General features: G+C 62.2%; 54 protein-coding genes and 1 tRNA gene (2 of these 55 only partly in view). 34 read left to right on the forward strand and 21 right to left on the reverse strand.

Translation table 11 applies throughout. From position 1 onward, the window contains the following. From GGD57_RS09095 to GGD57_RS09115, 5 genes are all read left to right on the forward strand, one after another. Positions 1-190 carry the 3' portion of a TadE/TadG family type IV pilus assembly protein gene (locus GGD57_RS09095; protein WP_184468892.1) on the forward strand. It extends 392 nt beyond the left edge of the window, so 190 of the gene's 582 nt are visible here — the last part of the coding sequence; its start codon lies beyond the left edge, outside the window; its stop codon occupies positions 188-190. Between the two features lie 111 nt (positions 191-301). Continuing rightward, positions 302-1,522, forward strand: a complete 1,221-nt coding sequence (locus GGD57_RS09100; RefSeq protein WP_184468894.1) for a phosphopentomutase — start codon at positions 302-304, stop codon at positions 1,520-1,522. Continuing rightward, complete coding sequence (locus GGD57_RS09105; RefSeq protein WP_184468896.1) at positions 1,519-2,487, forward strand: adenosine deaminase; 969 nt, start codon at positions 1,519-1,521, stop codon at positions 2,485-2,487. Before GGD57_RS09100 ends, GGD57_RS09105 begins: the two co-directional genes overlap by 4 nt. 117 nt (positions 2,488-2,604) lie before the next feature. Beyond that, positions 2,605-3,234: a uracil phosphoribosyltransferase gene (gene upp / locus GGD57_RS09110; protein ID WP_010069494.1), complete on the forward strand. Its 630-nt coding sequence runs from the start codon at positions 2,605-2,607 to the stop codon at positions 3,232-3,234. 127 nt (positions 3,235-3,361) lie between these two features. After that, positions 3,362-3,931 (forward strand): TIGR02281 family clan AA aspartic protease, encoded by a 570-nt coding sequence (locus GGD57_RS09115; RefSeq protein ID WP_184468898.1) that lies wholly within the window; start codon positions 3,362-3,364, stop codon positions 3,929-3,931. A gap of 3 nt (positions 3,932-3,934) precedes the next feature. Here GGD57_RS09115 and deoA read toward each other — a convergent pair whose 3' ends face one another. From deoA to GGD57_RS09160, 9 genes are all read right to left on the reverse strand, one after another. Further along, the gene (gene deoA, locus GGD57_RS09120) at positions 3,935-5,242 is read right to left on the reverse strand and encodes a thymidine phosphorylase (protein ID WP_184468900.1); all 1,308 of its coding nucleotides are present in this window, start codon (positions 5,240-5,242) and stop codon (positions 3,935-3,937) included. A 1-nt stretch (position 5,243) separates the two neighbouring features. Further along, entirely contained in the window at positions 5,244-6,020 is a 777-nt protein-coding gene (deoC, locus tag GGD57_RS09125) for a deoxyribose-phosphate aldolase (protein ID WP_184468902.1), read from the reverse strand. 114 nt (positions 6,021-6,134) lie between these two features. Beyond that, a complete protein-coding gene (locus GGD57_RS09130) occupies positions 6,135-6,935 on the reverse strand; it encodes a purine-nucleoside phosphorylase (protein ID WP_184468904.1) in 801 nt (266 codons plus the stop codon). Next, entirely contained in the window at positions 6,932-7,321 is a 390-nt protein-coding gene (locus GGD57_RS09135; protein ID WP_097612408.1) for a cytidine deaminase, read from the reverse strand. The genes GGD57_RS09130 and GGD57_RS09135 overlap by 4 nt, the downstream gene beginning before the upstream one ends. A gap of 1 nt (position 7,322) precedes the next feature. Further along, entirely contained in the window at positions 7,323-8,294 is a 972-nt protein-coding gene (locus tag GGD57_RS09140) for an ABC transporter permease (protein WP_184468906.1), read from the reverse strand. Positions 8,295-8,304: 10 nt separating this feature from the next. Continuing rightward, positions 8,305-9,408 carry an ABC transporter permease gene (locus tag GGD57_RS09145; RefSeq protein ID WP_184468908.1) on the reverse strand — a complete coding sequence of 368 codons (1,104 nt, stop codon included), beginning with the start codon at positions 9,406-9,408 and terminating at the stop codon, positions 8,305-8,307. 7 nt (positions 9,409-9,415) lie between these two features. After that, positions 9,416-10,927 carry an ATP-binding cassette domain-containing protein gene (locus tag GGD57_RS09150; RefSeq protein ID WP_184468910.1) on the reverse strand — a complete coding sequence of 504 codons (1,512 nt, stop codon included), beginning with the start codon at positions 10,925-10,927 and terminating at the stop codon, positions 9,416-9,418. Between the two features lie 88 nt (positions 10,928-11,015). Further along, positions 11,016-12,008 carry a BMP family lipoprotein gene (locus GGD57_RS09155; protein WP_184468912.1) on the reverse strand — a complete coding sequence of 331 codons (993 nt, stop codon included), beginning with the start codon at positions 12,006-12,008 and terminating at the stop codon, positions 11,016-11,018. Positions 12,009-12,320: 312 nt separating this feature from the next. Beyond that, on the reverse strand, positions 12,321-12,638 hold the full coding sequence (locus GGD57_RS09160; RefSeq protein ID WP_184468915.1) for a hypothetical protein: 318 nt from the start codon (positions 12,636-12,638) through the stop codon (positions 12,321-12,323). Positions 12,639-12,867: 229 nt separating this feature from the next. On the opposite strand from GGD57_RS09160, the gene GGD57_RS09165 reads away from it, so the two are divergent. Continuing rightward, positions 12,868-12,957: transfer RNA gene (locus GGD57_RS09165), tRNA-Ser, on the forward strand. Between the two features lie 188 nt (positions 12,958-13,145). Here GGD57_RS09165 and GGD57_RS09170 read toward each other — a convergent pair. Further along, positions 13,146-13,901: a hypothetical protein gene (locus GGD57_RS09170; RefSeq protein WP_184468917.1), complete on the reverse strand. Its 756-nt coding sequence runs from the start codon at positions 13,899-13,901 to the stop codon at positions 13,146-13,148. Positions 13,902-14,165: 264 nt separating this feature from the next. Here GGD57_RS09170 and GGD57_RS09175 point away from each other — a divergent pair, with 264 nt between their 5' ends. Both GGD57_RS09175 and GGD57_RS09180 read left to right on the forward strand, forming a co-directional pair. After that, complete coding sequence (locus GGD57_RS09175; RefSeq protein WP_184468919.1) at positions 14,166-14,375, forward strand: KTSC domain-containing protein; 210 nt, start codon at positions 14,166-14,168, stop codon at positions 14,373-14,375. Between the two features lie 423 nt (positions 14,376-14,798). Continuing rightward, complete coding sequence (locus GGD57_RS09180) at positions 14,799-15,038, forward strand: CrpP-related protein (protein ID WP_184468921.1); 240 nt, start codon at positions 14,799-14,801, stop codon at positions 15,036-15,038. Here GGD57_RS09180 and pncB read toward each other — a convergent pair. From pncB to GGD57_RS09215, 7 genes are all read right to left on the reverse strand, one after another. Beyond that, positions 15,020-16,324 carry a nicotinate phosphoribosyltransferase gene (gene pncB, locus GGD57_RS09185; protein ID WP_184468924.1) on the reverse strand — a complete coding sequence of 435 codons (1,305 nt, stop codon included), beginning with the start codon at positions 16,322-16,324 and terminating at the stop codon, positions 15,020-15,022. The genes GGD57_RS09180 and pncB overlap by 19 nt on opposite strands. Positions 16,325-16,512: 188 nt before the next feature. Beyond that, positions 16,513-16,878: a hypothetical protein gene (locus GGD57_RS09190; RefSeq protein WP_184468926.1), complete on the reverse strand. Its 366-nt coding sequence runs from the start codon at positions 16,876-16,878 to the stop codon at positions 16,513-16,515. A 96-nt stretch (positions 16,879-16,974) separates the two neighbouring features. Continuing rightward, the gene (locus GGD57_RS09195) at positions 16,975-17,934 is read right to left on the reverse strand and encodes a 2-hydroxyacid dehydrogenase (protein ID WP_184468928.1); all 960 of its coding nucleotides are present in this window, start codon (positions 17,932-17,934) and stop codon (positions 16,975-16,977) included. A gap of 7 nt (positions 17,935-17,941) precedes the next feature. Further along, on the reverse strand, positions 17,942-19,579 hold the full coding sequence (locus GGD57_RS09200; protein WP_184468930.1) for an ABC transporter ATP-binding protein: 1,638 nt from the start codon (positions 19,577-19,579) through the stop codon (positions 17,942-17,944). Then, positions 19,576-20,724, reverse strand: a complete 1,149-nt coding sequence (locus GGD57_RS09205) for an ABC transporter permease (protein ID WP_184468932.1) — start codon at positions 20,722-20,724, stop codon at positions 19,576-19,578. Before GGD57_RS09205 ends, GGD57_RS09200 begins: the two co-directional genes overlap by 4 nt. Continuing rightward, positions 20,724-21,812: a microcin C ABC transporter permease YejB gene (locus GGD57_RS09210; RefSeq protein ID WP_184468934.1), complete on the reverse strand. Its 1,089-nt coding sequence runs from the start codon at positions 21,810-21,812 to the stop codon at positions 20,724-20,726. The genes GGD57_RS09205 and GGD57_RS09210 overlap by 1 nt, the downstream gene beginning before the upstream one ends. 150 nt (positions 21,813-21,962) lie before the next feature. Continuing rightward, positions 21,963-23,795, reverse strand: coding sequence for an extracellular solute-binding protein (locus tag GGD57_RS09215; RefSeq protein WP_184468936.1), 1,833 nt, complete (start codon positions 23,793-23,795; stop codon positions 21,963-21,965). Between the two features lie 235 nt (positions 23,796-24,030). Here GGD57_RS09215 and mepA point away from each other — a divergent pair, with 235 nt between their 5' ends. The 6 genes from mepA (at position 24,031) to GGD57_RS09250 (ending at position 30,055) form a co-directional block, all read left to right on the forward strand. Further along, complete coding sequence (gene mepA, locus GGD57_RS09225; RefSeq protein WP_184468941.1) at positions 24,031-25,107, forward strand: penicillin-insensitive murein endopeptidase; 1,077 nt, start codon at positions 24,031-24,033, stop codon at positions 25,105-25,107. Positions 25,108-25,192: 85 nt separating this feature from the next. Next, complete coding sequence (locus GGD57_RS09230) at positions 25,193-25,573, forward strand: methylglyoxal synthase (protein ID WP_003571120.1); 381 nt, start codon at positions 25,193-25,195, stop codon at positions 25,571-25,573. Between the two features lie 17 nt (positions 25,574-25,590). Beyond that, positions 25,591-26,616 carry a glucokinase gene (locus GGD57_RS09235; RefSeq protein ID WP_184468943.1) on the forward strand — a complete coding sequence of 342 codons (1,026 nt, stop codon included), beginning with the start codon at positions 25,591-25,593 and terminating at the stop codon, positions 26,614-26,616. A 150-nt stretch (positions 26,617-26,766) separates the two neighbouring features. Beyond that, positions 26,767-28,554 (forward strand): ABC transporter ATP-binding protein, encoded by a 1,788-nt coding sequence (locus GGD57_RS09240; protein WP_184468945.1) that lies wholly within the window; start codon positions 26,767-26,769, stop codon positions 28,552-28,554. A 19-nt stretch (positions 28,555-28,573) separates the two neighbouring features. Beyond that, positions 28,574-29,392 (forward strand): 4-hydroxy-tetrahydrodipicolinate reductase, encoded by an 819-nt coding sequence (dapB, locus tag GGD57_RS09245; RefSeq protein ID WP_184468947.1) that lies wholly within the window; start codon positions 28,574-28,576, stop codon positions 29,390-29,392. A gap of 27 nt (positions 29,393-29,419) precedes the next feature. Further along, entirely contained in the window at positions 29,420-30,055 is a 636-nt protein-coding gene (locus GGD57_RS09250; RefSeq protein ID WP_184468949.1) for a 2,3-bisphosphoglycerate-dependent phosphoglycerate mutase, read from the forward strand. Positions 30,056-30,094: 39 nt separating this feature from the next. Here the strand turns inward: GGD57_RS09250 and phnF are convergent, their stop codons facing one another. Continuing rightward, positions 30,095-30,832, reverse strand: coding sequence for a phosphonate metabolism transcriptional regulator PhnF (gene phnF, locus GGD57_RS09255; RefSeq protein WP_184468951.1), 738 nt, complete (start codon positions 30,830-30,832; stop codon positions 30,095-30,097). A gap of 117 nt (positions 30,833-30,949) precedes the next feature. Between phnF and phnG the strand changes: the two genes are divergently transcribed. The 15 genes from phnG (at position 30,950) to GGD57_RS09330 (ending at position 43,576) form a co-directional block, all read left to right on the forward strand. After that, entirely contained in the window at positions 30,950-31,426 is a 477-nt protein-coding gene (gene phnG / locus GGD57_RS09260; protein WP_184468953.1) for a phosphonate C-P lyase system protein PhnG, read from the forward strand. Next, the gene (gene phnH / locus GGD57_RS09265) at positions 31,426-32,034 is read left to right on the forward strand and encodes a phosphonate C-P lyase system protein PhnH (RefSeq protein ID WP_184468955.1); all 609 of its coding nucleotides are present in this window, start codon (positions 31,426-31,428) and stop codon (positions 32,032-32,034) included. The genes phnG and phnH overlap by 1 nt, the downstream gene beginning before the upstream one ends. A 4-nt stretch (positions 32,035-32,038) precedes the next feature. Further along, on the forward strand, positions 32,039-33,145 hold the full coding sequence (locus tag GGD57_RS09270) for a carbon-phosphorus lyase complex subunit PhnI (protein WP_184468957.1): 1,107 nt from the start codon (positions 32,039-32,041) through the stop codon (positions 33,143-33,145). Beyond that, on the forward strand, positions 33,142-34,017 hold the full coding sequence (locus tag GGD57_RS09275) for an alpha-D-ribose 1-methylphosphonate 5-phosphate C-P-lyase PhnJ (RefSeq protein ID WP_184468959.1): 876 nt from the start codon (positions 33,142-33,144) through the stop codon (positions 34,015-34,017). Before GGD57_RS09270 ends, GGD57_RS09275 begins: the two co-directional genes overlap by 4 nt. Further along, positions 34,014-34,790 carry a phosphonate C-P lyase system protein PhnK gene (gene phnK, locus GGD57_RS09280; protein ID WP_184468961.1) on the forward strand — a complete coding sequence of 259 codons (777 nt, stop codon included), beginning with the start codon at positions 34,014-34,016 and terminating at the stop codon, positions 34,788-34,790. Before GGD57_RS09275 ends, phnK begins: the two co-directional genes overlap by 4 nt. Positions 34,791-34,821: 31 nt before the next feature. Continuing rightward, positions 34,822-35,529 (forward strand): phosphonate C-P lyase system protein PhnL, encoded by a 708-nt coding sequence (gene phnL, locus GGD57_RS09285; RefSeq protein WP_184468963.1) that lies wholly within the window; start codon positions 34,822-34,824, stop codon positions 35,527-35,529. Further along, positions 35,526-36,143 (forward strand): DapH/DapD/GlmU-related protein, encoded by a 618-nt coding sequence (locus GGD57_RS09290; RefSeq protein ID WP_184468965.1) that lies wholly within the window; start codon positions 35,526-35,528, stop codon positions 36,141-36,143. The genes phnL and GGD57_RS09290 overlap by 4 nt, the downstream gene beginning before the upstream one ends. 118 nt (positions 36,144-36,261) lie before the next feature. Then, positions 36,262-37,107 (forward strand): phosphonate ABC transporter ATP-binding protein, encoded by an 846-nt coding sequence (gene phnC, locus GGD57_RS09295; RefSeq protein WP_184468969.1) that lies wholly within the window; start codon positions 36,262-36,264, stop codon positions 37,105-37,107. 87 nt (positions 37,108-37,194) lie between these two features. Then, entirely contained in the window at positions 37,195-38,100 is a 906-nt protein-coding gene (gene phnD / locus GGD57_RS09300; RefSeq protein WP_184468971.1) for a phosphonate ABC transporter substrate-binding protein, read from the forward strand. A 63-nt stretch (positions 38,101-38,163) separates the two neighbouring features. Next, complete coding sequence (gene phnE, locus GGD57_RS09305) at positions 38,164-39,123, forward strand: phosphonate ABC transporter, permease protein PhnE (RefSeq protein WP_184468973.1); 960 nt, start codon at positions 38,164-38,166, stop codon at positions 39,121-39,123. Between the two features lie 7 nt (positions 39,124-39,130). Beyond that, on the forward strand, positions 39,131-40,474 hold the full coding sequence (gene phnE / locus GGD57_RS09310) for a phosphonate ABC transporter, permease protein PhnE (RefSeq protein WP_184468975.1): 1,344 nt from the start codon (positions 39,131-39,133) through the stop codon (positions 40,472-40,474). Positions 40,475-40,613: 139 nt separating this feature from the next. Further along, on the forward strand, positions 40,614-41,309 hold the full coding sequence (locus GGD57_RS09315) for a DUF1045 domain-containing protein (protein ID WP_184468977.1): 696 nt from the start codon (positions 40,614-40,616) through the stop codon (positions 41,307-41,309). 13 nt (positions 41,310-41,322) lie between these two features. Next, positions 41,323-42,462, forward strand: coding sequence for an alpha-D-ribose 1-methylphosphonate 5-triphosphate diphosphatase (locus GGD57_RS09320; RefSeq protein WP_184468979.1), 1,140 nt, complete (start codon positions 41,323-41,325; stop codon positions 42,460-42,462). Further along, positions 42,459-43,052 (forward strand): phosphonate metabolism protein/1,5-bisphosphokinase (PRPP-forming) PhnN, encoded by a 594-nt coding sequence (gene phnN / locus GGD57_RS09325; RefSeq protein ID WP_184468981.1) that lies wholly within the window; start codon positions 42,459-42,461, stop codon positions 43,050-43,052. The genes GGD57_RS09320 and phnN overlap by 4 nt, the downstream gene beginning before the upstream one ends. A gap of 20 nt (positions 43,053-43,072) precedes the next feature. Then, the gene (locus tag GGD57_RS09330; protein WP_184468983.1) at positions 43,073-43,576 is read left to right on the forward strand and encodes a GrpB family protein; all 504 of its coding nucleotides are present in this window, start codon (positions 43,073-43,075) and stop codon (positions 43,574-43,576) included. A 30-nt stretch (positions 43,577-43,606) separates the two neighbouring features. Here GGD57_RS09330 and GGD57_RS09335 read toward each other — a convergent pair whose 3' ends face one another. After that, on the reverse strand, positions 43,607-45,949 hold the full coding sequence (locus tag GGD57_RS09335) for a DNA translocase FtsK (protein WP_184468985.1): 2,343 nt from the start codon (positions 45,947-45,949) through the stop codon (positions 43,607-43,609). Between the two features lie 172 nt (positions 45,950-46,121). Next, the gene (gene polA / locus GGD57_RS09340; protein ID WP_184468987.1) at positions 46,122-49,121 is read right to left on the reverse strand and encodes a DNA polymerase I; all 3,000 of its coding nucleotides are present in this window, start codon (positions 49,119-49,121) and stop codon (positions 46,122-46,124) included. Positions 49,122-49,547: 426 nt separating this feature from the next. Between polA and GGD57_RS09345 the strand changes: the two genes are divergently transcribed. Beyond that, the gene (locus tag GGD57_RS09345; protein WP_184468989.1) at positions 49,548-49,964 is read left to right on the forward strand and encodes a MarR family winged helix-turn-helix transcriptional regulator; all 417 of its coding nucleotides are present in this window, start codon (positions 49,548-49,550) and stop codon (positions 49,962-49,964) included. Positions 49,965-49,970: 6 nt separating this feature from the next. On the opposite strand, the gene GGD57_RS09350 is transcribed toward GGD57_RS09345, so the two are convergent. Continuing rightward, complete coding sequence (locus GGD57_RS09350; protein WP_184468991.1) at positions 49,971-52,349, reverse strand: bifunctional diguanylate cyclase/phosphodiesterase; 2,379 nt, start codon at positions 52,347-52,349, stop codon at positions 49,971-49,973. A 214-nt stretch (positions 52,350-52,563) separates the two neighbouring features. On the opposite strand from GGD57_RS09350, the gene GGD57_RS09355 reads away from it, so the two are divergent. The 4 genes from GGD57_RS09355 to GGD57_RS09370 form a co-directional block, all read left to right on the forward strand. Further along, complete coding sequence (locus GGD57_RS09355) at positions 52,564-53,952, forward strand: dipeptidase (protein ID WP_184468993.1); 1,389 nt, start codon at positions 52,564-52,566, stop codon at positions 53,950-53,952. Between the two features lie 383 nt (positions 53,953-54,335). After that, complete coding sequence (locus GGD57_RS09360; protein ID WP_184468995.1) at positions 54,336-54,968, forward strand: SH3 domain-containing protein; 633 nt, start codon at positions 54,336-54,338, stop codon at positions 54,966-54,968. Positions 54,969-55,405: 437 nt separating this feature from the next. Next, a complete protein-coding gene (locus GGD57_RS09365; RefSeq protein WP_085735560.1) occupies positions 55,406-55,627 on the forward strand; it encodes a hypothetical protein in 222 nt (73 codons plus the stop codon). Between the two features lie 144 nt (positions 55,628-55,771). Then, positions 55,772-56,727, forward strand: partial view of a transglycosylase domain-containing protein gene (locus GGD57_RS09370; protein WP_184469013.1) — the 5' end (the start) only. 1,378 nt of this gene lie beyond the right edge of the window; the window shows 956 of its 2,334 coding nt (coding positions 1-956); its start codon is at positions 55,772-55,774; its stop codon lies beyond the right edge, outside the window.

Here is a 56,727-nt window from a genome sequence, read left to right on the forward strand (position 1 = left end):
AGTATCCAACGTACCGTCCGATATGAAGACGGCGAACAGTTTCCTTGTTCGCACCGAGCTCAGCATCCCCTATACGATGTTCCTGTTTGCGCCGAACTTCATGCCGGATGGCATGCGCACGATCACCATCAGCCGCAGTTACTTCTACCGCCAGCGGCAAGGCGACTCGATCCCCTGCGGCGACTGCTGACGCGCCTTTGCGCTCCTCTGGAATTTGCCAAGCCAGGCTCGGCATTATATGGCTGGATCTCAGCCGCCTCCGACATTCCGGAGGCCGGCGGTCGGCTCTCTCGGGTGTAAAATGGCGCGTGCCTTTCTTTTCGTTCTGGATTCTTTCGGCGTCGGCGGAGCGCCGGATGCGGCGGCCTACGGCGACGAGGGCGCCGATACGCTCGGCCATATCGCCGAGTTCTGCGCAGCGGGTGCTGCAGACCGCGCCGGATTGCGCGAGGGACCACTTTCTTTGCCCAACATGTCGGAACTCGGGCTGATGCAGATCGCGCGCTCGGCCTCCGGGCGGTTCCCGGCCGGCATGCCGGTTCCCGAGAAGGTCTACGGCATTTATGGCGCTGCCACCGAAATCTCCCGCGGCAAGGATACGCCGTCCGGCCATTGGGAAATTGCCGGAACACCCGTCAATTTCGATTGGGGCTATTTCCCGATCGAGGGCGACGCCTTTCCGCCGGAACTGCTGGAAGCGCTGTGCAGGGAGGCCAATCTGCCCGGCATTCTCGGCAACTGCCATGCCTCGGGAACGGAGATCATCGCCCGGCTCGGGGAGGAACATATCCGCACCGGCAAGCCGATCTGCTACACGTCCTCGGATTCGGTCTTCCAGGTCGCGGCGCACGAGGTGCATTTCGGTCTCGATCGTCTGCTGACTTTCTGCCGTTTGGCCCGCGGGATGCTCGATCGCTACAATATCGGCCGCGTCATCGCCCGGCCTTTCGTCGGCCAGTCCGCCTCTACCTTCCAGCGCACCGGAAACCGGCGCGACTTCTCCGTGCTGCCGCCGGAGCCGACGCTGCTCGACCGGCTCATCGAGCACAACAGGCATGTGCATGCTGTCGGAAAGATCGGCGACATCTTCGCGCATCAGGGCATTTCGCGGGTCATCAAGGCGACCGGCAACGAGGCGCTGATGGATGCGACGCTTTCCACCATCGACGAGGCCGAGGACGGCGATCTCGTCTTCACCAATTTCGTCGATTTCGACATGATTTACGGCCATCGCCGCGACGTGGCGGGTTATGCCGCAGCACTCGAAGCCTTCGATGCGCGCCTGGGCGAGGTCCACAAGAAACTGAAGCCGGGCGATCTCGTCGTGCTCACCGCCGACCATGGCTGCGACCCGACCTGGCGCGGTACGGACCATACGCGCGAGCGCGTGCCCGTCATCGCCTATGGGCCCGGCATCCGGTCGCGCTCGATCGGCGTACGCCGCAGCTATGCCGATATCGGCGAGAGCATCGCGCGCCATCTCGGCATTCCGGCCGGACCGCATGGGAGGAGTTTTCTGTGACATCGCATTTGAAGAAGGTCGAGCTGCACTGCCATCTGGAAGGTGCGGCACCTCCAGCTCTGACCGAGGCGCAGGCGCGCAAATACGGCGTCGACATCAGCGGCGAGCTTCGCGGTGGGACCTATGTCTGGCATGATTTCGCAAGCTTCCTCGAATGTTACGACAAGGTTTCCGAGGTCTACCGGACCGAGGAGGACTATGCGCTTCTGACCGAAACCTATCTCGACGAACTCGCCGGCATCAATACGATCTATAGCGAACTCATCGTGTCACCGGACCACGGCAAGCGCATCGGGCTCGGCGCCGATGCCTATATATCGGGTGTCTGCGAAGGCATCCGGCGAGCCAGGGAAAAGAGCGGCATCGAGGCCCGGCTGATCGTCACCGGCGAGCGGCATTTCGGCCCGGAGAGCGTGATCGGTGCCGCCGAATACGCGGCCAAGGCCGGCAATCCTTTGATAACAGGCTTCAACCTTGCCGGCGAGGAGCGCATGGGACGCGTCGCCGATTATATCAGAGCTTTCGATATCGCCCGCGATGCCGGCCTGGGGCTCACCATCCATGCCGGCGAGGTCTGCGGCGCCTTCAGTGTCGCCGACGCGCTCGATGCCGTGCGCCCCTCGCGCATCGGCCATGGCGTGCGCGCCATCGAGGATCTCGATCTGGTGAAGCGGCTTGCCGATCTCGGCACCGTGCTCGAGATCTGCCCCGGCTCCAATATTGCGCTTAAAGTCTTTCCGGATTTCGCCTCGCATCCGCTGCGCCGGCTGAAGGAAGCCGGTGTGCGGGTAACGATCAGTTCGGACGATCCGCCTTTCTTTCATACCTCGCTGGCGCGGGAATATGAACTTGCCGCCGGGGCTTTCGGCTTCAGCGACACTGAGATCGATGCCATGACGCGCACGGCGATCGAGGCGGCCTTCGTCGACGAAGAGACGCGCAAGGCCCTGCTCGCCCGGCTTTGAGGGCTGAATGTCGGCCTTAAGAGGCTGGGGATGATCGGCGCAAATCGGCCTCCACTCTTGCAGTCGGGCCGATTTCCGTGAAAGAAACATTCGATAGAAAGAATGAAAGGCTTCCCCATGGACGGCGTTACGGTCATCGATCACCCGCTGGTGCAGCACAAACTCACCATCATGCGGCGCAAGGAGACATCGACGGGAAGTTTCCGGCGGTTGCTGCGCGAAATCTCCACGCTTCTCTGTTACGAAGTGACCCGCGATCTCGAACTGACGATGGCAACGATCGAGACGCCGCTGCAGACGATGGACTCGCCGATCCTCGAAGGCAAGAAGCTGGTCTTCGCCTCGATCCTGCGCGCCGGCAACGGGCTGCTCGAAGGCATGCTCGATCTCGTGCCGTCCGCCCGCGTCTCGCATATCGGCGTCTATCGCGATCACGAGACGCTGCAGCCGGTCGAATATTACTTCAAGGCGCCGGAGGATGTGGCCGAGCGCCTGATCATCGTCGTCGACCCGATGCTGGCGACCGGCAATTCGTCGATCGCGGCGATCGACAAGCTCAAGGAACGTGGCGCTCACAATATCCGCTTCCTCTGCCTGCTTGCCGCCCCGGAAGGCATCCGCAACTTCCGCGCCGCCCATCCCGATGTTCCCGTTTTCACCGCATCGATCGACAGTCATCTCAACGAGAAGGGCTATATCGTACCCGGCCTCGGCGATGCCGGCGACCGCATGTACGGCACCAAATAGTTTCAGCCTTCCTTTACCAAATCGAAAGAGTTTTTAGGCCCGGATGGTTCGTTCCGGGCCTTTTTGTATCGATCTTAGCGACTTATCAGGATTTGAGGCTTAGCAAGCTTGAAGCATGAGGCCCTGCATGAAGCCGGGTTTATACAGGAAGGATTTCTGTTTCATGCTCGTGCGTACCGTCATATTTGCCAGCATCGCCGCGGTGCTGGCCACACAGGCGCCCTCCTTCTTCGGAAGCACCAGCCCGCAGTCTGCCGACGCCCTCTCCGCCAACTACGTATCGCCTGAAAGCGACCAGCCCGTCGCACCCGCGCCGGTCTCCGCCAGCAATGCGATCCGCCTGCAGGCGGATGCGCAGGGCCATTATACCGGCAGTTTCAAGATCAACGGCAAGCCGGTGCAGGGCCTGATCGATACCGGCGCCACCTATGTCGCGCTCAACGAGACGCTTGCCCGCCGGCTCGGCTACACGGCCAACCAGCTCGATTTCCGCTATGGCGTGAACACCGCCAACGGCCAGACGAAGGCGGCGCATGTGATGCTCGACCGGGTCGAAATCGGCGGTATCCGCGTGCGCGAGGTCGAAGCCTTCGTGCTCAAGGACGATGCGCTGACGACGACGCTGGTCGGCATGAGCTTCCTGCGGAAACTCGCCTCCTATTCCGTCGCCGACGGTTCGCTCAGCCTCAAGCAGTAACGATCAGATAAGGCCTGTTATCACCGGCGCCTGCTCCGGCTTTTCCTCGGTGATGCGGTAATGCACGGCAAGCGCCGCAGCAGCCTTCTCCGCCGCCGCTTCGTCGGCGGCATGGACCAGCGCGATTGGGTCGCCGGCATTCACGCGGGTGCCGAGCGGCAGGAGTTCGGAGAAGCCGACGCGGTGGTCGATCCGGTCCTTGGGATGGCGTCTTCCGCCGCCGAGATCGATGACGCTGACACCGATACCGCGGGCATCGCAGGCGGAAAGCCAGCCGGACCGGCCGGCCGGGACAGGTTTTTCCACCGGCGCCCTGGCCAGATATCTTTCGGGGTTTTCGACAAGATCGGTCGGACCACCGAGCATGGAGACCATGCGCGCGAAGACTTCGGCCGCCCTCCCCGACGACAAGGCCCGGCGCGCCATACCGTCAGCTTCCCCGGACGAGGCGGCAATGCCTGATTTCACCAGCATTTCGGCGGCGAAGGCAAGAACGATGGCCTGGAGCCGTGTCTCCGCCTTCCCACCCGCCAGGAAATCCAGGCAGTTGCGCATTTCAACCGCATTGCCGGCACTATCGGCGAGCGGCTGGTTCATGTCGGTGATCAGCGCCGAGGTCTTTACACCCGCGCCATTGGCAACTTCCACCAGCGACCGCGCCAGGATCTCAGCCTGGGCGCGGTCGGCCATGAAGGCGCCGTTGCCGACCTTGACATCGAGCACCAGCGTCTCAAGCCCGGCCGCCAATTTCTTCGAGAGGATGGACGCAGTGATCAGCGGAATGGAATCGACGGTGGCGGTCACGTCACGCACGGCATAGAGCCTGCCGTCGGCAGGCGCCAAGGCCCCGGTCTGGCCGATGATGGCGCATCCCGCTTCCTTCACCACCTTGTGGAACAGGTCGGCATCCGGGGTGATCATATAGCCTGGAATGGATTCGAGCTTATCCAGCGTGCCACCGGTATGACCGAGGCCGCGTCCCGATATCATCGGAACGGCGAGGCCGCAGGCCGCAGCGATCGGCGCCAGCATCAGCGAAACATTGTCGCCGACGCCGCCGGTCGAATGTTTGTCGGCGATCGGGCGGTCGATGTCAGCCCATCGCAGCCGATCGCCGGAGTCGGCCATCGCCAGCGTCAAGGCGACGATTTCCTCGCGCGACATGCCCTTGAACCAGACGGCCATGGCGAAGGCGCCGATCTGACCTTCCGACAGTTGACCGGCGGCAAGTGCGGCGATGAAGGAGTTGATATCGGCGGGGCCGAGTTCCTCGCCGTCGCGTTTACGCCGAATGATCTCCTGCGGAATCATTTCAATAGCTCGACGCCGCAACCGATGCCGGCTGTGCTCCGCTCAGAACCGCCAGGATATCGTCGAGCAGACCGGAAGCGCCGAAGCGAAAGGTCGACGGCATCGCCCAGTCCGGCGCCATGATGGTTTCGGCAAGGCTGAGATAAAGCGCTGCATCGGCCACCGAACCAATGCCGCCGGCCGGCTTGAAGCCGACCTTGCGTCCGCTCTCGCGGATGGCGCGGATCATGATGTCGGCGGCTTCGAGCGTTGCGTTAACGGCAACCTTGCCGGTGGAGGTCTTGATGAAATCGGCGCCGGCGTCGATGGCAAGTTCGGAGGCGCGGCGGATCAATGCCGCATCCTTCAGCTCGCCGGTTTCGATGATGACCTTCAGCAGAACGGGGCCGGTGCATTCCGTGCGCACCGCCTTGACCATATCGGTCACCGCCTTCTCGTTGCCGGCAAGCAGCTTGCGATAGGGAATGACCAGATCGATCTCGTCGGCGCCATCGGCAATCGCCTCGCGGGTTTCGGCGGCAACATCGGCCACTTCCATATCGCCAGAGGGGAAGTTGACGACGGTGGCGATCCGCACGGCATGACCGGTGCCGAGGATATTGCGGGCCTGAGCGACGAAGCGCGGCCAGATGCAGATCGCCGCGCTGTTGCCATAGGGCGTCTGCGCACGGGCGCAGAGCGTCTCGATCTGCGCCTGCGTGCAATCATCCTTCAAATTGGTGAGGTCGAGAAGGGAAAGGGCAACGGCCGCCGTCTCCCGGATGGAATGGCTATTCATTTTCGTTTCCTCTAGAGCATGATGCCGAAAAGTGTGAGCGGTTTTCGGACAACATCATGCTCTCACTATTTAATGTAGAACAGGATTCAGATTTTAGGCCGACCCGGCCTAAAATCATCCTGTTCTGGCCGCAATCATCTCTTTCAATATGGCGGCGAGACGGGCGCCGCCGATGGGCGCCATGTCCTTGGTTTCTTCATGGCTAAGCTCATTGCCGGTCATGCCTGCGCCATAGTTGGTGATAACCGAGGCGGCCGCAACCCTCAGGCCCAGCATTCTTGCGATGATGACCTCGGGCACCGTCGACATGCCGACGGCGTCGGCGCCGAGGATGCGCGCCATGCGGATTTCGGCCGGCGTTTCGAAGCTCGGACCGGAGAACCACATATAGACGCCTTGCGACAGCTCGATCTTGAGCTTCGCCGCCGCCCTCTGCATCGCCACGGCCAGGCCGGCATCATAGGCATTGGTCATGCCGACGAAACGGTGATCGCTTTCCTCGCCGATCAGCGGGTTCATGCCGGAATAATTGATGTGATCGGTGATCTGCATCACCGAACCGGGCGGCATGTCGTCGCGCAGCGACCCGGCCGAATTGGTCAGGATCAACGCTTCGACGCCGAGCGCCTTCAGCACCTCGATCGGCAGGCGCATAGCATTGGCATCGCCCTTTTCGTAATAATGCACGCGGCCGGAAAGCATGACCACGGGCTCGCCCCCGAGACGGCCGGCGACGACTTCGCCCGCATGGCCGGAGACGGCGCTGACGGGAAAACCCGGCAGGTCGCGATAGGGAACGCGGACGGCGTCGTCCACTTCTGCGACGAGCGAACCGAGACCGGAGCCGAGCACGATGCCGTGACGCGGCTTGATGCCGCCGAGCAATGCGGCGAGCAGGCTGACCGTCGCCTTCATCCGAGTTCCGTCTCGAAGCTGAAAGGAAGAAGCTCTTCCATCGTCATGGTCTTCTTCACACCCGCCTCATCGCAGAGATAGATCTTCGTGTCCTTCGAGGCGAATTCGGAGATCTTCTGGCGGCAGCCGCCGCAGGGCGGGCAGAGCGGCAGCTTCTCGGCGATCACAGCCATTTCGACGATCTTCCTGGCGCCGCCCATGATCATGGCGCTGATCGCCGTCGGCTCGGCGCACCATCCTTGCGGAAAGGAGAGGTTTTCGATGTTGGCGCCGGTATAGACCTTGCCGTCCTCGGCGCGGATCGCCGCGCCCACCGGGAATTTCGAATAGGGCGCATGGGCAAAGGCCATGGCGCCGCGGGCCGCTTCGAACAGATCGTGAGACATATCAACGCTCCTTCGTATAGGGCACGCCGCCGGCCTTCGGCGGGATGGCGACGCCGATGAAGCCGGCAAGCAGGATGCAGGTGAGGATATAGGGCAGTGCCTGGAAGACCTGAACCGGCACCTCGCCGATCAATGGCACCTGCTTGCCCTGCATGAAATTCGCCAGCGCATCGAGGAAACCGAAAAGCAGACAGGCAAACATCACCGGTACCGGCTTCCATTTGGCGAAGACGAGAGCGGCGAGCGCGATATAACCCTTACCGGCCGACATGTCCTTGATGAAGGCGGCCGACTGGGCGATCGCGAGATAGGTGCCGGAAAAGCCGCAGAGGATGCCGGCGCACATGACGGCGCGATAACGCAACCAGGCAACCGAGATGCCTGCCGTATCGACCGCACCCGGATTTTCACCGACGGCGCGCAGCCTGAGGCCGAAGCGCGTGCGGTACAGCACCCACCAGGAGAAGGGCACGGCAAGAAACGCGAGATAGGTGAGGATGTTGTTGCCGGAGATGACGTTGGCGTAGAGCGGCCCGACGATCGGTATATCATGGAGGGCATCGGCGCCCGGCAGGATGATCGGCGCGAAGCGCGCCTCCGCCGACAGCTGCGGCGTGCGCCCGCCCTGGCCGAACCAGGCCTGGCCGAGCACGATGGTGATGCCGGCGATGAAGAAGTTGATCGCCACGCCCGAGACGATCTGGTTGCCGCGATTGGTGATCGAGGCGAAGCCGTGCACCAGGCTGAGCGCCACCGAGCAGACGATGCCGGCGCCGAGCCCCAGCCAGGCCGAATCGGTGAGATAGGCAATACAGGCGGCAGCGAAAGCCGAGCCCAGCATCTTGCCCTCGAGGCCGATATCGAAGATGCCGGCGCGTTCCGAAAACAGACCGGCAAGAGCGGTGAAGATCAGCGGGATCGACAGACGGATCGTGGAGGCCAGGATACTGATGAAAATTTCATAATAATCCATCGTCCGCTCCTCAGGCTCGCTTGAACTGTTGATAGAGGCGCACAATCGCCGGCCGGAACATATATTCCAGCGCGCCGGCGAACAGGATCACCAGACCCTGGATGACGAGGATCATTTCACGGGTGATATTCGGCATTTCAAAGGAGATCCAGTCGCCGCCCTGGTAGAGAACACCGAACAGGATCGCCGCGAAGATGATGCCGAGCGGATGATTGCGGCCCATGAGGGATACGGCGATGCCGACGAAGCCGGCGCCGCTGACAAACCCCACCTGCAGGCGGGCGGAGGCACCCATGACAGGATTGAGCGCCATCATGCCGGCGAGCGCGCCGGAAAGCATCATCGCGATCATCACGATCCGTATATAGGGCATACCAGCATAGGAAGCGGCCGTCGGGCTGACGCCCAGCGTACGCATCTCGAAGCCAAGCTTCGTGCGCCAGATAAGAAGCCAGACGAGATAACACATGACCAGCGCAATGATAAAAGAGACGTTCAACGGGGCAGCACCGAGCTTTGTCCCGAATATCTCCATCAGCCACGTCAGCTTCGGCAACTGCCCACCCTCGAGGAATGTGCGTGTTTCCGGCGCCATTTTGCCGGGCACGATCAGGACGTGCACCAGCAGGTAGTTCATCAGTGAGGCGATGATGTAGTTGAACATGATCGTCGTGATGACGATATGGCTGCCGCGTTTCGCCTGAAGCCATGCCGGAATGAAGGCGGCAATCGCACCGAAGAGGGCAGCGCCGACGACCGCAACCGGCATCGTCACATACCATGGTACGTAATTGTCGAGCGAAAGCGCCACCAAAGCGCAGCCGAGGCCACCAAGATAGGCCTGGCCTTCAGAGCCGATGTTGAAGAGACCGGCGTGGATTGCCACCGCAACGGAAAGGCCGGTGAAGATAAAGCTCGTCGCGTAGAAAAGCGTGAAGCCGATGAATTCGCCATTGCCGAGCGAGCCCTCGAGCAGCAGCGAGAGCGCGGCCAGCGGGCTTTCGCCGATTAGCCAGACGACGAAGCCTGAGATCAGGAAAGCGACGACAAGGTTCAGAAGCGGGATCAGACCGTAATTGATCCAGTTTGGTAGCGGAACGGAAGCAGTGCTCATAAAGGCCTCACGCGGCAATGCCGGCCATCATCAGGCCGAGGGTCTGTTCACCGGCATCGGGCGTCTTCTCGCCGACGACATGGCCGGCAAACATGACAAGGATACGGTCTGAAAGGGAACGGATTTCATCGAGTTCGACTGAGACGAGCAGGATTGCCTTGCCCGCATCGCGCATTTCGATGATCCGGCGGTGAATGAATTCGATGGCGCCGATATCGACGCCGCGGGTCGGCTGGCCGATGATCAGCATCTTCGGATCGCGCTCTATCTCGCGGGCGACGACGATCTTCTGCTGGTTGCCGCCGGAGAAATTCGCCGTCTTCAGCCGCGGGTTGGGCGGGCGGATGTCGTATTTTTCGATCTTCTCCATCGCATCCCTGCGGATCGCTTCGAGATCGAGCAGCGGGCCGCGGCTGTAGCCCGGCCGCCGGTGATAGCCGAGGACGGAATTTTCATATTCCTCGAATTTCAGCACCAGGCCCATGTGATGGCGGTCCTCGGGGATATGGGCGAGGCCGAGTTCGCGCAGACGGGCGGGATCGGCCTTGTCGATCGTCTGGCCGTCGAGAAGGATCTCGCCGGAGACAGGCTTGCGGATGCCGGCAATCGCCTCCAGCAATTCGGACTGGCCGTTGCCGGCGACACCGGCGATGCCGACGATCTCGCCGGCGCGCACCTCGAAGGAGACGTTGTCGACCATGGTGACGCCGCGATTGTCCTTGACCGTCAGGTTGCGCACGGAGAGCACGGCGGCCCCCGGATTGGCTTCACCCTTCTGCACGCGCAGCAGCACGCGGCGGCCGACCATCAGCTCGGCAAGCTCCTCCACCGTCGTTTCCGCCGTCTTGCGGGTGGCCACCATCTCGCCGCGGCGCATGACCGAGACCGTATCGGTGATCGCCATGATCTCGCGCAGCTTGTGGGTGATGAGGATGATCGTCTTGCCCTGGTCGCGCAGCACCTTGAGGATGCGGAAGAGGTGGTCGGCTTCCGCCGGCGTCAACACGCCTGTGGGCTCGTCGAGGATCAGGATCTCGGCGCCGCGATACATGGCTTTCAGGATTTCGACGCGCTGCTGCAGGCCGACCGGCAGCTCTTCGATCAGCGCGTCCGGATCGACCTCGAGACCATATTCCGTTTCCAGCCGCTTGAGCTCGGCGCGGGCCGACGCGACGCCTCTGGCGAGCAGCGAGCCGCCTTCGGCGCCGAGCATGACATTCTCGAGCACGGTGAAATTATCGACCAGCATGAAATGCTGGTGCACCATGCCGATGCCGGCAGCGATCGCCGCCTGGCTGTCGCGGATGGTGACCGGACTGCCGTTGACGCGGATTTCACCGCTGTCGGCATGATAAAAACCGTAGATGATCGACATCAGCGTCGATTTGCCGGCGCCGTTTTCGCCGATGATGCCGTGGATCGTCCCCTTGGCAACGGTAAGGTTGATGTCCTTGTTGGCATGGACGGCACCGAATTTCTTATCGATGCCGACAAGCTCGATAGCGGGCTTATCTGTCACGGCAGGCTCCAAATAAGAAAAGGGCGTATGGCGAAAATCCCCTCCGCCATACGCCCGATCTCAATCGTCGATTACATCAGGGCGCGGATCACTTCGGGCAAGCATTGTCCGAGGTATAATCGTGAACCTTGACGGTCCCCGCAATGATGTCGGCCTTGGCCTTATCGACAGCAGCCTGCATTTCCGGCGTGATCAGCGACTTGTTGTTGTCGTCGATCGCGGCACCCACGCCGTCTTCCTTGACGCCGAGCGCCTGGACGCCTGCTGTGAACTTGTCGTTCTTGGTGTCGCTATAGGCGTTGTAGACGGCGAGGTCGACGCGCTTGACCATCGAGGTCAGCACCGAACCCGGATGCAGATGGTTCTGATTGGAATCGACGCCGATCGACAGCTTCTTGTTGTCGGCGGCGGTCTGCAGAACGCCGAGACCGGTAGCGCCGGCTGCCGCGTAAATGACGTCGGCGCCCTGATCGATCTGGTTCTTGGTGAGCTCGCCGCCGCGAACCGGGTCATTCCAGGCTGCACCGGTGGTGCCGGTCATGTTCTGGAAAACTTCGACATTGGCCTTGGCAGCGCGCGCACCCTGCTCGTAACCGCATTCGAACTTGCGGATCAGCGGAATGTCCATGCCGCCGACGAAGCCGACCTTGCCGGTCTTCGATGCCATGCCGGCGAGAATGCCGACGAGGTAGGAGCCTTCTTCTTCCTTGTAGACCACCGAGCGGACGTTCGGCTTGTCGACGACGGAGTCGACGATGATGAACTTGGTATCCGGGAATTCAGCAGCGACCTTCTCGATCGCCGAAGTCCAGGCGAAGGAAACGGCAACCACGGGATTGAAACCGCGGCTTGCGAAGTTGCGGATGGCCTGTTCGCCCTGGGTGTCGCCGGTCGGCTCGAAGTCGCGATAGGCGATGCCGGTCTCGGCCTTGAATTTCTCGGCGCCGTTATAGGCCGCTTCGTTGAAAGACTTATCGAACTTCCCGCCGGTGCCGTAAACCAGCGCCGGCTTGACATCGGCGGCAAGCGCCGTCGTCGACATGGCAGCCACGGCAAGGAGAGTGAGAAGGGATTTTTTCATTGTGCAGCCCTGTTGTTGCTATTCGTTGGGGTCCTCCCGCAAGCCCTTTTCGGACATGTCTGCGGAACCACCGACCTCCCCCCGGAGGCCTGGCTGCGCGCATCCTTGCATGGCTCACGGAAAAATTCACCAGAAATTTTTCAGGCGGTAAAGATTTGCAGCGATTGCTGAAAATCCATTCCGCGGGGCTGATTTTTAGACATTTCCGCCGCCGGAATGCAAAATTTCCCGCCAATCCGGCAGCCACGTCAGGGTCACGGAAAGATCCGCGGCGATCGGATCCCGCCGACCATGGCGGCAAGGTCGGCTTGCCTATGCGGTGAACCGACCGGCCACCGGCGGCTTCTTGTAGCCGATCATCCAGAGAAGCAGCGCGATCACCAGGAAGACCGCAAAGGCCGGCTGGAGCATCAGCCATTGGAAGATGAAGGTGTAGAAGCGCGGGTGGATATAATAGGAAAGTAAGGATTGCAGCGACGTCAGGCTTGCCGGGCTGACATCCTGCCAGGCATCGGAGATCGGCGTCATCACCACGGAGGACGCCGCAACCGACTGGATCGAATCGATGGTCCCGGCAATAACGGCCGCCGCAAGCGCGACAAGGCTGGCCAGACGCAACAGGAAACGCATCAATTCCTCCGACGCTTCGATATGCCGGACAATTCCGGCGAACCCGCGCCATTCTCCACCTTGAGAATTACATAGTCGCCGATGAGATGAAGCACAATGGACGGGCGGAGGCGAGTTTTATCTGAAGAAGTCAAAAAACTGTTAGATTTCGGTTGATCGACAAAAATTCATCGGTATATATCGCCCCGTTCCGACGATTTGCTCCTATCCAGGCGCGAACGCCCAAGAAGGACAGGTGGCCGAGTGGTTTAAGGCGCACGCCTGGAACGCGTGTGTACGTGAAAGCGTACCGTGGGTTCGAATCCCACCTTGTCCGCCATATTCGTTAAATCGCCGCTCCTTTCCTTCGCAGGGCCGCGCCAGCCTTCGTAACAATCCATTGCGTGTGGTGTGGCAGCAGCTCAACGCCGCGTCGGCCCGAAGATCGGATGCTTCGCACCGACGCGAGATTCAGAGTGTTACAGCGTCCTTTGCGCGCCCAAAAAAAGACGTGCGGCACTGTCAGTCCTATTCGAAAATTTCCGAGACGCTCGTCGCTGCGATGGCATTCCCTTGACGTCCTCCGATTGGCCGCGGAGCCCCGGAACTCAGCAGTTTGCGAGCCAGGACGATCGAAACATAGCACAGGCCGAATGTCGACGCCGACTGGCAAATCATCAGTATCGCCAAAGCGATGAGGTTCAGTTTTCCGTCCGAGAAGATGCTATCGGCTTCGTATGACATCGATGCTGCTGCCGTCATCAATATCAAAGCACCGATGAAAGGAAGAACAAGCCCGGCAAACAGCCGCAAAAAGGTGGGAACGAAACCGCTTTTCCCCCGGCTGAAGGCAGCTGAAAGCCCGCTCTCGAAGCCCGCAATTCCGGCAATAGGCCAGGTTCCGACAAGGGCAAGGAGCAACGGAAGGATGATTGAGATCACCGCAAGACATAGGAGTAGAAATTCGTTCTTTGATAGGGAAGCGGCGCCGAATGCGACTGGGGCACCAATCCCGATTCCAATGACGACCAGCATGATAAGCAAGTTCTTCCAGATGTAGCCACCAAACCCACGCTTGCCGGTCAGGTTTGAAACTTTCCCGTCGCCATTTAATATTGCATTCTGAACGAAGAATCCAAAAGACAAAGCAACGAAAAATTGCGCCGAATTACTTTTGTTTCCACCGCTGTAATCATCAAAAGCGACCAGCGCGCAATTGGCTGCAACAACAACACACACAAACGACAGATTACGTCTTACAAAGGAAATCGCTTCACCTAACATTGCACCCCTGCCATCCCTCATCTCTGGATGGAAGATATCGTCATTAAAAATATGGCGCTGTCAAACGTCGATCGTTCTTTTCAGATAGTGCCTGTACCGCTCTCCCGCAGAAGCCAGCAATCCGTAGTGTCGAGGTGTGGCGACGGTACCGTTTGACGTCCCGATAACATTGGCAAGATTCCTGATTTTTTACCAAGCTGCTTCACCGCGTCTTTGCACGTTTGGGTTTACCGTCTGCCAAATTAAAAAACGGAGATTAAACAGGTGGAAGAACTTTCGGTGAAGTCGAAGATCATCAAATCCGTCTATTTCAGCCAGGAAGACGGACGGCTGAGGATTTGTTTCAAGAATGGCGAGGAGCGCCTGTTCGGCGGTGTTCCCTCCTCGGAAGCCCATGCGATGACGGCAGCGCCGTCTCCCGGCCACTATTACCTCGACCGGATCAGAACCCGGTTTCGCAGACTGGCCGCCTGACCAGCCGAAGGATGCCGCGCAGCGCAGAACTGCGCGGGATCGGAACAGGTCCGGTGGATATTAACCGGCGGTCAACCATCGATAACATCTTGGTTGGATCGTACCGGCCGGAACGCGGCAACGTGTCGGTGCTGCCAGCCTGTTCAAGGTCGGCCAGCCCGGGAGGCTTGGCGGCGGACCCCAGCCAGGAAGCCGAGCCTCCCCGTCACAAGATGCGTGTGGCGCATGATGCACCGCCTGAGCGGTCCTCCGGCGCCATGAGGCTTCTTGTTTGACCGGTATCGGCCGGTTCCAATTCCGCTCACCCTGAATTAGCGCAATGGGGCTAATCCTGTGAAAAACCCGAATTATCGAATCCGGACTCGACAACGCTTTATTAGCATGATTGCATAAATCCTATCGGATAGGACCCGGGGGGTGACGATGTTCGAGACTCTGCTTGAGATGCAGGAGCGTGGTGTACGGGACCGTGCGCGCGGCCGCAGCCTGGACGACAATCCGATGTCGAAACCGGATATCCTGCCGATCACCGACTTCCAGGAATGGTACTCGATGTTCGACGCCTGGCGATTCGGCTGGTCGATCGAGGATGCGATGGCAGGGCATGGCAATGCGCCACGGGATGGCGGCGCCTTGTCGCAGAGCTACACCAGAACGGTCTGATCGATCCTGTCTTCGGCGCCGAAGAATTTCAGGTAGCGTTCGACCTCCGACGGTTCGCCGGTCGCCTTCTGCGGATTGTCGGAAAGTTTTACCGCTGGACGGCCATTAGCGTCGCTGACCTTGCAGACGACGGAGATCGGATTGAGGCCGGAGATTTCTGTCGGCGCGCAGCCGGCAAAATCGTTGGTCAGATTGGTGCCCCAGCCGAAGCTCATGCGCACGCGGCCTTCGAAATGCCGGTAGGTATCGATGATGGCGTCGACATCGAGACCGTCGGAGAAGATCAAGAGCTTCTGGCGCGGGTCGCGGCCCATCTTCTTCCACCAGTCGATGATCTTCTCGCCGCCTTCGATCGGCGGCGCGCTGTCCGGGCGGAAGCCTGTCCAGTCGGCGACCCATTCCGGCGCGTCGCGCAGGAAGGCAGCGGTGCCGAAGGCATCCGGCAGGACGATCAGAAGATTGCCGCCATAAAGCTTGTTCCAGTCGCGCAGGATCTTGTAGGGCGCATTGCGCAGCTGCTCGTCGGTTTGCGCGAGGGCGGCAGCCACCATCGGCAGTTCGTGGGCATTGGTGCCGACGGCCTCGAGATCGGAATCCATCGCCAGCAATACGTTACTGGTGCCGGTAAAGGCCGGGCCGATGCCTTCCTTCAGCGCCTCGACGCACCAGCGCTGCCAGAGGAAACTGTGGCGGCGGCGGGTGCCGAAATCGGAGATGCGCAGGCCGGGCAGTTCCTTCAGCCGTTCGACCTTAGACCACATCTTCGCCTTGGCGCGGGCATAGAGCACGTCGAGGGTGAAGGGACCGAGCGCCTTCATCGCCGAGCGCGACCGCAACTCGTTGACGATGGCGAGCGCCGGGATCTCCCACATGGTGGTTTCTTTCCAGGACCCGTGGAAATCCAGAACATATTGCCCATCCTTCTTCGACAGCTCGTATTCGGGAAGCTGGAAGTTGGAAAGCCAGGCGAGGAATTCCGGCTCGAAGATCTGGGCACGGCCGTAGAAGCTGTTACCCGCCAGCCAGATCATCTCCTTCTTGGAGAGTTTCAGCGTGCGGGCATGGTCGAGCTGTTCGCGCAATTCGCCTTCGTCGATCTCATCGGCGAGGCGCACACGCTTGGTGCGGTTGATGAGAGTGAAGGACGCGTTCACGTCGGGATAGAGCTTCCAGATCATCTGCAGCATCAGCAGCTTATAGAAATCGGTATCGATCAGGCTGCGGACGATCGGATCGAGTTTCCAAGCGTGATTGTAGACACGTCTCGCGATATCGGTCTTGGCCATGAAATCCCTGCCCCTGTCCACTCCGGTCAGGTGCTGCCGAGTTCCCGAGTGCTGCCAAGTGCGGGGCCGGCGCACGAAACCGGCTCGTGCGCCTTCTTATCGAAAAATCGGCAGAGAAAGTCCAGACAAATCAATAAACGTCCCGCCGCGATACGGCGGCGGGAGACGCGAGATCATCTGTCGGACGCTCATTGCGCCGGCGCGGCAGGTTGGGCCGGCGTTGCAGGCGTAGCGCCTGGGGCGGCCGGAGCCGTGTTCTCAGTCTCGGTCGGAACCGCAGTGCCGTTCTGCAGCGTTGGCGCAGGTGCCGTAGCGGGCTGCTGCGACTGCAGCTGCTGGCCGGGCTGCTGCGGCGCCACCTCGTTTGCTTCGCGCTTGCCCCAGATCTCGACCGGGATCCAGACCACGAAAGCCAGTACGAGCGCGGCAAGCAGTACCAGCAGGATGCGATAACCCGTGCGCCCCTGCCTTGCCTTCACCGGCGGGATCTGCTCTTCCCGATGAAGCTTGCCGTCGGACTTTTCCCAGCGTGTTTCCGTCTGATGCGCCATCATCGTCTCCTTCCGCTGTCGTGACCGGTATGGATATCCGGCCGGCGAAGAATCTCAGCAGAGGAAACGGGTGGGGGTCTGGAAGGTTCCGGGAGGAGCTTAATAGCCGACGGCGCGGTCGACGACGAATTGCAGCGGTTCGCCGCGTTCGAAACGGGCGATCTGCGCCTCGACGTGACGGAACAGGGCGTTTTCTTCGGAGACCGCCGCGTCATGCGGCGTGATGAAGACATTCTCCAACGCCCATAACGGGTTGTCGGGACCAAGCGGCTCCACCTCGAAGACATCGAGGGAAGCGCCGCCGAGTGTACCGTCGCGGACGGCGGAAACGATATCGGCTTCGACCTGGCTCTTGCCGCGGCCGGCATTGATGAAGACCGGGCCTCCCAGCGCGCCGTTGCTGCGGAGCTTTTTGAATAGCCCGCTATCATAGAAGCCTGTCGTCTCAGGCGTCAGCGGCAACAGGCCGACGAGGATGTCGGTCTTTCTGAGGAACCCATCCAACTCACCGGCATCGAAGGTTTCGACGCCGGCGATCTCTTTGCGGGTACGCGACCAGCCGATGACGTTAAAACCCATAACCTTCAGCTTGGCGACCGCATCCAGCCCGAGAATGCCGAGGCCCATGACGCCGACCGTCACCTCCGCCGCCTCAGGCGCGATCAGCTTGGCCCATTGGCGCTGCCGCTGGTGGCTGTCATGGGCGGATTGCCCGCGCAGATGCATCAGGCATTGCATGACCACCCATTCGCTCATGCGGGTCGTCAGGCTGCGGTCGACGAAGCGGACGATCGGGATCTCGGGCAGGCCGGCCATGCCGATGATATGGTCGACGCCGGCGCCGCCAGAGAAAATCACCTTGAGGTTCGGCGCCCGCGCGAAAAGGTCGGCGTCCGGCTTCCAGAGCAGCGCATATTCGGCCTCGCGCAGATCGCGCGACCGATCGGCCGGATCGGCGAGATTGACGCTGCCGCGATCGGCAAAGGCCGTCTTCAGCACCCGGGCGACGCCTTCGGGATTGAACTTGATATCGACGAGAATGGGAGGACGTGCGGACATGATCTCTTTACTGCTGGACGGCGGGCGTCGGCACCGCCTCGATGTTGAAGGCGGCGGCCATCAGCGCCCTGGTGTAATCATCCTTCGGCGCGCGGAAGATTTCAGACGACGGGCCCTGCTCCACCACTTTGCCGAAACGCATGACGATGACGTCGTTGGCAAGCGCCTTCACCACTTTCAGGTCGTGGCTGATGAAGAGATAGGCGAGATCGTGCTTCTGCTGCAGATCGCGCAAGAGATCGACCACCTGGGCCTGCACGCTCATATCGAGCGCCGAAGTCGGCTCGTCGAGCATGACGAAACGCGGCTTCAGCACCATGGCGCGGGCAATGGCGATGCGCTGGCGCTGGCCGCCGGAGAATTCGTGCGGATAACGCCAGCGGGTCAAGGGATCGAGGCCGACTTCCTCCAGCGCCCAGCAGACGCGCTGATCGCGTTCCTCCGCCGTCAGGGATCGCTCGTGCACCTTCAGCCCTTCGGCGATGATATCGCCGACCGACATGCGCGGGCTGAGCGAGCCGTAAGGATCCTGGAAGACGATCTGCAGCTGGTTGCGCAACGGCCGCATTTCATTGAATGAATAGCCGGCTATGTCCTTGCCGACAAAGGCGATCCGCCCTTGCGAGGAAATCAGCCGGGTGAGCGCCAGGCCGAGCGTGGTCTTGCCGGAACCGGATTCGCCGACGACGCCGAGCGTCTGGCCGGCGCGCAGCGAAAGGTCGATGCCGTCGACCGCCTTGACGTGATCGACGACGCGGCGCATCAGCCCCGCCTTGATCGGGAACCAGACGCGGATGTCCGAGCCTTCCATCACCACCGGCTTCGAGGAATCGGCGAGCGGCGGCTCGCCGCGCGGTTCGGAGGCGAGGAGATGGCGGGTGTATTCGTGTTTCGGATTGGCGAAGACCTCCTCGACCGTTCCGGTCTCGACGATCCTGCCCTTGGTCATGACGCAGACGCGATCGGCGAATTTGCGGACAATGCCGAGATCATGGGTGATGAACAGCATCGACATGCCGTGTACGGCCTTCAGCTGCCGCAGCAATTCGAGGATCTGCGCCTGTACGGTGACATCGAGCGCGGTGGTCGGCTCGTCGGCAATCAGCAGTTCCGGCCGGTTGGCAAGCGCCATGGCGATCATGACGCGCTGGCGCTGGCCGCCCGACAGTTCGTGCGGATAGGCCTTCAACCGCTTTTCCGGCTCGCGGATGCCGACCTGGTTCAACAATTCCAGCACGCGCTCCCGCGCCGCCTGACCGCTGAGACCCTGGTGCAGCGCCAGGATCTCGGCGATCTGCTTCTCGATCGAATGAAGCGGATTGAGCGAGGTCATCGGCTCCTGGAAAATCATGGTGATGTCGTTGCCGCGGACCTCCCGCAGTGTCCGCTCCGACGCCTTCAGAAGGTCCGTGCCCTTGAAGATGATCTCGCCGGAGGGATGGCTTGCCGAGGGATAAGGCAGGAGCCGCAGGATCGAATTGGCCGAGACCGACTTGCCGGAGCCGGATTCGCCGACAAGCGCCACGACCTCGCCCTTGGCGATATCGAAGGAGATGCGATCGACGGCGAGCGACGTCTCACCGCCCTGGTGGAAGGCAACCGAGAGATCGCGGACGGAAAGGAGCGGTTCTGTCATGTCACTCATTGAAACGTCTTCCTCGGATCGAAGGCATCGCGCACGGCTTCGCCGATGAAGATCAGCAGGGATAGCATGATCGACATGGCAAAGAAGGCCGTCAGCCCGAGCCAGGGCGCCTGCAGGTTGGATTTGCCCTGGGCGATCATCTCGCCGAGCGAGGGGGAGCCCGGCGGCATGCCGAAGCCGAGGAAATCGAGCGAGGTCAGCGTCGTGATCGAGCCGGAGAGGATGAAGGGCAGGAAGGTCAGCGTCGCCACCATGGCGTTCGGCAGCAGGTGGCGCCACATGATGGTGCGGTTGTTGACGCCGAGAGCGCGGGCGGCGCGGACATATTCGAAATTGCGGGCGCGCAGGAATTCGGCGCGCACCACGCCGACGAAGCCGACCCAGGAAAAGAGCAGCATGATGCCGAGCAGCACGAAGAAGCCGGGCGGCAGAATGGCGGCGATGATCAGCAGGATGTAAAGCACCGGCATCGACGACCAGATCTCGATGAAGCGCTGCAGAAGCAGATCGGTCCAGCCGCCGAAATAACCCTGCACGGCCCCGGCCGTCACGCCGATGATCGCCGAGCAGATGGTCAGCGCCAGGCCGAAGAGCACCGATATGCGGAAGCCGTAGATGACGCGCGCCAGCACGTCGCGGGCCTGGTCGTCGGTACCGAGCCAGTTCAGATTGCCGAAGGTGCAGCCGGGATCGTTCACGCCTTGCGGATAACCGGAGCAGCGCTCCTCCTTGCTCATCAGCCAGAAGGGAGCGGTCGGCGCCGAATGCGGAATGTTCGAGTTGACCGAGCGGTAGGAGTAACGGATCGGCGGCCAGATCATCCAGCCATTGGCATTGATCTCGTCCGATATCACCGAGGAGCGATAGTCGGTTTCGGCAAGGAAGCCGCCGAACTTCTCCTCGGGGTAATTGATCAGCACGGGAAAGAGGATTTCGCCCTTGTAGGAAGCAATGATCGGCCGGTCGTTGGCGAGGAGTTCGGCAAACAGGCTGAGCACGAACAGCAGCAGGAACAGCCACAAGGACCAGTAACCACGGCCGTTTGCGCGGAAATTCTTCCAGCGGCGGATGTTGGTCGGCGACAGCAGCCCCTTGCGTGGCGGCTTGACGGGGGTTGCGACGGCAGGCTTTGCGGCGGCGTCCATCAGACATCCCTCCGCTCGAAATCGATGCGCGGATCGATCCAGGTGTAGATGAGGTCGGAGATCAGGCTGACGGCGAGGCCGAGCAGCGAGAAGATGTAGAGGGTCGCGAAGACGATCGGGTAATCCCGGTTGACCACCGACAGGTAACCGAGGCGGCCGAGGCCATCCAGCGAGAAAATGTTCTCGATCAGCAGCGAGCCGGTGAAGAAAGCGGAGATGAAGGCGCCGGGAAAACCGGCGATGATGATCAGCATGGCGTTGCGGAAGACATGGCCGTAGAGCACCTGCCGCTCATTCAGGCCCTTGGCCCGGGCGGTAACGACATATTGCTTCTTGATCTCCTCGATGAAGGAATTCTTGGTCAGAAGCGTCGTGGTGGCGAAGGCGGCGAGCGACAGCGAGATCAGCGGCAAGGTGAGGTGCCAGAAATAGTCGAGCGGCTTCTGCCACCAGGCCAGCTGATCGAAATTGTCGGAGATGAGGCCGCGCAGCGGAAACCAGTCGTAGAAGGAGCCGCCTGCGAATAGCACGATCAAGAGAATGCCGAAAAGGAAGCTCGGCACGGCGTAACCGATGACGATGACGCCCGACGTCCAGACATCGAAGGTCGATCCATCCTTCACCGCCTTGCGGATGCCGAGCGGGATGGAGATGGCATAGGAGAAGATCAGGATCCAGATGCCGAGCGAGATCGACACCGGCAGCTTTTCCTTGACGAGGTCGAGCACCGTGGTGTTGCGGAAGAAGCTCTCGCCGAAATCGAAGCGGATGTAGTTCCACATCATTTCGCCGAACCGCGTCAGCGGCGGCTTGTCGAAGCCGAATTGCTTTTCGAGCTTGGCGATCAGCTCCGGATCGAGCCCCTGGGCGCCGCGATATTTGGAGCCTTCGTCCCCTCCTCCATCACCGAGCAGATCGCCGCCACCGGACAGGCGCTGGTCGGCACTGTCGGCCTGACCGGTCAATTGGGCGATGACCTGCTCGACGGGGCCGCCGGGGGCGAATTGAATGACAGTGAAGGAAATCGCCATGATGCCGATAATGGTCGGGATCATCAGAAGCAGTCGGCGAATGATATAAGCACCCATCAGCCTTCAGCCTCCGGACATGGTCTTCTTGCCTGCCTGCCGTCCAGTTCAATGCCGCTCAATCCGTCAGCCTTCCCTTGCCGGCCTCGCCGGCTTGTCGTGATTCGCTTGTGCCATTTGGAGCCGAGGCCCCCTGCAATGCAAGCCCGCTCATTTCGCCGAGGTCGACCACCAGGCATCGAGGAAACCAAGGCTGTATGCCGGAAACTCGGCCGGATGGGTGACGCTGTTCCAATAGGCGACGTTATAGGTATCGCGATAGAACAGCGGGATGACGTAGTGGTTTGCCAGCAATACCCGGTCCATCGCCTTGATCGCCGCGACCTGTTCATTGCGGTTCGGCGCGAAGATGATCATGCGGATAAGCTCGTCGACGGCCGGGTTGGCAATACCGGCATAGTTGCGAGAGCCCTGCTGGTTGACCGAACCGGAGCCCCAATAGTCGGCCTGTTCGTTGCCCGGATTCATGGTTTCCGCCCAGACATTCCAGATCATATCATAGTCGAAGCTGCGTTCGCGGTTGACAGCTTGCGAGGCATCGACTGTGCGGACCCGCGCATCGATGCCGATTTTCTTGAGATTGCTGGCATAAGGCACCGCCCAGCGCTCCAGCATCGGGCTCGACAACAGGATCTCAAAACTCATCGGCTGGCCGGTTTTGCTGTTGACCATGCGGTTGCCCTTCAGCTCCCAGCCGGCTTCTTTCAGGAGCGCGATCGCCTTGCGGAGATTGTCGCGGCTCTTCTGCGGATCGCCGCCGACGGGATTGGTATAAGGCGAGGTGAATATTTCTGCCGGCACCTTGTCCTTCATGCCCTGCAGAATTTCCAGTTCTCTGCCCTGCGGCAGGCCGGAAGAGGCAAGCTCGGTGTTCCAGAAATAGCTGTCGATGCGTTTGTAGCTGTTGAAAGCAACGGTGCGGTTCAACTCCTCGAAATCGAACCCGTAGTTCAAGGCCTCGCGAACCTTGATGTCCTTGAAGAGGTCACGCCGCATGTTGGGCACAAGAGCCTGCATGATGCCGGTGGCGCGCAGCGGGTTTGTAACTTCTTCTCTCTTGATGCGTCCTTCCTTCACCGCGGGAAAATCATATCCCGTCGCCCAGCGGGCAGCGGTGGTTTCCTGCCAATAGTCGCTGTTGCCGGCGCGAAAGGCTTCGAACTCGACATCCCGATCACCGAAATAAGTATAGATGACGTTGCGGAAATTGTTCTGGCCGACATTCACATTGAGGTCCTTGCCCCAATAGTCGTCACGCAGTTCATAACGGATCGTGGCGCCGGGCGAGAAGGACGCGATCTTGTACGGTCCGGATCCCATCACGGGCTCCAGCGTCGTCTTGGTAATGTCGCGCGGTTTGCCGTCCGGTCCCGGGGCTTCCCACCAATGTTTGGGGACGACCATCAGCTGGCCGAGAATATTCGGCAGTTCACGATTGTTCTTTTCGTCGAAGGTAAAGGTGACGTCACGCTCGCCGGTTTTTTCCGCTTTGACGACATGCTGATAATAATTGCCGGCAAGCGGATTCAGGTCCTTGGTCTTATCAAGGCTGAAGATGACGTCCTCGGGCGTCACCGCCTGACCATCGGCCCATTTCGCTTCCTTCCGCAGCCGAAAGGTCGCGCTCGATACGTCATCGGGAACGGAGAGCCCTTCGGCAAGCAGGCCGTAAGATACGAGAAGTTCGTCATCGGCCGGCTTCAGCAACGTGTCGTAAACAAGCGACAGGCCTACGGCTGTCTGGCCCTTTGCAAGCAGAGGATTGAAAGTGTCGAAAGCACCGCTTGCGGAAAGACGGAGATTTCCAATTTTCGGAGCATCGGGATTGACGTAGTCGAAATGTGCAAAGCCCGGCTTGTACTTCATCTGGCTGACGACCGAACTTCCGATCTGAAACGGCTGATCCTCAGCCGTTGCCGTCAACGGCGCCAGAGCCCCCGCAAGCGTCAGAAACAAACCGATCTTCGACCACAAAGCCGCCATTCACGCTTTCCCCTCATTATTGGTGGGTTCGACAATACGAAAAATGCAGGCGAAAAACAGGAGAGAGTTTGGTTTTTGCCGGGCTCGCGAAATTTTGACCTTGCTTGGCCGCACACGCTGCGGCGATCCGTCACCGTCGCGGCCTGTCTCCGCCAGCCAAAACATCGATTCACCAAAATCGCTTTTCACGGTAGATTCGCGGCAAATCACTTCGGCAGCGCTTCAAGGAAACAGTATGGCTTTCGGCTTCGCTCAGGCTTTCAGGACATTCGGCAAACTGACGCTTGCCGGCGTAATCGGCGCAAGCCTTGCCGTCGGTGATGTCGGCGCCGAGCAGAAGACGCCGAGCCCCGGCAGTGCCAAGGGGCAGTTCGGCGCCGTCAGCCTGCCGACGCAGGGACCGGCGCAGCCGATCGGCTTTTACGCAAAGGGCTGCATGACGGGGGCGGTGGCGCTGCCGGCCGACGGGCCGACCTGGGAAGCGATGCGGCTTTCGCGCAATCGCCGCTGGGGCAACCCGGCCATGATCGCGCTGCTCGAGCGGCTTTCGCAGGATGGAGTCAAATATGCCGGCTGGCCGGGCCTCCTCGTCGGCGACATCGCCCAGCCGCGCGGCGGGCCGATGTTCAATGGTCACGCCTCGCACCAGATCGGCCTCGACGCCGACGTCTGGTTCACGCCGATGCCGGCGCGGCGCATGAGCGCCCAGGAGCGCGAGGATCTGCCCTTCACCACCATGCTGCAGAAGGACAAGTTCCTGACCGTCGACCCCAAGGTCTGGACGGACTCGCGGGCGCGGCTCCTGATGCTGGCGGCGAGCTATCCCGAGGTCGAGCGCATCTTCGTCAATCCGGCGATCAAGAAGAAGATGTGCGACACCTGGCGGGGCGACCGCACCAATCTCGGCAAGCTCCGGCCGGAATACGGCCATGACTCGCATTTCCACATCCGCATCAAATGCCCGCCCGGGGCTGCGGGATGTACGCCGCAGGCGCCTGTTGCCGCCGGCGACGGCTGCGACAAGTCGCTCGCCTGGTGGTTCACGCCGGCACCCTGGGTCGCACCGAAGCCGCCGAAGCCCGGTGCCAAACCGCCGAAGCCGCCACGCGAGATGATGGTCTCCGATCTGCCGAAGGCCTGCGCCGCCGTGCTGGACGCCGCGCCCGTCGCCTCGATGCAGGCCGCCACCTATGGCGGGCCTTCCGCCGCAAGCGCGCTCACCGCCGCTCCGGCAGCAGAACCCGCCGCCGATGCCGACGGAGAACTGCCCGATGTCGGCCCCGTTCCGAACGACAAGCCGGCGATCCAGTAAGGAGCGCCGGCGCCTTGTCTTTCAAATCGCAAACTGTTGGTATAGAAGCGGTCAAATCGATTGAATTGTTCGGGCGGAGGGGTTGATGGCTGGCGGCAAATGCCTTGCATTGATTGCGCATGACCAGAAGAAGGACGACATGGCGGACTTCGCCCGCGCCAACCGGGACCTTCTCTCCCGCTGGAAGATCGTCGCCACCGGCACAACAGGCGGGCGCGTGCTCGACGCCGCCCCGGATCTCGACGTCACGAGGCTGAAAAGCGGACCGCTCGGCGGCGACCAGCAGATCGGCGCGCTGATTTCCACCGGCGAGGTCGGCGCCCTGATCTTCTTCGTCGATCCCTTGACGCCGATGCCGCACGATGTCGACGTCAAGGCGCTGATGCGGCTCGCCATCGTTTACGATATTCCGATGGCGCTCAACCACGCGACCGCTATAAAACTTCTTCCGACACTCGAAGCCTGATCAGCACGGAACCGGCCATGCCAAAACCGAACAACAGCACCGCTCCCATGCCTTTCCCGATCCTGATCGGCGATATTGGCGGCACCAATGCCCGCTTCTCCATCCTGACCGATGCCTATGCCGAGCCGAAGCAGTTTCCGAACGTGCGCACGGCGGATTTTGCCACGATCGACGAAGCGATCCAAAAGGGTGTGCTCGACAAGACAGCGGTGCAGCCGCGCTCGGCGATCCTTGCGGTTGCCGGCCCGATCAACGACGACGAGATCCCGCTGACCAATTGCGACTGGGTGGTGCGGCCAAAGACGATGATCGAGGGCCTCGGCATCGAGGACGTGCTCGTCGTCAACGATTTCGAGGCGCAGGCGCTGGCAGTCGCCGCCCTTTCGGATGAGAACCGCGAACGCATCGGCGACGCCACCGGCGACATGATCGCTTCCCGTGTCGTGCTCGGACCGGGCACCGGGCTCGGCGTCGGCGGGCTGGTGCATGCACAGCACAGCTGGATCCCGGTTCCCGGCGAAGGCGGCCATGTCGATCTCGGGCCGCGCAGCAAACGCGACTATCAGCTCTTTCCGCATATCGAGACGATCGAAGGCCGAGTCTCGGCCGAGCAGATCCTTTGCGGGCGCGGCCTCGTCAATCTCTACAACGCCATCTGCATCGTCGACGGCATCCAGCCGACGATGAAGGATCCGGCCGACATCACCTCGCACGCGCTTGCCGGCAGTGACAAGGCGGCCGTCGAGACCGTCTCGCTGTTTGCCACCTATCTCGGCCGCGTGGCCGGCGACATGGCGATGGTGTTCATGGCGCGCGGCGGCGTCTATCTCTCGGGCGGCATCTCGCAGAAGATCCTCCCGGCGCTGAAAAAGCCGGAATTCCGGCAGGCCTTCGAGGACAAGGCGCCGCATACGGCGCTGCTGCGCACCATCCCGACCTATGTGGTGACGCACCCGCTGGCAGCGCTTGCCGGGCTGTCCTCCTATGCGCGCATGCCCGCCAATTTCGGCGTCTCGACGGAGGGCCGCCGCTGGCGGCGTTAGGCGCCGGCGCACATGGCAAATGGAGCGTCCCTGAGCGCGTCTCGTCCGGACGCGCGGCGCTCTAGCCAAACCGGTCCCAACTCTTTATAGACCCCGCAAAAGTGCGCCTCGCCTTCGCGAGCGCTTGATCCGAGACAGGAAACCTCATTTTTGGAAGCGGCGGAAAGCAGAACGCAGGGCGTCAGCAGCGATACCGTAACCGGCATCCTGAAGCGCATCATCGCTGAAAACGGCCGCGATCATCTCTGGGGCTATGTCTTTGCGATCGTCTGTCTCATCGTGGTGGCGCTTTCGACGGCGTTTACCGCCTGGATCATGCGAGCGATCATCGATGAGGCCTTCGCCAACCGCCGTGCCGACGTCGTCTGGATCATCTGTCTTTCGATCTTCATCGCCTTCGTGCTGCGCGGTTTTGCGAGCTACGGCCAGGCGGTGGCGCTTTCCAAGGTCGGCAACAATATCGTCGCACGTTACCAGCGCCGGCTCTATTCGCATCTGATGACGCTATCGGTCGGCTTCTTCAGCGAGGCGCGCTCTGCCCATATCGCCGCACAGGTGAGCCAGAACGTCAGCGGCATCCGCGACGTGCTCAACCTGACGATCACCTCGACAGTGCGCGACCTGCTGACCTTCATCTCGCTGATCGGCGTGATGGTCCTCCAGGACCCGCTGCTGAGCCTTGCCGTATTCATCATGGCGCCGCCGCTGCTTTATGCGCTGCGCTATGTTTCCAAGCGGCTGCGCTCGGCGACCCGCGAGGCGGTGCATTTGAACAGCCACGTGCTCGGCGCCATGCAGGAGACGATCCAGGGCATCGCCATCGTCAAAGCCTTCACGATGGAAGACGAGCTGGAGCGCAAGGTCAACAAGCTCATCACCGGCGCCGAAAGCCGGGCGAACCGGATTGCCCGGCTTTCCGAACGCACTTCTCCGCTGACCGAGAGTTTCGCAGGCTTTGCCGTCGCCAGCGTGCTCGCCTATGCCGCCTACCGCTCGATCTATTACAATGTGCCGCCGGGCGCCTTCTTCTCCTTCGTCACGGCGCTGCTGCTTGCCTATGATCCGGCCCGCCGGCTTGCCCGGCTGCAGGTGCAGATGGAGCGTGCCGTCGTCAATGCGCGGATGATCTACGAACTGCTCGACATGGAACCGCGCCAGCGCGACCTGCCGGACGCAAAGCCGCTGGCGGTGACGCAGGCGAGGATCGAATTCCGCAACGTTTCCTTTGCCTACGGCAATGACAGCGTGCTCAGCAGCGTCAGCTTCATCGCCGAGGGCGGTGCCACCACGGCGCTGGTCGGCCCCTCGGGTGCCGGCAAATCCACCGTCATCAGCCTCATTCCGCGCTTCTACGATCCGCGCGAAGGCGAAATCCTGATCGATGGACAGGACATCGCCCACATCACCAAGAAGTCGCTGCGCCAACAGCTCGCTTATGTCTCGCAGCAGCCCTACCTGTTCGAGGGCACGATCCGCGACAATATTCGCTACGGCCGGCCGGAAGCGACGGATGCCGAGGTGGAAGAAGCGGCCCGGCTTGCCTATGCGCATGACTTCATCTCGGCACAGCCGCAGGGTTACGAGACGGCAGTCGGCGAAAACGGCGTGACGCTGTCGGGCGGCCAGCGCCAGCGGCTGTCGATTGCGCGCGCCCTGGTGCGCAATGCGCCGATCCTGCTTCTTGACGAGGCGACGTCGGCCCTCGACACCGAATCCGAAGCGGCCGTCCAGAAGGCGCTCGACGAGGCGATGACCGGACGCACCGTCGTCGTCATCGCCCACCGGCTTTCGACCGTGGTACGCGCCGACAAGATCGTCGTCATGCAGCAGGGCCGCGTCGTCGAGCAAGGCAATCACGAGACGCTTGCGAAGGTCAGCGACGGTCTTTACGCTCGCCTCAACAACCTGCAGAGGCCCTCTGCCTCCGATTCAAACTGACCTGACACGAGAGACTGACATGAGCGATGCTGCGATGAAACTGGTGGTGGTTGGCGCAGCCGGGCGTATGGGCCAGACGCTGATCCGGCTCATCCATTCCATGGAAGGCGTGACGCTGCATGCCGCGGTCGAGCGCTCCGGCTCGCCCTTTGTCGGCAAGGATGCCGGCGAGATTGCCGGCCTCGGGCCGACCGGTGTCATTATCGGCGACGATCCGCTCCAGGCCTTCCTGCATGCCGAAGGTGTGCTCGACTTCACCTCGCCTGGTGCAACCGTGGAATTCTGCGGCCTCGCCGCGCAAGCCCGCATCGTCCATGTCGTCGGAACGACCGGCTGTTCGGCCGACGACGATGCGAAAATCGCCGCAGCAGCCCGCCATGCCCGCATCGTCAAGTCCGGCAATATGAGCCTCGGCGTCAACCTGCTCAGCGTGCTGACCCGGCAGGCGGCGCGGGCGCTCGATCCTGTCGATTGGGACATCGAGGTCCTGGAAATGCACCACAAGCACAAAGTCGACGCCCCTTCCGGCACCGCGCTTCTGCTCGGCGAAGCGGCGGCCAAGGGCCGCAATATCGATCTTGCCTCGAAATCGGTCCGGGTGCGCGACGGCCATACCGGCGCCCGCGAGGCCGGCATGATCGGTTTTGCGACGCTGCGCGGCGGCTCCGTCATCGGCGAACATTCGGTGCTCTTCGCCGGCGAAGGCGAAATCGTCACCCTGTCGCACAGCGCAGCAGACCGCTCGATCTTTGCGCGCGGCGCCATCAAGGCGGCGCTTTGGGCGCGCGACAAGAAGCCGGGTCTCTATTCCATGCTCGACGTACTCGGGCTTTCCTAGCAATAACGACATATCGGAGGCATATTCATGAGCGGTACCCTCGTCCTCGTTCGCCACGGCCAGAGCGACTGGAACCTGAAGAATCTCTTCACCGGCTGGAAGGACCCGGATCTGACCGAGCTCGGCATCCAGGAAGCCAAAGCCGGCGGCGCCGCACTTGCCGAATACGGGATCAAATTCGACGTCGCCTATACCTCCGCACTCGTGCGCGCCCAGCACACGCTGAAGCTCATCCTCGACAAGGTCGGCCAGCCCGATCTCGAGACGATCCGCGACCAGGCGCTGAATGAGCGCGACTACGGCGATCTCTCCGGCCTCAACAAGGACGATGCGCGCGCCAAATGGGGCGAGGAGCAGGTGCATATCTGGCGCCGCTCCTACGACGTGCCGCCTCCGGGTGGCGAAAGCCTGCGCGACACCGGCGCCCGCGTCTGGCCCTACTACCTCACCGAAATCCTGCCGCGCGTGCTGCGCGGCGAGAAGGTGCTGGTCGCAGCACACGGCAATTCGCTGCGCTCGCTGGTCATGGTGCTCGACAAGCTGACCAAGGAAGGCGTGCTCGCCCTCAACCTCGCGACCGGCGTCCCGATGGTCTACAAGCTGAAAACGGATTCTACCGTCGCCTCCAAGGAAGTGCTCGGCGACATGTCCGGCGCACATTGAATCCAGTGGCCTTCCCTGTCCCGACGGGGAAGGCTGCCCTCAATTCTCGATGGTGAACTGCACCCGGTCGGCTGCGAAGCGGCTGATCGAATATTGCACCGGCACACCGTCGAGATCGGTGTTCATCGCCTTGGCGATCAGCAGGATCGCGCCGGGGGTGAGTTCAAGGTCGGCCAGATCCGATGTGTTCGCATGGGCGGCCGTCACTTCGGTCGTCGCCCTGACATAGTCCGGCAGGCCAAGGTCGGCAAAGGCCTTGGTGATCGATTCGTGCTTGCGATAGGCCGCGCCGATACCGGCGAAACGTGCGGCAGGAAACCAGCTCGTCGCCTTTGAAACCGGCCGCTTGTCTGCCTGGCGCAATGTTTCCAGCCGGATCACCTGTTCTCCCGGCTTCAAGCCCAGCCAGCGGGCAACCTCGGCGCTTGCTTCCTCCTTCGCCTCATCGAGCAGAAGGCTGCGCATCTCGCGCGCCTGGTCGCCGATGCCGGAGGTGAAGCGGGTGCGCCGCGTGATCGGGAAATTCAGCCGCTCCTTACGCTCGATCAGCGTGCCGCGACCTTGTACCGCACGGACGATTCCCTCCTGCGCCAAGGCTGCCAGGGCGCTGCGCACCGTATGCCGGTTGACGCCGAACTGCAGCGCCAGGACGGTTTCCGGCGGCACCATTCCGGTTTCGTCATAGGCTCCGTTGCCGATCGCTTCGCGAATCCGATCGGCGATCTGGCGCCAGAGCGCCACACCGGTCTGTCTTTGCACCTGCTTCAATCCCGCCATGCCACCCCTACCCGTCATTTCAAGCCGACGACGTCACACGCTTGTCACGACATCGATTTAAGCGTAGGTATATCTTGTATAGTTGTCTATATCAATAGACATTTAAAGGAAGCGGCGATGATATCAGCGGACAGGAAAGACGCTGCGTCACAGACGGCATCCGGGCGCAAACGCGCCGCCGATCTGCTGGCGCGCGCAGAACGCAGCGAACTCCAGGCGGCCTGGGATGCTTTGCCGCAAAAGCCTGCGGCGCATCCGGTGCGCGGACCGGAGACCGGGCTGGTGATGGTACGCGGCCGCATCGGCGGCGGCGGAGCGCCCTTCAATCTCGGCGAAGTGACGGTGACGCGGGCAACCGTCCGGCTCGGTTCCGGCTCGGTCGGCCATGCGCAGGCGCTCGGCACCGACCGCGAGAAGGCCCGGCTTGCGGCGATCTTCGACGCGCTGTGGCAGGAAGAGGCGACGCAGGATTTCGTCGAGCAGGCGCTGCTTTTGCCGATCGCCGGACGGATCGCCGCTGCTGAGCGCCGCAAGGCCGACGAGACGGCGGCAACCCGCGTCGATTTCTTCACCATGGTGCGGGGAGACAACTGATGGGCCTGAAGACAGAAGCCCTGACCGGCGGCTTTGCCAAGCCGGTCTTCCATGCACAAAGCGTCTTCAAGATGCTGATGGACGGCATGGCCCGCCCCGGGACGATCCAGACGGTTCAGCCCGATGCCGCGCCGCCGGCACCGCTCGGCATCGCCGCCGGCGCGATCGCGCTGACGCTTTGCGACCACGACACACCCGTTTGGCTTTCCCAGCGACTGGCGAAATCCGCCGCACCGGAGTGGCTCGGCTTCCACACCGGCGCGCCGTTGACCACCGAAAAAGCCGAAGCACGCTTTGCCTTCACCGAAGCCGGCGCCGCGCTTTGCCCCTTCGGGCTTTTTGCGGCGGGCACGCAGGAATATCCCGACCGTTCGACGACCTTGATCATCGAGCTTGCCGAACTGGAGGGCGGGCGCAGGCTGGTGCTGATGGGTCCCGGCATCCAGACCGTGGTGGAGATCGCTCCTGTCGGTCTGCCCGAGACCTTCCTCAGGCTCTGGACCGAGAATCGCGCGCTCTTTCCGCGCGGCATCGACGTCGTGCTGACCTCGGGCAGACGCTTCGTCTGCCTGCCGCGCACCACCAAGATCACAGCAACGGAGATCTGAGCTCATGTATGTTGCCGTCAAAGGTGGCGAGGCCGCCATCGCCAATGCCCACCGGCTGCTTGCCGACCGACGCCGCGGCGACCGTTCGCTGCCGGCGATCGGTATCGACCAGATCGTCGAACAACTTGCCCTCGCCGTCGACCGCGCCATGGCCGAGGCCTCGCTTTTCGACCGCACGCTCGCGGCCCTTGCCGTGCGCCAATCGCGCGGCGACATGATCGAGGCGATCTTCCTGCTGCGCGCCTACCGCACGACGCTGCCGCGTTTCGGCTATTCCAAGCCGCTCGATACGGCTGATATGGCGATCGAGCGCCGCATCTCGGCGACCTACAAGGATCTGCCGGGCGGCCAGTTGCTTGGGCCCACCTTCGACTATACCCACCGGCTGCTCGACCCCTCGCTGCTGTCCGACGAGGCAGTCGAGGCGCCCGCCCAGCGTCCCGCCGAGACCGGCCGCGTCATGCGCGTCTCCGAGATTCTCGGCGAGGAGGGGCTGATCGAGGCCGACGGCGACATGCCCGAAGATCACGAGATCGGCGACCTGACCCGCGAGGCGATGGAATTCCCGATGACCCGCGATCTGCGCCTGCAGGCGCTTGCCCGCGGCGACGAAGGCTTCCTGCTGGCGCTCGGTTACTCCACCCAGCGCGGTTACGGCCGCAATCATCCCTTCACCGGCGAAATCCGCATCGGCGAGGTCGAGGTGGAATTCGACGTGCCGGAGCTCGGCTTCGCCGTCTCGCTCGGCACGATCCAGATCACCGAATGCCAGATGGTCAACCAGTTCAAGGGTTCGGCCAAGGCGCCGCCGCAATTCACCCGCGGCTACGGCCTGGTCTTCGGCCAGAGCGAGCGCAAGGCGATGGCGATGTCGCTGGTCGATCGCGCGCTTCGCGCCGAAGAGCTCGGCGAGGATATTACCGCGCCGGCACAAGACGAGGAATTCGTGATTTCCCATTCCGACAACGTCCAGGCGACGGGCTTCGTCGAACACCTGAAGCTGCCGCATTATGTGGACTTCCAGGCCGAACTCGATCTCGTCCGCCGCATGCGCCGCGAATTCGAAGCCGCCCGCAATGCCGGCGAAGACATGAAGGAAGCCGCCGAATGAGCGATCTCGCCAGCTACAACTTCGCCTATCTCGACGAACAGACCAAGCGGATGATCCGCCGCGCCATCCTGAAGGCGATCGCCATTCCCGGCTACCAGGTGCCTTTCGCCAGCAGAGAAATGCCGATGCCCTATGGCTGGGGCACCGGTGGCGTGCAGGTGACGGCCTCGATCATCGGCCCGGACGACGTGCTGAAGGTGATCGACCAGGGCGCCGACGACACGACCAACGCCGTTTCGATCCGCGCCTTCTTCCAGAAGGTCGCCAATGTGGCGGTGACGACCCGCACCAGCGAGGCGACGATCATCCAGACGCGCCACCGCATCCCGGAAGAGAAGCTCGGACCCGGCCAGGTGCTCGTCTACCAGGTGCCGATCCCCGAGCCGCTGCGCTTCCTCGAACCGCGCGAGACCGAGACGCGCAAGATGCATGCGCTCGAGGAATACGGCCTCATGCATGTGAAGCTCTATGAGGATATCGCCCGCAACGGCCGCATCGCCACGACCTATGCCTATCCGGTCAAGGTGCACGGGCGTTATGTCATGGATCCCTCGCCGACGCCGAAATTCGATAATCCGAAGATGCACAGGTCGGAAGCGCTGCAGCTTTTCGGCGCCGGCCGCGAAAAGCGCATCTATGCCGTGCCGCCCTATACCGATGTCGTCAGCCTGGATTTTGAGGACCATCCCTTCGAGATCCAGCGCTTTGACCGGCCTTGTGCGCTCTGCGGCGCAGAGGAGGTCTACCTCGATGAGGTCATCCTCGACGACAAGGGCGGGCGCATGTTCGTCTGCTCTGATACCGACCATTGCGAAGATCGCCGGGCCCATGGGCATGCCGGCGAAATGCTGGCCCGGGAGGCTGCAGAATGACCGACACACCGCTTCTCAAAGTCCATGACCTCTCGAAGTTCTACGGCAATCGCATCGGCTGCCGGAACGTCTCCTTCGAGCTTTGGCCCGGTGAAGTGCTCGCCATCGTCGGCGAATCCGGTTCGGGCAAGACGACGCTGCTCAACTGCATCTCCACCCGGCTGATGCCGACGACCGGCAGCGTCGAATACCACATGCGCGATGGTAGCTACCGCGACCTTTACCATATGAACGAGGCCGAGCGGCGTTTCCTGATGCGGACCGACTGGGGCTTCGTGCACCAGAATCCGGCCGACGGCCTGCGCATGGCGGTCTCGGCCGGCGCCAATGTCGGCGAGCGGCTGATGGCGATCGGCGACCGGCATTACGGCAAGATCCGCGCCTCGGCGATCGACTGGCTCGAACGCGTCGAGATCGACGCCGACCGCATCGACGACCAGCCGCGCGCCTTTTCCGGCGGCATGCGCCAGCGCCTGCAGATCGCCCGCAACCTCGTCACCGGCCCGCGCCTCGTCTTCATGGACGAACCCACCGGCGGCCTCGACGTTTCGGTGCAGGCGCGCCTGCTCGATCTCGTGCGCGGCCTCGTCAGCGATCTCGGCCTCTCGGCCATCATCGTCACCCATGATCTCGCCGTCGCCCGCCTTCTGTCGCACCGGATGATGGTGATGAAGGATGGTTACGTCATCGAACACGGGCTCACCGACCGGGTGCTCGACGATCCCAGAGAACCCTACACGCAGCTGCTCGTTTCCTCGATCCTGCAGGTCTGAACCTACGGTCCCCAATCAGGAAGAAGACATCATGCCAACGCCTCTCGTCGTTTCCGAAGTCTCGAAGAGCTTCACCATGCATCTGCGCGACGGCATCAGATTGCCCGTCGTCTCCGATGTCGCCTTTTCGGTCGCAGCAGGCGAATGCGTCGTGCTCGGCGGCCCCTCGGGCATCGGAAAGAGCTCGCTGCTCAAAATGATCTACGGCAATTACGCCGTCGACACCGGCCAGATCCTCATCCGCCACGACGGCCGTATCGTCGATCTCGCCTCCGCCGATCCGCGCACCGTGCTCAAGGTTCGCCGTCATACGCTCGGCTATGTCAGTCAGTTCCTGCGCACCGTGCCGCGCGTCGCGGCGATCGACGTTGTTGCCGAACCGCTGATGGCGCGCGGCGAGGGCGTCGTGACGGCACGGGAAAAGGCCGGCGCCCTGCTCGCCAGGCTCAATCTGCCGGAGACACTCTGGCAGCTTCCGCCCGCCACCTTCTCCGGCGGCGAGCAGCAACGCGTCAATATCGCCCGCGGCTTCATCACCGAGCACAGGATCCTGCTTCTCGACGAACCCACAGCCTCGCTCGACGCGAAAAACCGCGCCGTGGTCGTCGACATGATCGCGGAAAAGAAGACGGCGGGTGTGGCCCTTCTCGGCATCTTCCACGACGAGGAAGTGCGCGAAGCCGTTGCCGATCGCATCCTCGACGTCCAGCAGTTCTCGCCTGGAAAGATCGCCGCATGAGCCGCAAGCTGGGCATCGAGCCCTTTATCCACGAAACGGCTGAGGTTAGCGACTCCACTTTCGGGCGCTATACCGAAGTCTCCGAGCGCTGCCGCATCAGCGAGGCCACCTTCGGCGACTATTCCTACATCATGCAGGACGGCGCCGTCTGGTGCGCGACGATTGGCAAGTTCGTCAATATCGCCGCCGCCGTACGCATCAACGCCACCAACCATCCGACCTGGCGGGCAACACTGCATCATTTCACCTATCGCGCCGCGAACTACTGGCCGGACGCCGACATGGAGACGGACTTCTTCGCCTGGCGGCGCGCAAGCCGCGTAACGATCGGCCACGACGTCTGGATCGGCCACGGGGCGACCATCCTGCCCGGCGTCAGCGTTGGCAACGGCGCCGTCGTCGGCGCCGGCGCTGTGGTGTCGAAGGACGTTGAACCCTACACGATCGTCGGCGGCGTGCCGGCCAAGCTGATCCGCGAGCGCTTTCCGAAGGAGATCGGCGAGCGGATGGACAGGCTTGCCTGGTGGGACTGGGAGCATGATCGTCTGCGCCTGGCGCTGCAGGATTTCCGCAACCTGAGCGCGGAAGATTTCCTGGCGCGCTACGAGGGCTAAACCCCAGATATAGGCGCTAAGGAAATGTGACACGACTTACATAAATGTGACATTTGAGGTTCATCAAGCGGGACTAATGCGGTGCTGACCAAGGCCTGAAGCGCAAGGGACCAGCATCATGTTCGAGCTGAAAGATGTCACACGTCGTTTCGGAAACAAGCTCGCCGTCGATGCCGTCACGCTCGACATTCCCCAGGGCCAGATGGTCGGCATCATCGGCCGCTCCGGCGCCGGCAAGTCGACGCTGCTGCGCATGATCAACCGCCTGCAGGAGCCGAGCTCCGGCTCCATTCATTTCGCCGGCATCGAAGTCTCCAGGCTTCGCGGCGGGGCCTTGCGCAACTGGCAGCGCGACTGCGCGATGATCTTCCAGCAGTTCAACCTGGTGCCGCGCCTCGATGTCTTGACCAATGTCATGCTCGGCCGCCTCAACCACCGCTCGACGCTGATGAGCCTGCTCAACATCTTCACCCGCGAGGAGCGTGTGTATGCCATCGCAGCACTCGAGCGTCTCGGCATCGAGCAGACGGCGCTGCAGCCGGCCGGCACGCTTTCCGGCGGCCAGCAACAGCGCGTGGCAATCGCCCGCGCCCTGATGCAGAACCCGAAAATGGTTCTTGCCGACGAGCCGATCGCCTCGCTCGATCCGTTGAACGCCAAGATCGTCATGGATGCGCTGCGCGATATCAACGAGCGCGAGGGTATCACCGTCATCACCAACCTGCACACGCTCGATACCGCCCGCAATTATTGTGAGCGCATCGTCGGCATGGCCCGCGGCCGCGTCGTGTTCGACGGCAAGCCCTCGGAACTGACCGCCGAAGCGGTGAAGGCGATCTACGGCACCGACAAGGATGGCGCCGGCATCGACGAAACGATGACCTCGACGTCCATCACTATCGCTCCCGAGCGGGCCGACAATCAATCCGCCGGCATCCAACCGCTGGCACTGGCCGGCCTCTGAGAGAGGCGGCTGCGATCGAACGCCCGCGTCAAGGGCACACTTCTTCGTAACGGGAGACCGGGGACACCGGTCAATAGGAGAGACCACATGTTGAAGAAAGCACTCTTTGCGGCAACGGCGCTCTTCGCGCTCGCCGGCGGCGCCCATGCTGCAGACCTCAAGGAATTCCGCATCGGCATCCTCGGCGGCGAAAACGAAACCGACCGCCTGCGCAACTACGCCTGCCTTGCCGACCATCTGAAGCAGGAATTCGGCTTCGAGAAGGTCTCGCTGTTCCCGGCCGCCGATTATGACGGCGTTATCCAGGGTCTGCTCGGCGGCACGCTCGACTTCGCCGAACTCGGCGCTTCCGGTTACGCCTCCGTCTACATCAAGGATCCGAAGGCCGTGACGCCGATCCTGACGACCCAGCAGAAGGACGGCTCGACGGGTTACTACTCGATCGGCCTCGCCCTGAAGTCCTCCGGCATCAAGTCCATCAAGGATGCCAAGGGCAAAAAGCTCGGCTACGCCGATCCGGATTCCACCTCGGGCTATCTCGTTCCGCTGACGCAGATCCCGAAGGACACGGGCATGCCGAACGACAAGTTCTTTGCCTCGACGCAGTTCAACGGCGGTCATGAGAACAACCTGCTTGCCGCCTATGACGGCAAGGTCGACGTTGCCGTCGACGACTCGTCTGGTATCGGCGATTTCAAGGACGGCTACACCTCCGGCACCTTCCGCAAGGAAGTCGACAAGGGCGCCGTCGACCCGAACAAGCTGGTTGAAGTCTGGCGTTCGCCGCTGATCCCGAACGGCCCGCTCGTCGTGCGCAACGCGCTGGGCGAAGAATGGCAGACGAAGCTTGCCGCCTTCTTCACGGCCCTGCCGGAAAAGGATCACAAGTGCTTCTCGGCTGTCGAAGGTGGCGACTACAAGGGCTATGCCCCGGTCAAGCACGACTTCTACAAGGCCGTCGTCGAAGTCCGCAAAGCTGCCATCGGCGGCTGATCGCCTTCCGAATACGGGGCGGCCGGCAACGGCCGCCCTTTTCTGTAATCAGGCGAGGCGTTCATGACTGTTGCAGATACACAGCCGCACATGCAGAGCACGCAGGAGATCGGCACCGCCTGGGACCGGATGGTCGCCAAGCGCCGCTTTTATACCGTGCTTGGCCTCGTCATCCTCGTTGCGGCTTTCGTCAGTTCCGTCCGCTTCGCCGATGAGAGCAATGCCGGCCATTTCTTCGAGCGCCTGCCGCATCTTTTCGATTTCCTCAGCTGGCTCATTCCCAAGGACTGGAACGATGTCTGGCGCGCGCTGTTCGACATAACGAGCGTCAACGACAGAGGCGGCGAGGAATTCAATTTCGACAAGGGCCGTATCTACGTCTGGGGCGCCTTCTACATTCCCGAATATTTCGAGCTGATGATCGTCACGATCAACGTGGCGCTGATCTCGACCATCGCAGCCTTCGTCTTTGCCGTTCCCTTGAGTTTCTTTGCCGCCCGCAACCTGACGAGTTCATGGCCGCTGCGCATCTTCACCAAGCGCCTGATGGAATTCCTGCGCGCCTTTCCCGAGATCGTCATTGCCGGCCTGTTTTCGGCGATCCTGTCGATCGGACCGGTCGCCGCCATCATTGCCATCACCCTGCATACGATCGGCGCGCTCGGTAAACTTTTCTACGAAGTGGCCGAGAATATCGACATGAAGCCGCATGAGGGCATGAAGGCCGTCGGCGCCAACTGGTGGGAACGCGTGCGTTTCGCCGCCCTGCCGCAGGTGCTGCCGAATTTCACCTCCTATGCGCTCCTACGCCTGGAGATCAACGTGCGCGCCTCGACGATCATTGGCGCGGTCGGCGGCGGCGGCATCGGCGAGGAGCTGAAGCTTTCGATCTCGCGCGGCTTCGGCGCCAAGACGATGGCGCTCGTTCTGCTGCTGTTCGTGACGATCGTTGCCGTCGACCAGTTCTCCGCATGGCTGCGCCGCCGGCTCGTCGGCGATCACGCCTTCCTCCTGCAACATTGAGGCCGCCATGACGGTGATCGACGCCAACCGCATGCACGAGATAGAGACGCGCTATCCGGAATATTTCCACCGATCGTTCCGCCAGCGTTTCGGCGGGCTGATGATCGTGATCGCGACGCTGCTCTACAGCCTCTATGCCGTCTGGTTCTTCGACCTGCCGAAGCTCTTTGCCGAGGCCCATTGGGAGCGCGTCGGCATCTATCTCAGCCAATGGATAAGTTACGACGTGCAGCCGGAATTCCGCATCGAGAACGACGGCTCGATCGAGGTGCGTTATCCCCGTTTCTCGCCGCTCGGCGACAATCCGCATCCCGATTGGCTGGTCAACAATCCCGACGGCAGCATCAGTGTTTCGGTCAGCGGTGCCAGCCGCACGGTCACCGTCTCGAAGAACGAGACGATCGTCACCGCCAATGGCATCAGCGTGCCCGTAGACGTTTCCAGCGGCGCGCCGAAGGTGGTCGGGCCGGTGCCCGCGTGGATGACTGTCTATGACGACAATGTGCTCGCCGATCTCGGCTTTGCCGGTGACGTCAGCATTTCCGTCGACCGGGTGAAGATCCGCAAGCGTTTCATCGGCTGGGCGAATTTCATCTTCGACACGCAATCCTCCTTCTTCGACAAGCCCGCAGGCGAGGTCGTCAGCCTCATCGTCTCCGGCCCGCGCATCAAGCCCGACCAGTCCAACCTGTCGCTTGCCTTGGACGATATCTGGAACAACAGCGAGTGGCAGCACGGCGATGTCTGGACCAAGCTTTTCCAGACGATCGTCATGGCCTTCCTCGGAACGCTGCTCGGCTCGCTCGCTGCCTTTCCGCTCGCCTTCATGGCGGCGCGCAACATCACGCCGAACCGCTTCCTGAACCAGATCCTGAAGCGCTTCTTCGATTTCCTACGCTCGGTCGACATGCTGATCTGGGCGCTGTTCCTGACGCGCGCCTTCGGTCCCGGCCCGCTTGCCGGCAGCGGCGCGATCTTCCTCACCGAGACCGGCACGCTCGGCAAGCTCTATTCCGAAGGGCTGGAGAATATCGACAACAAGCCGCGGGAAGGCATCCAATCGACCGGCGCCCAGACCGTGCTCGTCCATCGTTACGGCATTATGCCGCAGATCGTTCCCGTCATCGTCAGCCAGACGCTCTACCAGTGGGAATCGAACGTGCGCGGCGCGACCATCATCGGCGCCGTCGGCGCCGGCGGCATCGGCCTCAAACTCTGGGAGGCGATGCGCACCAATGCCAACTGGGAAAACGTTGCCTACATGGTCATCCTGATCCTGATCGTCGTCTTCCTTTTCGACGCCGCCTCGAACGCGCTGCGCCACCGGCTGATGGGCACGAAGGCGCACTGACCCGCCGGTCGAAGGTGATGGCGGCTGCCGTCATCATCATTCTGTCACGGAAATCTTTTAGCCGGGAACCTGCTTGCGGTTCACCGCCAAATCACTGCACATTGCGCTCCCCGTTTCGACGATCCCCAGGATAAATGCCTTGCGCTACGCTCTCTATTTCTCGCCGCCGAAGGATGATCCCCTGACCGGCGCGGCTTCGCTCTGGCTCGGCCGCGATGCCTTTGCCGGCGAAACCTATCCGGCGCCGGAGCATGAGACCCTCGGTGCGGCAGAGCAGTTCGAGCTGACCGCCGACCCGCGCCGCTACGGCTTTCACGCGACGATCAAGGCGCCGTTTTCGCTCGCCGCCTCTGTCACCGAGAAAGATCTCATGACCGTCGTCGAGGAGTTTGCCGCGCGCACGCACGCCTTCGAGATCCCTGAGCTGGTGCTCGGCCAGCTCGGCCGTTTTTTTGCCCTCGTTCCCGGTTCTCTTCATCAACCTCTTCAGGATTTCGCCGCGAAGGTGGTAAAGTCATTCGAACCGTTCCGCGCAGCGCTTTCTCCGGCCGATATGGCGCGGCGCAACCCGGAGAAGCTCAGCGACAGCCAGCGCTCCAATCTGCAGCGCTGGGGTTATCCTTACGTGATGGAGGATTTCGGCTTCCACATGACGCTCACCGGCCAGGTGCCCGAGACACGCGCCGAGGTGATGAAAGCGATCCTGACCGAGCGTTTTGCCGATTTCACCGGCCGTCCGCTTGCGATTTCCGGCCTTGCCGTCTTCACCGAGGAGACGCGCGGCGCCCCGTTCAAAGTTCATTCCTGGCTGCCGCTTTCCGGCGCCAAAAGCTGAAAGACCTGACGAGATGAGCAAAGAGACCGTGTTTTCCAACGCCCGCATCGTTCTCGAGGATGACATCCTCGCAGGCTCGATCCTCATTCGCGACGGAAAGATTGCCGACATCTCCGAGGGCAATTCGGTAGCCGGCGAAGATTTCGAAGGCGACTATGTCATTCCCGGCCTCGTCGAACTCCATACCGATCATCTCGAAGGCCATTACCAGCCGCGTCCCGGCATTCGCTGGGACAAGATCGCCGCAGTCCAGGCGCATGACGCCCAGATCGTCACCTCAGGCATCACCACGGTGTTCGACTGCCTGCGCATGGGTGCGGACGAGGACGGCGGCTTCGAGCATGGCGAGATGCGCGACATGGCCGACGCCATTCAGTCGGCGGAGAAGGAAGGGCGGCTACGCGCCGAGCACCTGCTGCATCTGCGCTGCGAGGTCTCGGCCGACAATGTGCTCGAACATTTCGCCGATTTCGAACACGACCGGCATGTCCGGCTCGTCTCGCTGATGGATCATGCGCCCGGCCAGCGTCAGTTCCAGACAATGGACCAATATATCTTCTACTACCAGAAGAAGCGAGGCCTGAGCGACGAGGCTTTCGCCCGTTTCGTCGCCAAGCGCCAGGCGGAATCGGCGCGCAATTCGACGCCGCACCGCAACGCCATCGCCAAGGTCTGCGCCGAGCGCGGCATTACCGTGGCAAGCCATGACGACGCGACGCTTTCCCATGTCGACGAGGCGATCGACAACGGCGTGCGGCTTGCCGAATTCCCGACCAGCTTCGACGCCGCCCGGGCTTCGCACGGACATGGCATGAGCGTGCTGATGGGAGCGCCGAACATCGTGCGCGGCAAGTCTCACTCCGGCAATATCGCCGCCCGCGACCTCGCCGAGATGGGCGTGCTCGACGTGCTCTCCTCCGACTACGTGCCGCTCAGCCTGCTGCATGCGCCCTTCATCCTGGCCGACGAGGTCGAAAGCATTACCCTTCCGAAGGCGATCGCCATGGTGACGTCGACGCCCGCCCGCACCGTCAGCCTCGACGATCGCGGCCGGATCGCCACCGGGCTGCGCGCCGATCTCGTTCGCGTCCACCGTTCGCATGGCGTGCCGGTGACACGCTCCGTCTGGCGCCAGGGACGCCGTGTCGCATGACGCACGAACCTCATCCGGGCGCTGGCGCCGAGCGCGGAATCATGGTCGTCGTCGTCGGACCGAGCGGCGCCGGCAAGGACACGCTGATGAACCTCGCGGCCAAGCGTTTTTCCGGGCGTGACAATGTGCATTTCATCCGCCGCGTCATTACCCGCCACCGCGATGCCGGTGGCGAAAATCATCTTTCGGTCTCTCTCGAAGGGTTTGCGGCCATGGAGCAGTCCGGCTCCTTTGCGGTCTGGTGGGAAGCGCACGGCTTGAAATACGGCATTCCGGCCGAAGTCTCCGTCGCCCTTTCCAAGGGGCATGTTGTCGTCGCCAATGGCTCGCGCTCCGCACTTCACCGCTTCCAGGCCGCCTTCCCGCGGCTGAAGGTCATCAACGTCACCGCCCGCCCCGAAGTGCTTGCCGGACGGCTGGAAGCGCGCGGGCGCGAGACGCATGAGGATATCATGGCCAGGCTCGCCCGCGGCCCGCTGACGGTGCGCGGCGACTATGACGTGACGGAACTCGACAATAGCGGTTCGCTCGAAGAGGCCGAGCAGAAGATGATCGCGATCCTCGACGGGCTGCTCGCCCAGGTGCGCTGACGACAATCGCGAGGAAGGGCATGCGCGCCGTCGAAGTGGTCGGCTATGATCCATCCTGGCCGCGGCTCTTTGCCGAGATCAGCACCGAAGTCTCGATCCTGCTCGGCGACCTCGTGCTGTCCATCGATCATATCGGCAGTACGTCGGTTCCCGGCCTGTCCGCCAAGCCGAAGATCGACCTCGATATCGTCACGGTCTCCGACGACGTTCTGCCGACGGCGATCGATGCGATGCGCGCCGCCGATTTCGTCTTCCACGGCGATCGGGGAGAGAAACGCTGGGCCTTCACCCGGGATCACCAGGGTTACGGATTCAAGCTCTATCTCTGCGGACCCGATAACCGTGCGCACCGTGAGCGCATCCTGTTTCGCGACTATCTCCGGGAGCACCCGGAAAGAGCCCGGGCCTATGCCGAGCTGAAACGCCGCCTGGCTGTGGAGGCAGGCGGCGATTGGGATTTCTACACCGGCGGAAAGACCGGGTTCGTCAGCGAGACGGTGCGGCTGGCAAGCTTGAAGACATGAATCGGAGTGCGCAACGCACTCCGTGCCCGATCAATCGCCGTCGCCCCGCCCGGAGACGATCTCGCGCTTGCCGACGTGGTTGGCCGGGCCGACGAGGCCTTCCTTCTCCATGCGTTCGACAAGCGAAGCGGCTCTGTTGTAACCGATGCCGAGGCGGCGCTGGATGTAGGAGGTCGAGCACTTCTTATCGCGCATGACGACCTTGACCGCCTGCTCGTAGAGTTCGTTGCCATCTTCCGAGGCCATGGCGCTCTTGTCGAAGACGGCGCCGGCTTCTTCCTCTTCCGCCTCTTCCTCTTCATCGGCCGTGACGGTGTCGAGATATTCGGGGCGCCCTTGCGTTTTCAGATGGGCAACGACCTTTTCGACCTCGAGATCGGAAACGAAGGGACCGTGGACGCGGGAGATTCGCCCGCCGCCCTGCATGTGCAGCATGTCGCCCTGGCCGAGCAGCTGCTCGGCACCCTGTTCGCCAAGGATCGTGCGGCTGTCGATCTTCGAGGTCACCTGGAAGGAGATGCGGGTCGGGAAATTCGCCTTGATCGTGCCGGTGATGACGTCGACCGAGGGGCGCTGCGTCGCCATGATCAGATGAATGCCGGCGGCACGCGCCATCTGGGCGAGGCGCTGGATCGCGCCTTCGATTTCCTTGCCGGCGACCATCATCAGGTCGGCCATCTCGTCGACGATGACGACGATGTAAGGCATCGGCGCAAGATCCAGTTCCTGGCTCTCCTCGATCGGCGCACCGGTCTGCCGGTCGAAGCCGACCTGGACCATGATGTGGATGGTCTCGCCCTTGTCGCGGGCCTCGCCGACGCGGCCATTGTAGCCGTCGATATTGCGCACACCGAGGCGCGACATCTTGCGGTAACGCTCCTCCATCTCGCGCACGGCCCATTTCAGCGCCATCACCGCCTTCTTCGGATCGGTGACGACCGGCGTCAGCAGATGCGGGATACCGTCATAGACGGAGAGTTCGAGCATCTTCGGATCGACCATGATCAGCCGGCACTGCTCCGGCGTCATGCGATAGAGCAGCGACAGGATCATCGTGTTGATGGCAACCGACTTGCCCGAGCCGGTGGTGCCGGCGACGAGCAGATGCGGCATCTTGGCAAGCTCGGCAATCACAGGCTCGCCGCCGATGGTCTTGCCGAGGCCGAGCGCCAGCTTATAGCCGCTCTTCTCGAAATCCTGACTCTCGATCATCTCGCGGAAATAGACGGTTTCCCGGGTGACATTCGGCAATTCGATGCCGATGACGTTGCGGCCGGGAACGACGGCGACGCGGGCCGAGAGCGCCGACATCGAGCGGGCGATATCGTCGGCAAGGCCGATGACGCGCGACGATTTCACGCCCGGCGCCGGCTCGAATTCATAAAGGGTGACGACCGGGCCGGGGCGGACATGGATGATCTCGCCCTTGATGCCGAAATCCTCCAGCACGCTTTCCAGCAGCCCGGCATTCTGCTCCAGCGTCTCCTGCGACATGATCTCGCCGAGGCGTTCCGGCGGTTCCTGCAGGAGGGCGCGCGGCGGGAATTCATAGCCTGACGCGTCGATCCTTTCGGGCCGGGCGACGAGGCGCGGCGACGGCAGAACCGCGGCGACAGGCGGCGTGCGCTGCGGCGGCGGCGAGAGCTCGGGAGCGGGCACAATCTGCGGGGTTGGCGCGATCGGAGGCACCTGTATCGCCTGAGGTGCCGGCGCGACTGGGGCCTCGACGGGAACGCGCCTGGGTTTTTCCAGAGAAGGGGCGACTGGAGGACGTATGGCGACCTTTGCCGAGACCGCCGGTGGCGGAGCCGAGCGGGAGGCGACCGGAGCGGGAGCCGGCCGGCCGGGGCGCCATTCCATAATGCGGAACAGCGATGTGATCGATTCGGGCGCAGCCTCGGCCTTCGGCAGCGAGATGAGGGACGGCGCGCGAACCGGCTCGGCCTCTTCGAAGGCCATGACTTCCCAGAAGGCGAAGTCCGAAATGGAGGAAAGCTCGGCGGTGGCGCGGAAGGCCGGCACTACGGCCTCTTCAGCCAGGGGGGGCGGCTGCAGTTCGACCATGTCGGGTGCTGCGGGAATTTCGTCCGGCTCCGGCAGATAGATATCGAAGGGCACGTCGACCGCAACCGGCTCGATCCGTATCGCCTGCTGTCCAAGCTGCGAATCATCGCGAACGGGCTCATTCGGCTCGCGCCGTCTGCTGATCAGCGTCTCCGGCGTGCGGGTGAAACGGACGTTCGGCGCGAGGGAAAAATTGCTCTGCCAGATCGGCGCCGCCGGCTTTTCTCTCGGAGTTTCATCCGGAAGCTCCGTTTCAATCCCGCTGGAAAAGTCACCGGCGTCCGTCAAATTGGTTCTGGGAAAACGCATGCGTCCGCTACTCACTCATGCCTAACAAATTACGACCCTACCGGGATAGAAAAGGAAGGTTAATAAGTTCCTTCCTGCCGTATCGTTCCGAGACGGCTGCCGGACGTAAGTCGCTGCTATTTCAATGAGTTGTGTTCAGCGGAAAAATCTTTCTCATTTTTCGGGGAAGCCGTTAATGCGCCTCGTCCCAATTGCTGGCGGCGCGCGCGTCGACCCTGAGCGGCACGCGCATTTCGAGCGCCGGCATGGTGGCGTTTTCCATGACCGAGACGATGACCGGCATCGCCCTTTCGACATCCTCGTCCTCGACCTCGAAGATCAGTTCGTCATGCACCTGCAGCAGCATGCGAACACGCTCGGCAAGGCCGGCTTCGGCAAGGGCCGGCTCCATCCTGATCATCGCCCGGCGGATGACGTCGGCAGCCGAGCCCTGGATCGGCGCGTTGATCGCCGCACGCTCGTTGAAGGCGCGCACGGACGGATTGGACGAGCGGATTTCGGGATAGTTGATTCGCCGGCCGAAGATCGTCTCGACATAACCCTTGTCGCGAGCCATGGCCTTGCGGCTTTCCATATAATCGCGAATGCCGGGGAAACGCTCGAAATACTTCTTGATGTAATCGCCGGCTTCCGAACGCTCGATCGACAGCTGGTTGGCGAGACCGAAGGCCGAGATGCCGTAGATGATGCCGAAATTGATCGCCTTGGCGCGGCGGCGCACCTCGCTCGGCATGCCTTCGACCGGCACGCCGAACATTTCCGACGCCGTCATCGCATGGATGTCGACGCCATCCTCGAAGGCCTTGGTCAGCTGCGGGATCTCGGCCACATGGGCAAGCACACGCAGTTCGATCTGGCTGTAGTCGGCGGAGATCAGCTTGTGACCGGGCGTCGAGATGAAGGCGGTGCGGATCTTGCGGCCTTCGGCGGTGCGCACGGGAATGTTCTGCAGGTTCGGTTCGGAAGAGGACAGGCGTCCCGTCGTCGTCGATGCCAGCGAATAGGAGGTATGGACCCGCTTGGTCTCCGCGTGGACATAGCCGGGCAGCGCATCGGTATAGGTGGATTTCAGCTTGGTGAGCTGGCGCCAGTCGACGATCTTGCGCGGCAGTTCGAAACCGGCGGCGGCCAGATCCTCGAGCACCTGCGCGGAGGTGGACCATTGCCCGGTTTTCGTCTTGCTGCCGCCGGCAAGGCCCATCTTGCCGAACAGAATATCGCCCAGCTGCTTCGGCGAGCCGATATTGAACCGCTCGCCGGCGAGCTGGTAGATCTCGTCTTCCAGTCTCGCGGCACCCTGGGCCAGCTCGCCGGACAGGCGCGAGAGGATCTGCCGGTCGACGGTGATGCCGCGCGCTTCCATGCGCGCCAGCACCGGCAGCAGCGGCCGCTCCAGCCGTTCATAGACGCTGGTCAGCCCGGCCGCGGCCAGCCTCGGCTTCAGCACCAGCCACAGGCGCAGCGTCACGTCGGCGTCTTCGGCGGCATAATGGGTGGCGCGGTCGATATCGACGAGATCGAAGGTAACGTTCGCCTTGCCGCTGCCGGCCACATCCTTGTAGGGGATCGGCGTATGACCGAGGAATTTTTCCGAGAGCGGGTCCATGCCATGAGCGCCGGTGCCGGCGTCGAGCACGTAGGAAATCAGCATCGTGTCGTCGAAACTTCTGGTCTCGACGCCGTAGCGCTGCATCAGCAGGTAGTCGTATTTCAGGTTCTGCGCGACCTTGAGAACCGCAGGATCCTCCAGCAATGCCTTCAGCCGCGGCAAGGCATCGCGCATGGGGATCTGGTTGTCGGCAAGGCCACCGCCGAGCAGATCGCCGACGCCGTTCTTGTGGGCGAGCGGCACATAGGCGGCGCGGATTTTCGTACCCGTGGGATCGGCGACATTGTCGGCGATCGCCAGCGAAAAACCGACAAGCTCGGCCTGCATCGCATCCAGCGACGTGGTTTCGGTGTCGAAAGCAACGAGGCCGGTAGCGCGTGCATCGGCGATCCAGCGGTCGAGTGTCGCCAGATCGCGGATCGTCACATAGGCCGAATGATCGAAGGGCAGAGCCGCAAAGGCTTCGGCCCGCGCCTTGGCAAGATCGGCGGGCGAAAAGGCGCCTTCGACGGCAGCCTTCGCCTTGGCGCGCGGCGGTACCGGCACCGATTCGCCCGAGACCTCGGGGATGCCGCCGGCAACGGGCGCGGGCTCCGCCGCATCGAGATCGGGCCCATGGGCCGCCTTGCCCCATTCGACGCGGACGATGGCCGGCTCGATGGCATTGGCATCGCAATCGCAGACTTCGGCAACACGACGCGTCAGCGTGGTGAATTCCATCGTCTTCAGGAAGCCGATCAGCTTCGGGCCGTTCTGCGGCTCCAGCACCAGTGCGTCGAGATCGAGCTCGAGCGGCACATCGGTGCGCAGCCGCACCAGGTCGCGCGAGAGTCTGGCCATATCGATATTGGCGAGAATCGTCTCGCGGCGCTTGACCTGCTTGATCTCGGCGGCGCGGTCGAGCAGCGTATCGAGATCGCCATATTCCTCGAGGAGCTGGGCGGCAGTTTTCGGGCCGATGCCGGGAATGCCGGGCACATTGTCGACGGAATCGCCGGTCATCGCCTGCAGGTCGATCATCTTTTCCGGCGGCACGCCCCATTTCTCGACAACATCGGGAATGCCGATCTGCTTGTCCTTCATGCTGTCATACATGTGGACGCTCGATGTGACGAGCTGCATCAGGTCCTTGTCGGAGGAGACGATGGTGACGTCGGCGCCGGTTGCCTCGGCCTGGCGGGCATAGGTGGCGATGATATCGTCGGCCTCGAAGCCTTCGGTCTCGATGCAGGGCAGGTTGAAGGCGCGGGTCGCCTCTCTGATCAGGCCGAATTGCGGGATGAGTTCTTCCGGGGGCGCCGAGCGGTTCGCCTTATAGGCGTCGTAGAGATCCTTGCGAAAGGTCTTGGCGGAATAATCGAAGATGACTGCAAGGTGCGTCGGCGTCACGCCGACATCGGTATTGCGCGCATCTCTCAACAACTTCCACAGCATGTTGCAGAAACCGGAAACGGCGCCGATCGGCAGGCCGTCGGTCTTGCGGGTCAGCGGTGGCAGTGCATGAAACGCCCGAAAGATGAATCCGGAACCATCGACTAGGAAGAGGTGATCGCCTTTTTTCATGCGTGCATGGATAGCGCGGGCACGGGACGAGGTCCATATAAAGTTCGGCGTGCGAAACCGATTCCCACGCTCGGCGTTCAGGAGCCCGGCTCACCAAACTGTTACCGATTTGTAACGATCGGCCTCCCTTGAAAAACCACATTTGCAGACACAAATCGATGTCACCGGCGCTTGATCGCGCCGCGGGTCTGATCACCGGCTTGTCCCCCGCCGCGTCAGGCTTGGACAAAGGCCTTATCCCCCTCTCCGGGCCTTTGTCCCCACTTTAAGGTCGCCATGGCCAACCTCCAGGCCATGGCGACTTTTGTTTTTCCAGGCACTCGAAATTATTCTTTCGGCTTGCATATTTTGGAGCATCGCATGCGATTTGCTGCATTGTCTCCGGCATGGTTTTGAGCCTAACTTGCAATCATGGGATTTAACCGCATGGAATCGGGAGCTTACCTTGCCAGCCAGCTGGCGAAGGGTTTTGCCCGCTCGCTGCACCAGCGCGCGGTCGGGCTCGGTTTTTCTCCGGGTCAGTTCCCCATTCTGCTGGAACTCTGGGCCGAGGACGGACTGACCCAGAAACAGCTTCTCGAGCGGGTCGATATCGAGCAGGCAACCATGGCCAACACGCTTTCGCGCATGGTCCGCGACGGGTTGATCGAGCGCCGGCCGCATCCATCCGACAAGCGAGCGCAACTGCTCTTCCTGACGCCGAAAGCCCGCGCCATGGAGGCCGAGGCGATCCAGACGGCCCGTGAGGCCGACCTTGCGCTGTTCAAAGGGTTTCGGGTTTTCGAGCGCGAGCTGACGCTCGAATATATCCGCCGGCTTCTGGAAAACGCCAAGGCGCTCTGACCTAAATCATTCGCTGACAAGGCGTGTGCGCCGCGGCGGCTGCATGCCGGTCCCGGCCTGCCCCGACAGGAAGCTTTTACGAGCGGCCTGCTTCATGCTCGGCTCGATGTCCGGTTTGCCGAGCAACAGTCCCTGCACCTGCGCACAGCCTTCCTCGACGACGATCCGCCGCTGCATCTCCGTTTCCACGCCCTCGGTGACGACGGGCATGCCGAGGCTGTGGCCGAGACCGATAATGGCGCGCACGATCGATCGCGCCGCCGCGTCATGTTCCAGCACGCCGGTGAAGCTGCGGTCGACCTTGATCTTGTCGAAGGGAAACGAGCGCAGGTTCGAGAGCGAAGAGAAGCCGGTGCCGAAATCGTCCATGACGATGTGCACCCCCAACTTATACAGGCGCTGCAATGTTGCCATCACCCGGTCGCGATCGCGGATCAGGGCCGCCTCGGTGATCTCGAGCTCCAGCCGATCGGGTGCGAGCCCCGTTTCGGCGAGGACCGCCTCGACCCGCTCGCAGAGGTTGGGCAGCATGAACTGCACGGGCGAAACATTGACGGCAATCGTCAGCGGCTGCGGCCAGCGCACCGCCTCCATGCAGGCCTGCCGCAAGATCCATTCGCCGAGCTGAACGATCGAGCCGCTTTCCTCGGCGATCGGGATGAAAACGTCGGGCTCCGTCATGCCGTGGCCCGGCCGATGCCAGCGCATCAAGGCCTCGTAGCCGGTGATCTCGCCGCTCTGGGCGTTGAGGATCGGCTGATAGCTGACATGGAGCTGGTTGCGGGTGATGGCATGGCGCAGGTCGCTTTCGATCTGGCGGCGGTTGCGCGCCGCTTCGTCCATTTCCGTGTCGAAGAAACAGGCTCTGCCGCGGCCGTCATGCTTGACGCGGTAGAGCGCGGTATCGGCGTTGTTGCAGAGTTCTTCGGCGGTGCGCCCATCTCGCGGAAAGAGCGCGATGCCGAGGCTGACGCCGACGGCTGTGGGGTCTCGGGCCGTGTCCATCTCGGCGGCGAATTCGTCGATGATCGCAGCCGCGAGCTTTTGGGCGGCCGCCGGTTGCTGTCCGGCGGGCTGGATGACGGCAAATTCATCGCCGCCGAGGCGGGCGATCGTATCGCTTTCATCGGCCACGCGACGCAGGATCGAGCCGACCTTGCACAGAATTCGGTCGCCTTCGGCGTGGCCGAAAATATCGTTGACGGTCTTGAAGCGATCGAGATCGATATAGAAGAGAGCAACCTCGCTGTTCTTTCGCTCGGCCATCTGCAGCGCCTGGCGGATGCGCATGTCGAACAACGACCGGTTCGGAAGATCGGTGAGAACATCGTGGTGGGCGAGGTGTTCGATCAGTTCCTCGGCCTGCCTGCGCTCGGTAAGATCGCGCACCGCCAGCACATCGCAGTTGTGACCGCGATAGACGATCCTGCTCGTATTCAGTTCGACGGCGATCTCCTTGCCGCTCCTGGTGTTGAGCACCGTCTCGCCGGGCCTGTTCTGGCCCTGGGCGGCGGTCAGAACAACCGACGGCGCCTTGCCCGAGAGATCGGCAAGCTTCCAGCCGGAAAGCGCCTGGAAGCGTTCGTTGGCATCGATGATCCTGCCTTCGCGCAGGATCAGCAGCCCTTCCTGCGAGGCATTTGCGAGCCCTCTCAGATCCGTCAGGCGGCTTTCGATAAAGACCACCGCGATAGCGATCAGAATGAGAGCCGTCGCCGCCACCACGACGATCGCGGCGAGCAGGCTGGTGTCGAGCATCGTTGCCGGCACCTCCTTGCCGGGATCCGGCACGAGCGTGATGCTGGCCATCGAAATGAAGTGGAGAGCGCAGATCGCCAGGACGAAAATGACGGACGAGGTGAGAAGGCGCCTTAGTCCCTTCAAGCGAAAGAAGGCGTGGAAGGCGGCGCTCGACAGCAGCGCTCCGGCGACAACCGCACTCAGCGTCATCGCGGGATCGTAGCGGATGACCGCCTGTGTCTCGATCGCCTGCATGCCGGTCAGATGCATCGAGGCGATGCCGAACGCCATCAGGACGCCGCCGCGGATGCGCGAAAACCTGCCGCGGCTTTGCGAGGCGACCAGGATCGCCGCCCATGAACCGGCGACAGACAGGAGGAAGGAAAGGGCCGTCAGGCCCAGTCGGTAGCCGATCGGCATGCCGCCGTCATAGGCCAGCATCGCGATGAAGTGCGTTGCCCATACGCCGGTGCCGAAGGCGAAAGCCGACGCGCCGATCCACAGCCTGCGCCGCCCACCATCGAATTCCTGGGCACGGGAAAGCGGCAGCATCGCCGCCATCGCGCCGACCAGGCAAACCGCGGCCGCCGCAAGCACCAGCCGCCAATCGTGATCGTCCCGAATACATGTAATGACCGAAAACATCCGTCCCCCCGAACAGTTGAATTCGGTCAGGTTATTTAGGTTGTACTAAATAACTGTAAATTGAATTAGAGGACTCTTCTATATTACCCGGCAAATCTTCTCGGCGGCGATCTAAATCCGGTCACCGTTCGCGCCGGCCATTTTTGCTTTTTCCGCCTCGCCTGCCTTGCCGGTTTGGTCTATCGTCCGGCCGAATTTCAAAAAGGAGTCGAAAATGACCGATGTACAACAGGTGCTTGCACGCGCCGACCAGAACCTTTCATCGAGCCTCGAAAAACTGTTCGAGCTTTTGCGCATCCAGTCGATTTCCACCGATCCCGCCTTCAAGGCCGAATGCCGCAAAGCCGCCGAATGGCTCGTCGCCTATCTCCAGACGCTCGGCTTTACCGCCTCGGTGCGCGATACATCAGGCCACCCGATGGTGGTGGCCCACCACGCCGGCGCTTCCGCCGAGGCGCCGCATGTTCTCTTCTACGGCCATTATGACGTGCAGCCGGTCGATCCGATCGAGCTCTGGGAAAACGACCCCTTCGAGCCGTCGATCAAGGATGTCGGCGACGGCCGCAAGATCCTGACCGGCCGCGGCACCTCCGACGACAAGGGCCAGCTGATGACCTTCGTCGAGGCCTGCCGCGCCTATAAGGAAATCAACGGCGCGCTTCCCTGCCGCATCACCATCCTCTTCGAAGGCGAGGAAGAATCCGGCTCGCCGTCGCTGAAACCTTTCCTGGAGGCCAATGCCGCCGAACTCAAGGCCGATTATGCGCTGGTCTGCGATACCGGCATGTGGGACCGCGACACGCCGGCGATTGCCGCGGCACTGCGCGGCCTCGTCGGCGAGGAAGTGGTGGTAACGGCCGCCGACCGCGACCTGCATTCCGGCCTGTTCGGCGGGGCTGCGGCCAATCCGATCCATATTCTCGTCGAGGCCCTGGCAGGCCTGCATGACGAGACGGGCCGCATCACGCTTGACGGTTTCTACGACGGCGTCGAGGAAACCCCCGACAATATCAAGGCCTCGTGGGAGACGCTCGGCAAGACTGCCGAGAGCTTCCTCGGCGACGTCGGCCTTTCCATTCCTTCCGGCGAAAAGGGCCGTTCGGTGCTGGAACTCACCTGGGCGCGGCCGACCGCGGAGGTCAACGGCATCTGGGGCGGATATACCGGCGAAGGCTTCAAGACGGTGATTGCCGCCAAGGCTTCGGCGAAGGTTTCGTTCCGTCTCGTCGGCACGCAGGATCCGGCGGCCATCCGCGAAGCTTTCCGCGCCTATATCAGGTCGAAGATTCCGGCCGATTGCTCGGTCGAATTCCATCCGCATGGCGGTTCGCCGGCGATCCACCTCTCCTACGATTCGCCGGTTCTGACCAAGGCGAAGACCGCGCTTTCCGACGAATGGCCGAAACCCGCCATCGTCATCGGCATGGGCGGGTCGATCCCGATCGTCGGGGATTTCCAGAAGATGCTGGACATGGAATCGCTGCTCGTCGGCTTCGGTCTCGCCGATGACCGCATCCACTCGCCGAACGAGAAATACGAGCTTGTCTCCTACCACAAGGGCATCCGCTCCTGGGTGCGGATTCTTCAGGCGCTCGCCGCCTGAGGGAACGGGCACGCGCTCAGCCAAGACACGCGATGCAATGACAAAAAGGCCGGTGCAAACCGGCCTTTCGTCGTCCGCTCGCCTCAGTGCCAGTTCATCCGTGGTCAAGGAGAAAGCGGTATTGCAGTGAGACTGGCCCCGAAAGGTTAACGGGCCGTTAACGGCCGGCCACCGTTCGGCTGTTTGCAGGTGCAAGGCGCCGGCAGAAATTTCACCGTTCAAGCTACGTTCATCGCGAGCTGCATATAAGCCCTTGAAAGATAAGATGAATGATGCCGTATCGGACAATTGCGCGCATCACTTCCGTCTTTTGTTTCAGCCGCCTATGCCGCGGAAACGCGGCCAGGCGCTGCTGAATAACGTGCCAACAAGGACTGAGAAGCGTGAAAAATCTCTTTGTTAAAATCGCAGCGATCGGCATGTTCGTGCTGGCTCCTGCCATAGCGCAGGCCGCCGAGGGCTACTCGACGGCGAACGTCAATATGCGTGCGGGTCCAAGCACCCGATATCCCGCCGTCGCAATCATACCGGCAGGCTCTTCCGTCGAGATCCGCGGATGCCTCTCCGAGGTCAACTGGTGCGATGTCGAGTTTTACGGCGGCCGCGGCTGGGTTTCCGGCCAGTATGTGCAGGCCCTCTATCAGCAGCGCCGGATCTATGTCGGCCCGCAATATTACCGTCCGCTCGGCATTCCGATGATCCGCTTCAACGTCGACAATTACTGGGACCGTTACTACCGCAATCGCGATTTCTATCGCGAGCGTGACCGCTGGAGCCGCGGCCCGGACTATTATTACCGCGATCGCGACAATCGGGATCGGGATAACCGGGATCGCGACAGAGATTGGCGCGATCGCAATCGTGACCGGGACTGGCGCGACGACAACCAAGGGGACCGGCAAAGGGATGAGCGGCAAGGGGATGGCCGGCGATGGGACGACCGGAGAGGCGATGATCGCAGGCCGGACCGCAGGAATTTCGATTGCCGCCCCGGCGATCCTGCCTGCGACGAATGAAACAGAAAGGGCGCGGCGACGCCCCTTTCGAGTTTTGCCAAGCCGAAGGAAAATCCGAACAAAAAAGCCCGGCGCTCCCATGAGGGATGCACCGGGCCTGATGTCGATCGGCACGTGTTGAGGGGAGACGAGCCGATCATGCGCGGGACGTGAGGGGTTGTCCCGCTTGTTCTTAAACAATCGCGGAGCCTATTGGTTCCGCCGACCTGACAGAAGATATTCGGCGGAGTGCCGAAAGCAGCCTGTCGCCACGGCGGCGGTCGCAAGCCGGCGGGATGCTGCCTCTTTGTGACAATCGCGATGAATGGCATTCATGCCTGCGGGAGGTTGCCGACAACTTGCTGTGAGGGCATCGTGATGCTCTTGTCTTGCGGGATTCTTTGTTGCAATTTTGTGGCGTTGCGGATTGATTTTGATCCGTTCGAGGCTGGACCCTGATGACGCAAGACTACCTGGCTTTCCCAAGGCTTTTCGGCGCTCGGGCAGCCGCCACAGATGTAACCCTCTGGCATAAACACAACCCACTCCTTCCTGTGCGACTTATCGATGGGGCACGCCTCAACCCTTCCGGCCAGATCTGGCGCCGCTTTCATCTGGGCGAGTGGGAATATAAGCAGGATCCGGAAACCCTCGACGATTACGAGGCCCGCCAGTTCTGAAAGACCGCTCTGAAGGGAAGGGCTGCGATCCCTTCGCGCGCCGTCCTTAATACCCCGTTAAATCGCCGCAATTACAGTTCAACCGGATGATGACGTCGCCCGCAAGATCGGGCGCGATCGAACATGGGGTGTGACCGGTCGGCGATGGCAGGCAGAGGCAGATCAGGCGACAGAATCGAACCGTCCTTCAGCGGCCGCCCGGCACGCGACGATGACGAATTTTCGCTCGATGCCGATGACCGTGTAGTCGGAAGCAGATCGTCGCGGCGCGGCGGTTCCAAACCGCCGCCGGAACGCCCTGCCCCGCGGCGGCGGCGGCGCGAACCGCGCGAGCGGGAGCGCGAAAGTGGCGGCCTTTTCGGCTTTATGCGCCGCGTGATTTACTGGTGCGTCGTGCTGTTCATCTGGGCCGGCATCGGTGTTGCCGGGCTCGTGCTCTATTACGGTTCACGCATGCCGAGCGCCAGCACATGGGCGATCCCGGAACGGCCGCCGAACGTCAAGATCACCGCCGTCGACGGCAGCGTTATCGCCAATCGCGGCGCCACCGGCGGCGAGGCGCTATCGCTCGAAAACATGTCGCCCTATATTCCGGAAGCCGTCATCGCCATCGAGGACCGGCGTTTTTATTCGCATTTCGGCGTCGATCCGCTCGGTCTCGGCCGGGCGATCGTCACCAACTTCACGGCCGGCCACATGGTGCAGGGTGGCTCGACGCTGACGCAGCAGCTTGCCAAGAACCTCTTTCTCTCCCCCGAGAGAACGCTGGAACGCAAGGTGCAGGAAGTGCTGCTGGCGCTCTGGCTGGAGCAGAAATACACCAAGGACCAGATCCTTGCGATGTATCTCAACCGGGTGTTCTTCGGGTCTAACGCCTATGGCGTCGAGGCGGCCTCACGGCGCTATTTCAACAAATCGGCGCGTGACGTGAACCTTGGCGAGGCCGCTGTGCTGGCCGGCCTGCTCAAGGCGCCATCGCGGCTTTCGCCGGCCCGCGACGCGGACGCCGCCAATGCACGCGCCCAGCTCGTGCTCGCGGCAATGCGCGAGCAGGGCTTCATTACCGATTCCGAGGTCAAGACGGCGATGTCGCAGACCCC

It is taken from the genome of Rhizobium esperanzae, assembly GCF_014197615.1.
In the GTDB taxonomy this organism is placed as follows: domain Bacteria; phylum Pseudomonadota; class Alphaproteobacteria; order Rhizobiales; family Rhizobiaceae; genus Rhizobium; species Rhizobium esperanzae_A.

What these genes read in the sequence shown, in the direction of transcription:
- GGD57_RS09170 (WP_184468917.1), bottom strand. Translation starts at nt 13,901, where the DNA reads ATGTTAGGTGAAGCGATTTCCTTTGTAAGACGTAATCTGTCGTTTGTG.
- GGD57_RS09155 (WP_184468912.1), bottom strand. Translation starts at nt 12,008, where the DNA reads ATGAAAAAATCCCTTCTCACTCTCCTTGCCGTGGCTGCCATGTCGACG.
- GGD57_RS09230 (WP_003571120.1), top strand. Translation starts at nt 25,193, where the DNA reads ATGGCTGGCGGCAAATGCCTTGCATTGATTGCGCATGACCAGAAGAAG.
- phnK (WP_184468961.1), top strand. Translation starts at nt 34,014, where the DNA reads ATGACCGACACACCGCTTCTCAAAGTCCATGACCTCTCGAAGTTCTAC.
- GGD57_RS09320 (WP_184468979.1), top strand. Translation starts at nt 41,323, where the DNA reads ATGAGCAAAGAGACCGTGTTTTCCAACGCCCGCATCGTTCTCGAGGAT.
- GGD57_RS09235 (WP_184468943.1), top strand. Translation starts at nt 25,591, where the DNA reads ATGCCAAAACCGAACAACAGCACCGCTCCCATGCCTTTCCCGATCCTG.
- GGD57_RS09290 (WP_184468965.1), top strand. Translation starts at nt 35,526, where the DNA reads ATGAGCCGCAAGCTGGGCATCGAGCCCTTTATCCACGAAACGGCTGAG.
- GGD57_RS09190 (WP_184468926.1), bottom strand. Translation starts at nt 16,878, where the DNA reads ATGATGGCGCATCAGACGGAAACACGCTGGGAAAAGTCCGACGGCAAG.
- GGD57_RS09355 (WP_184468993.1), top strand. Translation starts at nt 52,564, where the DNA reads ATGACCGATGTACAACAGGTGCTTGCACGCGCCGACCAGAACCTTTCA.
- GGD57_RS09350 (WP_184468991.1), bottom strand. Translation starts at nt 52,349, where the DNA reads ATGTTTTCGGTCATTACATGTATTCGGGACGATCACGATTGGCGGCTG.
- GGD57_RS09335 (WP_184468985.1), bottom strand. Translation starts at nt 45,949, where the DNA reads ATGCGTTTTCCCAGAACCAATTTGACGGACGCCGGTGACTTTTCCAGC.
- phnN (WP_184468981.1), top strand. Translation starts at nt 42,459, where the DNA reads ATGACGCACGAACCTCATCCGGGCGCTGGCGCCGAGCGCGGAATCATG.
- pncB (WP_184468924.1), bottom strand. Translation starts at nt 16,324, where the DNA reads ATGGCCAAGACCGATATCGCGAGACGTGTCTACAATCACGCTTGGAAA.
- GGD57_RS09205 (WP_184468932.1), bottom strand. Translation starts at nt 20,724, where the DNA reads ATGGACGCCGCCGCAAAGCCTGCCGTCGCAACCCCCGTCAAGCCGCCA.
- polA (WP_184468987.1), bottom strand. Translation starts at nt 49,121, where the DNA reads ATGAAAAAAGGCGATCACCTCTTCCTAGTCGATGGTTCCGGATTCATC.
- dapB (WP_184468947.1), top strand. Translation starts at nt 28,574, where the DNA reads ATGAGCGATGCTGCGATGAAACTGGTGGTGGTTGGCGCAGCCGGGCGT.
- phnE (WP_184468975.1), top strand. Translation starts at nt 39,131, where the DNA reads ATGACGGTGATCGACGCCAACCGCATGCACGAGATAGAGACGCGCTAT.
- GGD57_RS09195 (WP_184468928.1), bottom strand. Translation starts at nt 17,934, where the DNA reads ATGTCCGCACGTCCTCCCATTCTCGTCGATATCAAGTTCAATCCCGAA.
- GGD57_RS09200 (WP_184468930.1), bottom strand. Translation starts at nt 19,579, where the DNA reads ATGAGTGACATGACAGAACCGCTCCTTTCCGTCCGCGATCTCTCGGTT.
- GGD57_RS09275 (WP_184468959.1), top strand. Translation starts at nt 33,142, where the DNA reads ATGAGCGATCTCGCCAGCTACAACTTCGCCTATCTCGACGAACAGACC.
- GGD57_RS09330 (WP_184468983.1), top strand. Translation starts at nt 43,073, where the DNA reads ATGCGCGCCGTCGAAGTGGTCGGCTATGATCCATCCTGGCCGCGGCTC.
- GGD57_RS09140 (WP_184468906.1), bottom strand. Translation starts at nt 8,294, where the DNA reads ATGGATTATTATGAAATTTTCATCAGTATCCTGGCCTCCACGATCCGT.
- GGD57_RS09250 (WP_184468949.1), top strand. Translation starts at nt 29,420, where the DNA reads ATGAGCGGTACCCTCGTCCTCGTTCGCCACGGCCAGAGCGACTGGAAC.
- phnF (WP_184468951.1), bottom strand. Translation starts at nt 30,832, where the DNA reads ATGGCGGGATTGAAGCAGGTGCAAAGACAGACCGGTGTGGCGCTCTGG.
- GGD57_RS09215 (WP_184468936.1), bottom strand. Translation starts at nt 23,795, where the DNA reads ATGGCGGCTTTGTGGTCGAAGATCGGTTTGTTTCTGACGCTTGCGGGG.
- phnG (WP_184468953.1), top strand. Translation starts at nt 30,950, where the DNA reads ATGATATCAGCGGACAGGAAAGACGCTGCGTCACAGACGGCATCCGGG.
- phnL (WP_184468963.1), top strand. Translation starts at nt 34,822, where the DNA reads ATGCCAACGCCTCTCGTCGTTTCCGAAGTCTCGAAGAGCTTCACCATG.
- GGD57_RS09130 (WP_184468904.1), bottom strand. Translation starts at nt 6,935, where the DNA reads ATGAAGGCGACGGTCAGCCTGCTCGCCGCATTGCTCGGCGGCATCAAG.
- phnD (WP_184468971.1), top strand. Translation starts at nt 37,195, where the DNA reads ATGTTGAAGAAAGCACTCTTTGCGGCAACGGCGCTCTTCGCGCTCGCC.
- phnE (WP_184468973.1), top strand. Translation starts at nt 38,164, where the DNA reads ATGACTGTTGCAGATACACAGCCGCACATGCAGAGCACGCAGGAGATC.
- GGD57_RS09365 (WP_085735560.1), top strand. Translation starts at nt 55,406, where the DNA reads ATGACGCAAGACTACCTGGCTTTCCCAAGGCTTTTCGGCGCTCGGGCA.
- GGD57_RS09345 (WP_184468989.1), top strand. Translation starts at nt 49,548, where the DNA reads ATGGAATCGGGAGCTTACCTTGCCAGCCAGCTGGCGAAGGGTTTTGCC.
- GGD57_RS09145 (WP_184468908.1), bottom strand. Translation starts at nt 9,408, where the DNA reads ATGAGCACTGCTTCCGTTCCGCTACCAAACTGGATCAATTACGGTCTG.
- mepA (WP_184468941.1), top strand. Translation starts at nt 24,031, where the DNA reads ATGGCTTTCGGCTTCGCTCAGGCTTTCAGGACATTCGGCAAACTGACG.
- GGD57_RS09160 (WP_184468915.1), bottom strand. Translation starts at nt 12,638, where the DNA reads ATGCGTTTCCTGTTGCGTCTGGCCAGCCTTGTCGCGCTTGCGGCGGCC.
- GGD57_RS09210 (WP_184468934.1), bottom strand. Translation starts at nt 21,812, where the DNA reads ATGGGTGCTTATATCATTCGCCGACTGCTTCTGATGATCCCGACCATT.
- upp (WP_010069494.1), top strand. Translation starts at nt 2,605, where the DNA reads ATGGACGGCGTTACGGTCATCGATCACCCGCTGGTGCAGCACAAACTC.
- GGD57_RS09115 (WP_184468898.1), top strand. Translation starts at nt 3,362, where the DNA reads ATGAAGCCGGGTTTATACAGGAAGGATTTCTGTTTCATGCTCGTGCGT.
- GGD57_RS09180 (WP_184468921.1), top strand. Translation starts at nt 14,799, where the DNA reads ATGTTCGAGACTCTGCTTGAGATGCAGGAGCGTGGTGTACGGGACCGT.
- GGD57_RS09135 (WP_097612408.1), bottom strand. Translation starts at nt 7,321, where the DNA reads ATGTCTCACGATCTGTTCGAAGCGGCCCGCGGCGCCATGGCCTTTGCC.
- deoA (WP_184468900.1), bottom strand. Translation starts at nt 5,242, where the DNA reads ATGATTCCGCAGGAGATCATTCGGCGTAAACGCGACGGCGAGGAACTC.
- deoC (WP_184468902.1), bottom strand. Translation starts at nt 6,020, where the DNA reads ATGAATAGCCATTCCATCCGGGAGACGGCGGCCGTTGCCCTTTCCCTT.
- GGD57_RS09100 (WP_184468894.1), top strand. Translation starts at nt 302, where the DNA reads ATGGCGCGTGCCTTTCTTTTCGTTCTGGATTCTTTCGGCGTCGGCGGA.
- phnH (WP_184468955.1), top strand. Translation starts at nt 31,426, where the DNA reads ATGGGCCTGAAGACAGAAGCCCTGACCGGCGGCTTTGCCAAGCCGGTC.
- phnC (WP_184468969.1), top strand. Translation starts at nt 36,262, where the DNA reads ATGTTCGAGCTGAAAGATGTCACACGTCGTTTCGGAAACAAGCTCGCC.
- GGD57_RS09270 (WP_184468957.1), top strand. Translation starts at nt 32,039, where the DNA reads ATGTATGTTGCCGTCAAAGGTGGCGAGGCCGCCATCGCCAATGCCCAC.